52 protein-coding genes (2 of these 52 running past the window's edge) are annotated in these 57671 nt (G+C 59.0%); 22 read left to right on the forward strand and 30 right to left on the reverse strand.

All coding sequences use genetic code 11. The features are described 5' to 3' along the window. The 6 genes from gntR to BM035_RS05010 form a co-directional block, all read right to left on the reverse strand. A protein-coding gene (gene gntR, locus BM035_RS04985; protein ID WP_053113175.1) for a gluconate operon transcriptional repressor GntR crosses the window boundary here: on the reverse strand, nucleotides 1–331 show its beginning. 668 nt of this gene lie to the left of the window's left edge; only the first 331 of its 999 coding nucleotides appear in the window; the start codon lies at nucleotides 329–331; the stop codon falls past the left edge of the window. After that, nucleotides 332–850: a gluconokinase gene (locus BM035_RS04990; RefSeq protein ID WP_053113176.1), complete on the reverse strand. Its 519-nt coding sequence runs from the start codon at nucleotides 848–850 to the stop codon at nucleotides 332–334. Between the two features lies 1 nt (nucleotide 851). Beyond that, the gene (locus BM035_RS04995; protein ID WP_053113177.1) at nucleotides 852–2168 is read right to left on the reverse strand and encodes a TRAP transporter large permease; all 1317 of its coding nucleotides are present in this window, start codon (nucleotides 2166–2168) and stop codon (nucleotides 852–854) included. Continuing rightward, the gene (locus tag BM035_RS05000) at nucleotides 2161–2763 is read right to left on the reverse strand and encodes a TRAP transporter small permease subunit (RefSeq protein ID WP_217646314.1); all 603 of its coding nucleotides are present in this window, start codon (nucleotides 2761–2763) and stop codon (nucleotides 2161–2163) included. The genes BM035_RS04995 and BM035_RS05000 overlap by 8 nt, the downstream gene beginning before the upstream one ends. Nucleotides 2764–2824: 61 nt before the next feature. After that, a complete protein-coding gene (locus BM035_RS05005; RefSeq protein WP_053113178.1) occupies nucleotides 2825–3835 on the reverse strand; it encodes a TRAP transporter substrate-binding protein in 1011 nt (336 codons plus the stop codon). A 290-nt stretch (nucleotides 3836–4125) separates the two neighbouring features. Further along, nucleotides 4126–4806 carry a TetR/AcrR family transcriptional regulator gene (locus BM035_RS05010; RefSeq protein ID WP_053113179.1) on the reverse strand — a complete coding sequence of 227 codons (681 nt, stop codon included), beginning with the start codon at nucleotides 4804–4806 and terminating at the stop codon, nucleotides 4126–4128. A 192-nt stretch (nucleotides 4807–4998) separates the two neighbouring features. On the opposite strand from BM035_RS05010, the gene BM035_RS05015 reads away from it, so the two are divergent. The 4 genes from BM035_RS05015 to coaD all read left to right on the forward strand — a co-directional run bounded on the left by BM035_RS05015 (nucleotide 4999) and on the right by coaD (nucleotide 9508). Then, entirely contained in the window at nucleotides 4999–6444 is a 1446-nt protein-coding gene (locus BM035_RS05015; RefSeq protein WP_053113180.1) for a coniferyl aldehyde dehydrogenase, read from the forward strand. A gap of 84 nt (nucleotides 6445–6528) precedes the next feature. Next, nucleotides 6529–7167: a hypothetical protein gene (locus tag BM035_RS05020; protein WP_092030527.1), complete on the forward strand. Its 639-nt coding sequence runs from the start codon at nucleotides 6529–6531 to the stop codon at nucleotides 7165–7167. Nucleotides 7168–7195: 28 nt separating this feature from the next. After that, nucleotides 7196–8791, forward strand: a complete 1596-nt coding sequence (locus tag BM035_RS05025) for a GMC family oxidoreductase (RefSeq protein WP_092030528.1) — start codon at nucleotides 7196–7198, stop codon at nucleotides 8789–8791. 240 nt (nucleotides 8792–9031) lie between these two features. Continuing rightward, nucleotides 9032–9508 (forward strand): pantetheine-phosphate adenylyltransferase, encoded by a 477-nt coding sequence (gene coaD / locus BM035_RS05030; protein WP_062786015.1) that lies wholly within the window; start codon nucleotides 9032–9034, stop codon nucleotides 9506–9508. 62 nt (nucleotides 9509–9570) lie between these two features. On the opposite strand, the gene BM035_RS05035 is transcribed toward coaD, so the two are convergent. The 5 genes from BM035_RS05035 to BM035_RS05055 form a co-directional block, all read right to left on the reverse strand. Beyond that, nucleotides 9571–10860, reverse strand: a complete 1290-nt coding sequence (locus BM035_RS05035; protein ID WP_092030529.1) for a DUF945 family protein — start codon at nucleotides 10858–10860, stop codon at nucleotides 9571–9573. A gap of 22 nt (nucleotides 10861–10882) precedes the next feature. Continuing rightward, entirely contained in the window at nucleotides 10883–13024 is a 2142-nt protein-coding gene (gene ppk1, locus BM035_RS05040; RefSeq protein ID WP_053113181.1) for a polyphosphate kinase 1, read from the reverse strand. A 49-nt stretch (nucleotides 13025–13073) separates the two neighbouring features. Then, nucleotides 13074–14093: a porphobilinogen synthase gene (gene hemB / locus BM035_RS05045; protein ID WP_008173501.1), complete on the reverse strand. Its 1020-nt coding sequence runs from the start codon at nucleotides 14091–14093 to the stop codon at nucleotides 13074–13076. A gap of 141 nt (nucleotides 14094–14234) precedes the next feature. Beyond that, nucleotides 14235–15188, reverse strand: coding sequence for a lipase secretion chaperone (locus tag BM035_RS05050; protein WP_254775371.1), 954 nt, complete (start codon nucleotides 15186–15188; stop codon nucleotides 14235–14237). Nucleotides 15189–15414: 226 nt separating this feature from the next. Continuing rightward, nucleotides 15415–15636, reverse strand: a complete 222-nt coding sequence (locus BM035_RS05055; RefSeq protein ID WP_008173503.1) for a hypothetical protein — start codon at nucleotides 15634–15636, stop codon at nucleotides 15415–15417. Nucleotides 15637–15908: 272 nt separating this feature from the next. Between BM035_RS05055 and BM035_RS05060 the strand changes: the two genes are divergently transcribed. The 4 genes from BM035_RS05060 to panP all read left to right on the forward strand — a co-directional run bounded on the left by BM035_RS05060 (nucleotide 15909) and on the right by panP (nucleotide 20614). After that, on the forward strand, nucleotides 15909–16541 hold the full coding sequence (locus BM035_RS05060) for a TetR/AcrR family transcriptional regulator (protein WP_008173505.1): 633 nt from the start codon (nucleotides 15909–15911) through the stop codon (nucleotides 16539–16541). 2 nt (nucleotides 16542–16543) lie between these two features. After that, nucleotides 16544–18244, forward strand: a complete 1701-nt coding sequence (locus tag BM035_RS05065) for an isovaleryl-CoA dehydrogenase (RefSeq protein ID WP_008173507.1) — start codon at nucleotides 16544–16546, stop codon at nucleotides 18242–18244. A 161-nt stretch (nucleotides 18245–18405) separates the two neighbouring features. Continuing rightward, nucleotides 18406–18750 carry a DUF503 domain-containing protein gene (locus BM035_RS05070; protein ID WP_053113183.1) on the forward strand — a complete coding sequence of 115 codons (345 nt, stop codon included), beginning with the start codon at nucleotides 18406–18408 and terminating at the stop codon, nucleotides 18748–18750. A 187-nt stretch (nucleotides 18751–18937) separates the two neighbouring features. Beyond that, complete coding sequence (panP, locus tag BM035_RS05075; RefSeq protein ID WP_008173510.1) at nucleotides 18938–20614, forward strand: pyridoxal-dependent aspartate 1-decarboxylase PanP; 1677 nt, start codon at nucleotides 18938–18940, stop codon at nucleotides 20612–20614. Nucleotides 20615–20801: 187 nt separating this feature from the next. On the opposite strand, the gene BM035_RS05080 is transcribed toward panP, so the two are convergent. Then, nucleotides 20802–21068, reverse strand: a complete 267-nt coding sequence (locus BM035_RS05080) for a hypothetical protein (protein WP_008173512.1) — start codon at nucleotides 21066–21068, stop codon at nucleotides 20802–20804. Nucleotides 21069–21157: 89 nt separating this feature from the next. Continuing rightward, nucleotides 21158–22717 (reverse strand): inorganic phosphate transporter, encoded by a 1560-nt coding sequence (locus BM035_RS05085; RefSeq protein WP_053113184.1) that lies wholly within the window; start codon nucleotides 22715–22717, stop codon nucleotides 21158–21160. Nucleotides 22718–22926: 209 nt separating this feature from the next. Between BM035_RS05085 and BM035_RS05090 the strand changes: the two genes are divergently transcribed. The 3 genes from BM035_RS05090 to BM035_RS05100 all read left to right on the forward strand — a co-directional run bounded on the left by BM035_RS05090 (nucleotide 22927) and on the right by BM035_RS05100 (nucleotide 27217). Continuing rightward, nucleotides 22927–24030 (forward strand): GGDEF domain-containing protein, encoded by a 1104-nt coding sequence (locus BM035_RS05090; protein WP_092030532.1) that lies wholly within the window; start codon nucleotides 22927–22929, stop codon nucleotides 24028–24030. A 79-nt stretch (nucleotides 24031–24109) separates the two neighbouring features. Then, on the forward strand, nucleotides 24110–24556 hold the full coding sequence (locus tag BM035_RS05095; RefSeq protein ID WP_008173520.1) for a flavodoxin: 447 nt from the start codon (nucleotides 24110–24112) through the stop codon (nucleotides 24554–24556). A gap of 81 nt (nucleotides 24557–24637) precedes the next feature. Continuing rightward, complete coding sequence (locus BM035_RS05100) at nucleotides 24638–27217, forward strand: EAL domain-containing protein (RefSeq protein ID WP_092030534.1); 2580 nt, start codon at nucleotides 24638–24640, stop codon at nucleotides 27215–27217. 4 nt (nucleotides 27218–27221) lie between these two features. On the opposite strand, the gene BM035_RS05105 is transcribed toward BM035_RS05100, so the two are convergent. From BM035_RS05105 to BM035_RS05115, 3 genes are all read right to left on the reverse strand, one after another. Next, the gene (locus BM035_RS05105; protein ID WP_092030536.1) at nucleotides 27222–28079 is read right to left on the reverse strand and encodes an acyl-CoA thioesterase; all 858 of its coding nucleotides are present in this window, start codon (nucleotides 28077–28079) and stop codon (nucleotides 27222–27224) included. A 134-nt stretch (nucleotides 28080–28213) separates the two neighbouring features. Then, nucleotides 28214–29368 (reverse strand): FAD-dependent oxidoreductase, encoded by a 1155-nt coding sequence (locus BM035_RS05110; RefSeq protein ID WP_092030537.1) that lies wholly within the window; start codon nucleotides 29366–29368, stop codon nucleotides 28214–28216. 58 nt (nucleotides 29369–29426) lie between these two features. Beyond that, nucleotides 29427–29594 (reverse strand): rubredoxin, encoded by a 168-nt coding sequence (locus BM035_RS05115; protein WP_008173532.1) that lies wholly within the window; start codon nucleotides 29592–29594, stop codon nucleotides 29427–29429. A 266-nt stretch (nucleotides 29595–29860) separates the two neighbouring features. Here BM035_RS05115 and BM035_RS05120 point away from each other — a divergent pair, with 266 nt between their 5' ends. The 5 genes from BM035_RS05120 to phoR all read left to right on the forward strand — a co-directional run bounded on the left by BM035_RS05120 (nucleotide 29861) and on the right by phoR (nucleotide 34062). After that, nucleotides 29861–30418 (forward strand): hypoxanthine-guanine phosphoribosyltransferase, encoded by a 558-nt coding sequence (locus BM035_RS05120; RefSeq protein ID WP_092030539.1) that lies wholly within the window; start codon nucleotides 29861–29863, stop codon nucleotides 30416–30418. Further along, entirely contained in the window at nucleotides 30399–30962 is a 564-nt protein-coding gene (locus BM035_RS05125) for a chorismate--pyruvate lyase family protein (RefSeq protein WP_092030540.1), read from the forward strand. Before BM035_RS05120 ends, BM035_RS05125 begins: the two co-directional genes overlap by 20 nt. 69 nt (nucleotides 30963–31031) lie before the next feature. Then, nucleotides 31032–31919 (forward strand): 4-hydroxybenzoate octaprenyltransferase, encoded by an 888-nt coding sequence (ubiA, locus tag BM035_RS05130; protein WP_092030542.1) that lies wholly within the window; start codon nucleotides 31032–31034, stop codon nucleotides 31917–31919. A 77-nt stretch (nucleotides 31920–31996) separates the two neighbouring features. Then, nucleotides 31997–32689, forward strand: coding sequence for a phosphate regulon transcriptional regulator PhoB (gene phoB / locus BM035_RS05135; RefSeq protein WP_008173539.1), 693 nt, complete (start codon nucleotides 31997–31999; stop codon nucleotides 32687–32689). Nucleotides 32690–32742: 53 nt separating this feature from the next. Continuing rightward, the gene (phoR, locus tag BM035_RS05140; RefSeq protein ID WP_053113190.1) at nucleotides 32743–34062 is read left to right on the forward strand and encodes a phosphate regulon sensor histidine kinase PhoR; all 1320 of its coding nucleotides are present in this window, start codon (nucleotides 32743–32745) and stop codon (nucleotides 34060–34062) included. Here phoR and BM035_RS05145 read toward each other — a convergent pair. Then, the gene (locus BM035_RS05145) at nucleotides 34059–34934 is read right to left on the reverse strand and encodes a response regulator (RefSeq protein ID WP_053113191.1); all 876 of its coding nucleotides are present in this window, start codon (nucleotides 34932–34934) and stop codon (nucleotides 34059–34061) included. The two genes, phoR and BM035_RS05145, sit on opposite strands and share 4 nt — an antisense overlap. Nucleotides 34935–35162: 228 nt before the next feature. On the opposite strand from BM035_RS05145, the gene BM035_RS05150 reads away from it, so the two are divergent. The 3 genes from BM035_RS05150 to rsuA all read left to right on the forward strand — a co-directional run bounded on the left by BM035_RS05150 (nucleotide 35163) and on the right by rsuA (nucleotide 38202). Next, complete coding sequence (locus BM035_RS05150; RefSeq protein ID WP_092030543.1) at nucleotides 35163–36413, forward strand: lytic murein transglycosylase; 1251 nt, start codon at nucleotides 35163–35165, stop codon at nucleotides 36411–36413. A gap of 62 nt (nucleotides 36414–36475) precedes the next feature. Continuing rightward, nucleotides 36476–37504: a metal-dependent hydrolase gene (locus BM035_RS05155; protein WP_092030545.1), complete on the forward strand. Its 1029-nt coding sequence runs from the start codon at nucleotides 36476–36478 to the stop codon at nucleotides 37502–37504. A gap of 5 nt (nucleotides 37505–37509) precedes the next feature. Further along, on the forward strand, nucleotides 37510–38202 hold the full coding sequence (gene rsuA, locus BM035_RS05160) for a 16S rRNA pseudouridine(516) synthase RsuA (RefSeq protein WP_092030546.1): 693 nt from the start codon (nucleotides 37510–37512) through the stop codon (nucleotides 38200–38202). A 3-nt stretch (nucleotides 38203–38205) separates the two neighbouring features. On the opposite strand, the gene BM035_RS05165 is transcribed toward rsuA, so the two are convergent. The 3 genes from BM035_RS05165 to ilvD all read right to left on the reverse strand — a co-directional run bounded on the left by BM035_RS05165 (nucleotide 38206) and on the right by ilvD (nucleotide 41433). Continuing rightward, nucleotides 38206–38685: an asparaginase domain-containing protein gene (locus tag BM035_RS05165; protein ID WP_008173551.1), complete on the reverse strand. Its 480-nt coding sequence runs from the start codon at nucleotides 38683–38685 to the stop codon at nucleotides 38206–38208. Nucleotides 38686–38704: 19 nt separating this feature from the next. Then, nucleotides 38705–39655, reverse strand: a complete 951-nt coding sequence (pbpG, locus tag BM035_RS05170; RefSeq protein ID WP_254775373.1) for a D-alanyl-D-alanine endopeptidase — start codon at nucleotides 39653–39655, stop codon at nucleotides 38705–38707. An 89-nt stretch (nucleotides 39656–39744) separates the two neighbouring features. Beyond that, entirely contained in the window at nucleotides 39745–41433 is a 1689-nt protein-coding gene (ilvD, locus tag BM035_RS05175; protein ID WP_053113195.1) for a dihydroxy-acid dehydratase, read from the reverse strand. A gap of 212 nt (nucleotides 41434–41645) precedes the next feature. On the opposite strand from ilvD, the gene BM035_RS05180 reads away from it, so the two are divergent. Beyond that, nucleotides 41646–44063, forward strand: a complete 2418-nt coding sequence (locus tag BM035_RS05180; protein WP_092030548.1) for a xylulose 5-phosphate 3-epimerase — start codon at nucleotides 41646–41648, stop codon at nucleotides 44061–44063. On the opposite strand, the gene BM035_RS05185 is transcribed toward BM035_RS05180, so the two are convergent. The 4 genes from BM035_RS05185 to ald form a co-directional block, all read right to left on the reverse strand. Then, nucleotides 44044–45777, reverse strand: a complete 1734-nt coding sequence (locus tag BM035_RS05185; protein ID WP_092030549.1) for an alkaline phosphatase D family protein — start codon at nucleotides 45775–45777, stop codon at nucleotides 44044–44046. The two genes, BM035_RS05180 and BM035_RS05185, sit on opposite strands and share 20 nt — an antisense overlap. Nucleotides 45778–45993: 216 nt before the next feature. Beyond that, the gene (locus BM035_RS05190; RefSeq protein ID WP_008173563.1) at nucleotides 45994–46605 is read right to left on the reverse strand and encodes a Yip1 family protein; all 612 of its coding nucleotides are present in this window, start codon (nucleotides 46603–46605) and stop codon (nucleotides 45994–45996) included. A 194-nt stretch (nucleotides 46606–46799) separates the two neighbouring features. Then, nucleotides 46800–47372, reverse strand: a complete 573-nt coding sequence (locus BM035_RS05195; RefSeq protein WP_008173565.1) for a glutathione S-transferase family protein — start codon at nucleotides 47370–47372, stop codon at nucleotides 46800–46802. 22 nt (nucleotides 47373–47394) lie between these two features. Beyond that, nucleotides 47395–48513, reverse strand: coding sequence for an alanine dehydrogenase (gene ald / locus BM035_RS05200; RefSeq protein ID WP_053113198.1), 1119 nt, complete (start codon nucleotides 48511–48513; stop codon nucleotides 47395–47397). 157 nt (nucleotides 48514–48670) lie between these two features. Here ald and BM035_RS05205 point away from each other — a divergent pair, with 157 nt between their 5' ends. Continuing rightward, a complete protein-coding gene (locus tag BM035_RS05205) occupies nucleotides 48671–49474 on the forward strand; it encodes a dienelactone hydrolase family protein (protein WP_175497341.1) in 804 nt (267 codons plus the stop codon). Between the two features lie 50 nt (nucleotides 49475–49524). Here BM035_RS05205 and BM035_RS05210 read toward each other — a convergent pair whose 3' ends face one another. From BM035_RS05210 to cysZ, 6 genes are all read right to left on the reverse strand, one after another. Beyond that, complete coding sequence (locus BM035_RS05210) at nucleotides 49525–50220, reverse strand: lysophospholipid acyltransferase family protein (RefSeq protein WP_053113200.1); 696 nt, start codon at nucleotides 50218–50220, stop codon at nucleotides 49525–49527. Between the two features lie 170 nt (nucleotides 50221–50390). Beyond that, nucleotides 50391–50597, reverse strand: coding sequence for a cold-shock protein (locus BM035_RS05215; RefSeq protein ID WP_008172950.1), 207 nt, complete (start codon nucleotides 50595–50597; stop codon nucleotides 50391–50393). Nucleotides 50598–50836: 239 nt separating this feature from the next. After that, nucleotides 50837–51217 carry a fluoride efflux transporter CrcB gene (crcB, locus tag BM035_RS05220; protein WP_008172952.1) on the reverse strand — a complete coding sequence of 127 codons (381 nt, stop codon included), beginning with the start codon at nucleotides 51215–51217 and terminating at the stop codon, nucleotides 50837–50839. A gap of 17 nt (nucleotides 51218–51234) precedes the next feature. After that, nucleotides 51235–53685: an acyl-CoA dehydrogenase gene (locus BM035_RS05225; protein WP_092030551.1), complete on the reverse strand. Its 2451-nt coding sequence runs from the start codon at nucleotides 53683–53685 to the stop codon at nucleotides 51235–51237. Nucleotides 53686–53815: 130 nt separating this feature from the next. After that, on the reverse strand, nucleotides 53816–56677 hold the full coding sequence (gene rapA, locus BM035_RS05230; RefSeq protein ID WP_092030553.1) for an RNA polymerase-associated protein RapA: 2862 nt from the start codon (nucleotides 56675–56677) through the stop codon (nucleotides 53816–53818). Between the two features lie 16 nt (nucleotides 56678–56693). After that, nucleotides 56694–57443 (reverse strand): sulfate transporter CysZ, encoded by a 750-nt coding sequence (cysZ, locus tag BM035_RS05235; RefSeq protein WP_092030554.1) that lies wholly within the window; start codon nucleotides 57441–57443, stop codon nucleotides 56694–56696. Nucleotides 57444–57540: 97 nt separating this feature from the next. Here cysZ and BM035_RS05240 point away from each other — a divergent pair, with 97 nt between their 5' ends. Continuing rightward, nucleotides 57541–57671, forward strand: the 5' portion of a protein-coding gene (locus tag BM035_RS05240) for a VanZ family protein (protein ID WP_014578558.1). 274 nt of this gene lie beyond the right edge of the window; only the first 131 of its 405 coding nucleotides appear in the window; its start codon is at nucleotides 57541–57543; its stop codon lies off the right edge, out of view.

The raw sequence follows: 57671 nt of genomic DNA on the forward strand, positions 1-57671 counted from the left end.
GCTCTTCCACCTCGCGGCTGTAACCGTAGTGGGCCAGCATCAGATGATAGCCCGCAGGTTCGGTGACTGATTCGACCCCCTTGATGACATCGGCGAAGACCTGGTTGGTCAGCGATGGCAGTAGCACGCCGATTGCGTGGCTAGTGGATTTGGACAGGAGATCCGGCGCTCTGTTCGGAATGTAACCCAGCGCCTCGGCCTCGGCGAAAATCCGCTCACGCATGTGTTCAGACACATTATTGCCGCCCCGCAGGCAACGGCTCACGGTCATTTTCGTAGCACCGACCCTATCGGCAATATCCTGCAGTGTTGGGCGCTTCTTTTTAACCATTCAGTTTTTCCGCCTCCGGTCGGGTGTACTCAGCACTGCCAGGCAGCGCTCAACAATGCGGTCGGGCGGCTCGCAGACGTCGACGACAATGGCCCCTTCCCCTGGTTCCGGCTCCTCCAGCGTACGAAACTGACTTTCGAGCATGGAACGACCATTGAAGTAGTGATCTTCCCGACTGGAATGCCGGGACCAGATGGTTTCCATGTCGCCCTTGAGATAGACAAACTGCAGTGACGGATTACCCGCCCTCAGCCGGTCACGGTAAGCCCGCTTGAGGGCAGAACATGCCAGCACCAGACCGCCTTGCTCACCCTTGACCAGCCCTGCCAGATCATCCAGCCAACCGCTGCGATCGGCATCGGTCAGCGGCACACCGCTGGCCATTTTGGCCACGTTGGCCGGGCTGTGAAAGTCGTCGGCGTCGAAAAACGGCACCTGAAGACGTTCCGCCAGCCGGGTACCAATCAGGCTTTTGCCACACCCGGACACACCCATGACGATGATTTTCGAAACGCTCATATCACTGCCACCACAAAGCCAGTTGCGGGAATGCGATCAACAGGGCCAGCGCAACAATCTGCAAGGCAATAAACGGCAGTAGCGACCGGAAAATCTCGCCGAGGGTGATGTCCTTGGGGGTTACCGTTTTCAGATAGAACGCGGCCGGGCCAAAGGGCGGTGACAGGAAGGATACCTGCATATTCATGCAGAACACCACACCGAACCAGATCGGGCTGTAGCCCAGCTCCGTGACAATGGGCACGAAAATCGGCATGGTCAAAAGAGCCACCCCGACCCAGTCCAGGAACATGCCCAGAATCAGCAGAATAAACATCATGAACAGGATGGTGGTCAGCCCATCGCCGCCACTGACCGCAAACACCATCTCGCGGACAAACTCGATACCGCCCATCAGGTTATAGACGCCCACAAGAGCGGTGGCGCCGATGCCAATCCAGATGATCATGCCACACACCCGCAGGGTACTGATGGTGGCTTTGCGCACCATGGCCAGAGACAGTTCGCCCCGGATCCAGGTACTGATGGCAATGCCCAGCACACCCAGGGCCGATGCCTCGGTAACCGACGCCACGCCGCCATAGATGCTGCCCAACACGACCACCACCGACAGAATCGGGAACAGCAGGGCCTTGAAGAAGTTCGGCGCCGGGGTATCCGGCTGGTCCTGGTCGGAGGGGATGGGGGCCATCTCCGGCTTCAGCCAGACCCTGACCAGCACGTAGCCCATGTAGAGCAGCGCCAGGATCAGCGCGGGCAGGAACGCGCCCTTGAAAAGGTCACCAATGGAGACGTTTGCGGTCAGGCCATAAATGATCAGGACAATGCTCGGCGGCAACATGGTGCCCAGCGCACCACCGGCACAGGTGGTGCCAATCGCCAGCTTGCGATCGTAACCCAGACGCAACATCTGCGGCAGTGCCAGGATGCCGAGCAACACGGTTTCGCCACCGATCACCCCCGACATGGAAGCAAGGATCACCGCCACCACCAGGGTCTGGAGGGCGACACCACCGCGCAGCTTGCGGCCAAAACGGGCCATGGCATCGAACAGGTCCCGGGCAATGCCGGAATGATCCAGTAGCGACGCCATCAACACGAACATCGGCACCGCCAGGAAAACGTAGTTACCGATAAAGCTGTAAAGACGACTGCTGACAATCGGCAGCGCGTCAGGGCCAAACCAGCCCAGGGCAAAGACCAGGGCCACCAGGCCGGTGGCAAAGGCCAGCTGCATGCCGGTCAGCAACAGTACGATCAGCATCACCAGCATCAGCAGGCTGCCGTAGCCAATTCCGAGGGAAGCCAGCTCAAACATTGTCTTTCTCCCCGGTCGATGCCGGACCACGCAGATCACGAATCAGGTGCAGGACAAACTGGAGGGTCATAACAGCAATCGCCACCAGAATGATCACCTTCAGAAGGGCAGGAAACGGTGGATTCCAGGCCGACCCGGAGGTCTCCAGCCGCCAGCCGCCCCAGGGCGCCCAGACAGCCCCCTTGGCCATGAACCAGCTGGCATAGAGCAGCATCGAACAGAACGCCAGCCCGAACAGATGGTGAACCACCCGCAGCCAACGCTGGACGGCCGGGGACACTGCGTCGTAGATCAGCACAATACGCACGTGGCGATCGGTGGCCAGGGCATAGAGCCCACCCAGCACGAACAGGGTGGCACCGGCGAAGGTCACCGTTTCATGCACCCAGAGCGTCGGCGAACCGAACACATATCGGCGGACAATCTCGTAGAAAGACATCAGGACGATCAACGCGAATACCAGGCTCAGCTTTTTCCCCAGCCAGACAATGGCGCGGTCAAGGCGGGTAAAGCCGATATCCTCGTCGGATTCGGGCAGCAGATCACCCTGGCCCGGAGTGCGCTCCGGGCCGGAGGAAAGGTTTGCAGCAGACATAATGAACTCCGCGCACCGGGCAGGCCCTGCCTGCCCGGTTACTGGTTACGGGGCATTGCCTTTAGAGCAGGCCCTGGGATTCCAGATAGCCGGTTACCGACTGATAGACTTTCTCGGCATTGGGGGATTGCTCAGCGTATTTCTTCCACTGGTCCCGGGCAATGGTCCGAAACTTCCGGCGCTCTTCCGCCGACCAGTCATGAACGGTGATATCCGGATTGGCGCGTGCTTCCCTGACGGCCTTCTTGTCCGCCATGGCCAGCTGGGTGCTGATATCCTGGGCGAAGTCCCGGGCCGAGACGGTCATGATCGTCTGAATGTCCTTGGGAAGCTCTTCCCAATCTTCCAGGTTCATGGCAATTTCGATCAGCGGCAGGGAGTGGAAGCCAGGGTACACCGGATGCGGGGCAATCTCGTGCAGGCCGGCTTCGTGGTTGGTGGAAAACACCGTATAGTCGGCAGCATCGATAACACCCTTGCTCAGTGCGGTGTAGACCTCGGAACCCGGCAGGTTCACTGGCGCCGCCCCGGCGGCGGCAAATACCGACTGCACCAAACCTTCGGGTGCACGCATCTTGAGGCCTTTCAAGTCTTCAACACCATCCAGCGGTTTCTTCGAAACAAACGACTCCAGGCCAGTGCCACCACCGCCAACAAACTTCACGCCATAGGGCGCGTAGAGCTCGTTCATCAGCTCATAGCCCCCGCCATAATTGATGTAATCGATGAGCTGGTCCGGGCTGGACCAGGCGCCCACGGTATTGCCAATGAGCCCGAACGCGGGATCTTTGCCGGAAAAATAACCGGTCACCGATACATGGCCATCCAGGACGCCCATATTCATGGCACCGAGAGTTTCGGTATGGCTTACCACGCTGCCCACAGGCAGAAGATCAATGGCAACGCGGCCACCGGTCATTTCTTCGACACGGTCAGCCCATTGCTGCTGAATCTCGAAGTTCTTGACGCCAGCGGGGTCGGAGGACTGGAACTTGAAGGTATAGTCCGCCGCGAAGGCGTTAAAGGCAAGTGCAGCTGACAGTAGGCCAGTCGCGAGTCGGGTCGGGAACATAATAGCGTCTCCTGATTGTTTTTGTGCCGGCATATGTTACCGGTAACATCAGAAGCCTATCGAATTCGGAAACCACTTACAAGGGTGTTTTCGAGCAGGAAACAGCGAGGATTAAAAAACCGGTCTGCCAGAAAGCAGACCGGTGAAACGTCAGGGTTTGCGACGTGCTAAAACCTGAGATCGCACTCAGGAGACGCAAGGAATGTCCGAATTCCCAACGTCACTCCATATGACTGTAGTGTTCGACAAAAGTTCCGGAATAGATCGTTTTTTGACCACATTTTCGGGTTTCACTTATAAACCCCGGTGCCGGTGTCGCCCAGTTCATGAAGCGACGGCCGGTACTTTTCTCTCAGCGCCATAACACGCTCGCGATACGCCGGGGTGAGATAGGGAATTTCCAGAGTGAGCACCTGGTAAATGCCCTGCTTCAGCTCCGTTAGCGTCAGGCAGGCGGATGCCTCGGCCGCATGTGCTGTCTTCAGGAAAGCCATCCAGTTGGTTATAACCAGCCACACGTTCAGCGACATGGCCGATCGGAGATCCTCTTCCTGGGGTTCAATAATGCCTGCTTCCGCCAGCTTCTCGAAGATACGACTGATGGACGCCAGACAGCGGTTGGTGAAATCCCGATAGTCCTGACGCAGCCTCTGATCACTATCGAGAAGGTATTCCAGATCCCGGTGGAAGAACCGATAACTCCAGAGACCGTCGAAGACCGACTCCAGGTAGAAGGTCATGTCGTCCAGGGTCATCGCCCGGTCTTCCGGAATATCCAGGTAGAAATCCACCAGTTTTTCGTATTCCAGAAAGATCTCGTAAATGATGTCCGACTTGTTGCGGAAGTGGTAATACAGGTTGCCCGGCGAGATGGCCAGGTGCGCCGCAATATGGTTGGTCGTGACGTTGCGCTCGCCACGTTCGTTAAAAAGCTCCAGGCTGGAGAGCAGAATTTTGTCTCTTGTCTTCATAGACCCGTCGGCGTTTGTTGTTGTGTCGCTCACAGATGGCCCGATTCGCCATCCGCCTCCGCTTGACTCACTAGAGTATATACTCTAATAATACCCCCAGACGCAAATTGAGTATTTTTTCGCCAGCCTTTCAATATCTGGAATAACAGGTCGCCGACGGACTCTGATCGGCACCAATGAGGAGAAAGCATCATGGGAGCCACTGTCGTCCAGCTCACCGAGAGCAAGAAACAGATCCAGCACACCCACCGCGTGTTTGAGGATCAGAAAAAGGCGTTCCGCAACAATCCGATGCCCTCCCTTGCCGAGCGGCAGGAGAACCTGAAACGCCTCAAGCGGGTTCTGCTCAACAACCAGGACAGGCTTCTGGATGCCATCGACCGGGATTTCAGCTGCCGCTCGAAGGACGAATCCCTGATTGCCGAGGTCATGCCGTCGATCCAGGGCATCAACTACACCCTGAAGAGCCTCAGCGGCTGGATGAAGCCGTCCAGGCGCCACGTCTCCGTGCTATTCCAGCCCGCCAGCAACAAGGTCCACTACCAGCCCAAGGGTGTGGTTGGCGTGATCGTGCCCTGGAACTACCCTCTGTACCTGGCGGTGGGCCCACTGGTCGCATCTCTGGCAGCGGGCAACCGCACCATGATCAAGATGTCGGAGTACACGCCACACACCTCGGCCCTGTTCAAGGAGCTGATTGAAGCCAGCTTCCCGGAGGACCTGGTCTCGGTTATTAATGGCGAGGCCGACGTGGCTGCAGACTTCTCGTCACGTCCGTTTGATCATCTGCTGTTCACAGGTTCTACGTCGGTGGGCAAGCTGGTCATGAAGGCCGCAGCGGAAAATCTGACACCGGTCACCCTGGAGCTGGGAGGCAAATCCCCGGCCGTGGTCTCCCCGGATGTGCCCATGGAAGACGCGGCCCAGAGAATCGCCTTTGGCAAGGCTTTCAATGCCGGCCAGACCTGCGTGGCGCCCGATTACGTCCTTTGCCCCGCTGACCGGGTGCAGTCGTTTGTCGACGAGTTCCGTGCCCGTTTTTCCGAGATGTATCCCAGCCTGCGGGACAATGACGACTTCACTGCCATCATCAATGAGCGGCAGTACGATCGACTGCAAGGCTACCTTGAGGACGCCCGGGAGAAAGGCGCCGAATTGGTGGAGATCAACCCTGCCCGGGAGAATCTGAAGGACGGCACCCGAAAACTGCCCCTGACGCTGGTGCTGAACACCACTCCGGATATGAAGGTGATGCAGGATGAGATCTTCGGTCCGATTCTGCCGATCGTCAGTTACGGCAGCCTGGATGAAGCCATTCACTACATCAATGATCGTCCGCGGCCTCTGGCGCTGTATTTCTTCGGGTACGACAAGACCCAGCAGCAGCATGTGGTGGATAACACCCACTCTGGAGGCATGTGCATCAACGATTCCCTGATGCACGTAGCCCAGGATGATCTGCCTTTCGGTGGCATCGGTGATTCCGGCATGGGGCACTATCACGGCCGTGAGGGGTTCCTGACCTTCTCCCATCACCGGGCCATTTTCACCAAGCAGAAATTCAACAGCGGCAAGTTTGTCTATGCGCCCCATGGGACAACTGCGCACAAATTGGTTTACAAGTTCTTTATCCGCTGAGAACTCGGAGTCTGTCGCGGGCTGGAAGCCCGCGACGATTCAGCATTTTCCCCGCTATCCAAAAACAATAACGAGAACACACCCATGCAGAAACAGATCCCTGATCCGTCAGGACACCCTCAATTTGCCGATCTCAACCGCCGAAGCTTTCTAAAAACCGGACTTGGCGGTGCCGTGTTTCTGGGCACCGTCAGCGTCACCGCCGGGCTTAGCGGATGCGCCACGCAGCCGGCGGGCCGGCTGAGTGCAGTTGGCACCCGGATGGACGCCAGCTACCAGTTCCGGTTTTTAAACGAGGATGACATTGCGCTGTTCGAAGCCTTGTTGCCCGCCATGATTGGGCCGGGCTTGCCAGAGCAGCCACAGGCCAGAAACCTGGCAATTGCCGGAACGATCGAACGAATTGATGCCGGTATCCACAAGTTCGGTCCGGCCAACCAAAAGGAACTGCGGCAAATGTTTGATCTGCTGAACTTCGGGCTCACCCGGGTGACCGTTGCCCGGGTCTGGTCCAGCTGGCCGAATGTGACAACGGCGGAAGCCGACGCGTTTCTGGAGCGCTGGCGCACCAGCCGTATCGGGCTGTTCAACAATGGCTACATTGCGCTGACCAAGATCAGCAACGTGGCGTTTTATGGCTATCGGGATTTCTGGCACCTGTCCGGCTATCCCGGACCACCGCAATACGCGGTCGACGCATTGCCACAATTCCAAAACGCCTGATTGCCAGCTGATCTGACGGAGCACAAACATGTCATTGACCGATCGTATTGCCCAGGGCCTGGAATCAGGCTGGAACGTCACCGATAGCGCCCTCCTGACGCAAAACCTGACCGCAGAAGCGGACGTTGTTGTTGTCGGAACCGGCGCCGGTGGCGGCACCACCGCCGAGATTCTGGCCCGCAGCGGGTTGTCCGTGATACTCGTGGAGGAGGGCCGGCTTTACTATCAGAAAGACTTCAAGATGGACGAGCAGACCTCCTATGCCAACCTTTACCAGGAAGGCATGAGCCGGGTAACCCGGGACGGGGCAATCGCCATTTTGCAGGGCCGCTGCGTGGGCGGTTCCACCACGGTAAACTGGACTTCCAGTTTCCGGACACCGGCGCCCACGCTCAATTACTGGGCCGAGCAGTTTGGCCTGGACGAACTTCGGCCGGACGCCATGGCGCCCTGGTTCGATGGCCGGGAAGAACGCCACTCCATGGCCCCGTGGCAGGTCGACCCGAACGTCAACAACGACATCTTGCGCCAGGGCTGCGAAAAACTGGGCTACAGCTGGCAGATCATTCCCCGCAATGTGAAAGGATGCTGGAACCTGGGCTATTGCGGCGTCGGCTGCCCGACCAACGCCAAACAGGGCGCCCTGATGACCACCATTCCGGGGGCGCTCGATAACAACGCCCGGCTATTCCACAGCCTGCGCGCCGACCGCCTGGTAATGAACCAGGACCAGATCGACCATCTGGAAGCGTCTGCGTTTGCCGATGATGGCGTCACCCCGACCGGCATCAAGGTCAATCTCAAAGCCAGACACTTCGTGGTCGCCGCCAGCGCCATCGGCAGCCCCGGCCTGCTACTTCGCTCCAACATCCCGGACCCGCACCAGCGGATCGGCAAGCGTTCGTTCATCCATCCGGTCAACGCCACCGTCGCCCAGATGCCTCAGCGCGTTGATCCGTTCTATGGCGCGCCCCAGTCCATCTACTCGGACGAATTCAACTTCCGAAACGGCGTCGACGGCCCGGTTGGTTACAAACTCGAGGTACCACCGCTGCACCCGGGCATGTCCAGCGGCGTCATACCCGGCCACGGCGAAACCCAGATCAACAACATGGCCGGCCTGCCCCACATGCAGTCCGTCATCGCCCTGCTCCGGGACGGCTTCCACCCCGAAAGCCCCGGCGGCACGGTCTCCCTCCGCGACGACGGCAGCCCGGTACTGGACTACCCCGTCAGCGACTACCTCTGGAAGGGCATCCGCGAAGCCTTCCACACCATGGCCGAAATCCAGTTCGCCGCCGGTGCCGAAAAAGTCCGCCTGATGCACCTGGATTCCGACTGGTACACCAACTGGACCGACGCCAAAGCCGCCATCGACCAGCTCCCCATGGCACCCCACCGCGTCCGCCTGTTCACCGCCCACCAGATGGGCGGCTGCGCCATGGGAAGCAATCCGCAAAACTCGGTCGTCAACGGCTTTGGTGAACACCACCACGTTGGCAATCTGAGCATCCACGATGCCTCGATCTTCCCAACCAGCATTGGGGCAAACCCGCAACTATCGGTCTATGCGCTGGCGGCAAGAAACAGCACGAGGCTCGCACAAAGACTTACCGCGACCTAACAAGGATCGGGGCGGCAAGCTCCATTGCTAGCTCGCATGTGGGCCGCCCCTCCTCCCGGGAATGTCGAAGGCCATGGATGGCCTGAGCCAAGCGCACAGGGATGTGCTTGTAGCGTTTCCCGGGAGGAGGGGCGGCCCACATGCAGTAACCGAGGCCACGCAGGCCTGCATAAAAGTCCCGGACTACAGCACCAACGGTGATCCTGATATCCTGTTTGCCTTAAACAAAAGGAGCTGCGCATGTCCAAAGTCATCTACCCGGGCACCTTCGATCCCATCACCAACGGCCACACCGACCTGATCGAACGGGCCGGCCGAATGTTTGATGAAATCGTCGTCGCCATTGCCTACAACCCCAAGAAACAGCCACTTCTCGACCTCGAAGAACGCTGCGAACTGGTCCGCCAGGCAACCGCGCACCTCCCAAATGTCACCGTCACCGGCTTCAGCAACCTGCTCGCCGACTTTGTCCGTGAACAGGGCGCCACCGTGATTCTTCGCGGGCTCCGGGCAGTGTCTGATTTCGAGTACGAATTCCAGCTGGCCGACATGAACCGCCGGCTCGCGCCGGAAGTCGAAAGCGTTTTCCTGACGCCGGCCAACCACCTGTCCTACATCTCCTCCACGCTGATCCGGGAAATTGCATCCCTGGGTGGCGATGTCTCGGAGTTTGTTGATCCGGCGGTAGAGGCTGCCCTGAAAAAGAAGTTCAGCTGAAGCTGAAATTACAAAAAAAGCCCCGACCAGCGGGGCTTTTTTATGGCAATGAACCTGCGGCGTCAAAGCAACGGCGGCAAAGGAATTTCCACACCGTTCACGTCCAGCACAAGATCTTTCATACTGGCATCAAGCACCAGCCGGTCGCCTTGCTCTACCAGCAGCCCCTGCTTAATCAGCGGTGCCAGCTGTAACCGGAATTCCGGGTATTCCTCCGCGAGCGCGACGGGCAGACTGAGATCCATTTTGCCGGTCAACTGCTGCATCACCATCAGCATTTCGGCTTTCTGATCCGCCGTCAGCTCCGGATGGGCGATCCGGGCGCTGCCTTCAATCACACCCTCCGGGGTTGTCACGGTCAGCTCTGGAAAACCAACCGAGAACCCCGCTGCTGCCAAATCCCGAACGGCGGCATTCACCTGCTGCATGGCGGCCATCTGCTGCTCGAACTGCTGGGGACCGCCAGAGGCCTGAGTGATAGCCAGCGCCTGCATGGATGAAAGGCTTTCGGTCAGGTTACTCCAGGCCGCCACATCCAGCCCGGACAATGCGAACACCAGTCTCTGGGGACCATAACGCTCATCGGCCGTTGAAACGCCAGCGACCTCGAACGTCATTCGTGAATCCAGGCGTTCACCATCGTTGACCGGCTCGCTGCTGCTAAGAACCGAAATCCCCTGAAGCATGAACGGGGCTTCCGCTGCCGGGGTCACAGCAACCGATTCCACCGCAATCTCGCCGGAGCCGGTCCAGACCTCACCGGTCAGATGACTCATGGTTTGCTCGAGGCGGAAGTCGCTGACCTGGATATCCAGGTCCGGACCGGACAGTGTTACTCCCGGCCAGACCATCAAGGCATCGGCCTGAGAACCGGCGTCACTAACCTCAATTCTTGCCAAGCCGCCACTTGAGGCCAGGGTCTCCCCGGTATCCGGGTCCGTCAAGGTCATCTGGGGCGCTTCGAGTTCGAGAACAGCAGTACCCCAGAGACGGGTTTCCAGGGTCAGCCTCGGCTCCTCACCGGAGAACCAGTCGGTATCGCCGGCGGCCCAGCCATCCTCGGGCTGGAAATCCATCAGGCTGCCGGTCACGCCATGGGTCACATTGGCCCGATAGGCAAGCTTCTGGGATTCACCGGTTTCCGGATTGATCAGGTTCACCGAACCTCTGAAACGGGCTCCGAGAATACCTCTCTCATAGTTATCCGTTTCCATGCGAAGGAAGGGTTGTGCATCGTTCACCTCCGCTGTTGCCTGGTGCCACTGCTGCTCAGTTACGTATCCCACGACCCAGGGCAGGCCGCCCGCTACAGCCAGCACACCAGCGCCGGCAATCATCCATTTGGTGTTCAAACAACTTTCTCCAGTTCGGGAATCAGGTTTTTCCGGTCAGCCGTTCAAGCAACACCAATTGTGAGGCAAGGCGCTCTTCACCTTCTGCGGGCTGGTTCTGAATATAACTGCCGTCCGGTTGCAGTACCCAGGACTGGCAATTGTCGGCCAGGTAGGTATCCAGATCTTCTCTGACCCGGGCGGCAAGATCAGGATCGTCCAGGGGGAAAGCGGTTTCCACCCGGCTGAGCAGGTTCCGTTCCATACCATCGGCACTCGAACAGTACACATCCGGGCGGCCATTGTTGCCAAAGTAGTAGACACGGGTGTGCTCCAGGAAGCGGCCAATGATCGACCTCACCCGAATATTCTCCGAGAGGCCCGGCACTTCCGGACGCAGACAACAGATGCCGCGGATGATCAGATCGATTTTCACACCGGCCTGTGAAGCCCGGTAAAGCGCCTTGATCAGCTGGATTTCCGTCAATGCATTGAACTTGAAGATGATCCGGCCCTTGTCCCCAAAGCCCGCTTCCCGATCAATCAGGCTCAGTAGCCGGGGATGGAGGGTGAAGGGCGAATGAAACAGCTTCTTGATCTTCAGGGCCTTACCCATGCCGGTAAGCTGCTGGAACAGCTTGTTGACGTCGTCGCTGATGGACTCATCGCAGGTCATGAAGCTGTAGTCGGTATACAGACGGGCGTTACCGGCATGGTAGTTACCGGTGCCCAGGTGCACATAGCGGCGCAGCCGTCCCTCCTCACGCCTCACAATCAGAATCATCTTGGCGTGGGTCTTGTAACCAACCACGCCGTATACCACGATCACGCCCGCTTCCTGCAGCCGACTGGCCAGCTCGAGGTTCTCGGCCTCACTGAATCGCGCCCGTAACTCGATAACCGCGGTAACCTCCTTGCCGCGGCGGGCCGCATCCGCCAGCGCCTCGACAATCTCCGAGTCTGCCCCCGTCCGATATAGGGTCTGGCGAATCGCCAGAACCTGAGGATCCTTGGCGGCCTGGCGCAACAGATCAACGACCGGGCTGAAATTTTCGTAAGGGTGCAACAATAGAATCGGGCGCTTGCGAATGGCATCGAACATCGATTCCTTGCTGCGTATCAGCTTGGGAATCGACGGCGAAAAACCGGAATAGGTGAGGTCCGGACGGTCCACCAGCCCTCCGACCGCCATCAATCGGGTCAGGTTCACCGGGCCATGGACCTGGTAAAGATCGCGCTCGGTCAGACCGAATTCCTTCAGCAGGAACTGAACCAGCTCTTCCGGGCAGTTGTCGGCAACCTCAAGGCGCACGCCGTCGCCAAACCGGCGGCTGAGCAGCTCACCACGCAGGGCCGAGGCCAGGTCTTCCAGATCGTCTTCAAGCTCAAGGTCGGCGTTACGGGTCAGCCGGAACTGATAGCAGCCTTTCACCTCCATGCCGGGGAAGAGCTCGTCGGCGTGGGCGTGGATCATGGACGACAGGAACACCAGGTTTTCGCCACCATTGCAGACATCATCAGGCAGACGGACCAGGCGGGGCAGCGAACGCGGAGCCGGCACAATCGCCATGCCGGTTTCCCGCCCGAAGGCGTCCTTGCCGTCCAGCTCAACAATGAAGTTCAGGCTTTTGTTGACCAGACGCGGGAACGGGTGCGAAGGATCCAACCCGATGGGGCTGACCACCGGCAGGATCTCCTCCTCGAAATAAGTGCGCACCCACTCCGCCTGCTCCGGCGTCCACTCCCGGCGCCGGACAAAGTGAATGTTCTGCTCTTCCATCTCGGGAATCAGCACATTGTTCAGTATGTCGTACTGCTCGCGAATGTACTCGTGAGCAACACGGCTGATCTCCGCCAGGGCCTGGTCCGGCATCATGCCATCGGCACCAACGGTCTCACGGCCGTATTTCATCTGCTGCCTTAGACCGGCCACACGGATCTCGAAGAACTCGTCCATGTTGCTGCTGAAAATGCAGCAGAAAATCAGACGATTGATCAACGGGTGCGTCGTATCCAGGGCCTGCTTGAGCACGCGGTAATTAAACTGGAGCTGGCTCAGTTCCCGGTTGAAGTAATTTTCATTGGCATCCAGGTTGATCTCCTCACCAACCGGGGGCACATCCACCGGCGCAGGCACACTCCGGTCATCCCCTGCCGTCTGATTCTTCGCCGTTTCCGTTGTCATGATTCCTCGATTCCAGTGTGTTCGCCACTGCTGGCGAATGATTTTGGCCTTATCCGCGCTGACGATCCCGCATCAGTCGGGCCGCGCGCACGGCAAAGTAGGTCAGGATTCCGTCGGCCCCGGCTCTGCGCATGGCCATCAGGCTTTCCATCATCACCGCATCCCCGTCGAGCCAGCCGTTCTGGGCTGCGGCCATATGCATGGCGTATTCGCCACTGACCTGGTAAACAAATGTTGGTACCCGCAATTCCGTCTTCACCCGGTGCACGATATCGAGATACGGCATACCGGGCTTGATCATCACCATGTCTGCGCCTTCGGCCAGGTCCATCGAGACCTCATGCAATGCCTCGTCACCGTTGGCCGGATCCATCTGGTAGGTCGCCTTGTTACCCTTGCCGAGATTGGCGGCCGAGCCTACCGCATCACGGAAAGGCCCGTAATAGCTTGATGCGTACTTGGCAGAATAGGCCAGGATCCGTGTGTTCACATGGCCGCCGTTTTCCAGCGCTTCGCGAATGGCACCAATACGGCCATCCATCATGTCAGACGGTGCGACCACATCGGCGCCCGCATCGGCATGGGAGAGCGCCTGGTTGACCAGTGCCTCGACCGTCACGTCATTGAGGACATAACCGTCGTTATCGATGATGCCGTCCTGGCCATGGGTGGTGAACGGGTCCAGCGCCACGTCTGTAATCACTCCGAGTTCCGGGTGGGCCGACTTGAGGGCGCGAACCGCTCTCTGCGCCAGACCATCGGAATCCCAGGCTCCGGAGCCGGAGAGATTTTTCTTCTCGGCCGGAACTACCGGAAACAGGGCAATTGCCGGGATACCCAATTCGACCAGCTCCGCCGCCTGTTCAACCAGCAGATCAATGCTCAGGCGCTCCACTCCCGGCATTGAGGGCACCTGTTCCCGCTGGCCCTCACCCTCCAGCACGAATACCGGATAGATCAGGTTGTCCGGCGTGAGCTGGTTTTCCCGAACCAGGCGACGCGAGAAATCGCTGGCCCGGTTACGGCGTAAGCGGGTGGCAGGAAAAGTACGGGGAGTCGGAATCGGCACTGACAACCTCCTGAATGGCTGAACAAAAAGTCTGATGGACCGTCTCGGCATCCGCCGGGCGCCCTTTGCGCCATCATACACGGCCGGCGCCGCTGGTTGCAGACTCCCCTGGCAGGATAGGGCGATTAAATGACAGGTTAATTACCGTATCGAATCCAGCGCCTCGGCTCGAACCTGTTCGGTTTCATTGAAGTGGCTGGCCCTGAGACGCTCCAGCGCCTGTTGACGTTCCGGCTCGGCAAGCCCGGAGGACAATAGCCGGTCCCGCTCCTGTGAATAGACTTGCCAGCGGCGGTCCCAGTTCTTTTGTTCCTCCTCAAGGCGGGCCAGCCTGTCCGCCGCGGCTTCCCCAAAGGCCTCCTGACGCCAGGCCTCGAGCGCCCGGGGATCATCCGCCAGCTCCCGGCGCACCTGTTCATAGTCTGCAAACCGTCGGGTCTCCTCCCTGGCCTTGCGGAGCGGCTCCGGCAAGGCAGACTCGGCCTGGCGAAGAGCTTCTGCTTTCTGCTCATCGGTCAGGCTGTCATTGCTTGCGATCCTGAGTTTTTCGATCTGGAAGCGGTCGACTGCCTCATCGTCAGCAAAGAAAGCGGCGGCGGTATCGGCATCAAGCCAGGTCCGCCGCAGTGCCTGGATCTCTGCCATCCTTCGCTGCATCTCACCCGCGCCAAGCCCGGACACCTCACCATAGCTTTGTTCCAGCTCAGAAACCGCAAGTTTGTATTCCAGGTAGTTTCCAAGGGTTACCAGGGCCTGGGATCTCGCTGGCTCTTCCAGGCCCGACAGCGCCGCTTCAATGCGCGCCACCAACGCTTGCAGCGATTCCTCTCCCAGGGCTGACAGGAAATACTCGAACAGCTGTCGCAGATGCGGGGTCGGGACAAGATTGCCGAACCTGTCCGTTCGGGCCCAACCATCCGGGACCGAGGTGCCGGCCAGCGAGGCTGGCAACTGCTCGGGAACACGGACCGTGGAAGCGTTGTTTACCAGGTCGGAGGGCGCAGAAGAGGCCGCCCCCTTGTTCAGTGATTTCAGAGACTCATCAACAGGCGCCGATACGACCGGCTCACCCTCGGCAGCCGGATCTGTCGTCATCAGCCAGAAGCTGACAACAGCTGCTATGATCAGTAGCAAAACAAGGAAAAGATGGATTCGGCGCTTCATTACCACACAGGAGTCCAGATTACGGGTGACTGGCGATTTGCCCGGGCTAACGGCGCAAAATGATAATGAACGAGGATAAACGACGCTGACAGGTCATACCGAGACAGGGATCAAAAACGGAGCCGGGGCGAAGCGCCCCGGACTGCCGTCTGAACGTTCAGAGGGAGCGGTTGTTAAAACCCACTTCCACCTTGCGAGGTGTATCAGAACGGAAGGAGGTATCTACTTCCTGGATCCTTCCGCCCTGGCTCAGGAACGCTTCGATGTCTGCCTGCAACTGTGCGCGAACGCGGGCACGGCCGGCGATGGAATGGTTGTCGTCACTGTCGCTGGTCCAGCTTCCGGACTGCTCCAGGTTGCTTTCGTCGAATTCACTCATGATCTTTTCTCCATCAACGAAAACAGATGGTCGAGTGCTGCGACCCCGCAGGGAACCTCACTCCGTATCGACGAAAGACCGCCTGCGGCTTCGTCTTGGCGTCTTTATAATCTGCTTTTCGTGACCACGCTATTTATTGGCAACGACTTTTTTGTAAATTTTTGTAAATCACAACAAACAATTGAATTACATGCGAAAATTTTATATTCGTCTGTAGATCAAAAAATTGACAGAAAGAATGAATAGTGATTCACTGCTTATAGGGAGCCCGAATGGCCTATCGAGAAACGGAAAAAATGCGCCAGCGCAAGGCGGAGGCGCGCAAACGGATTGTGGACTGCACTTATCAGTGCGTGGCCGAAGGCGGTTTTCGAAGCGCGCGGGTTACCCGGATCGCCGGGCTGGCCGGCGTTGCCACAGGAACTATCTACCGGCACTTCGAGTCCAGAGAGGACCTGTTCGCCGAGATTTTCCGGCTGGCAACCCAGCGGGAGGTCGACAAGGTCGCCGAAGCTCTGGCCTCCGATGGCAACGCCGCCGAGCGGCTTGAGCGGGCACTCAGACAATTTGCCGAGCGGGCACTGAAAGGCCCGCAAATGGCCTGGTCACTGATCGCCGAGCCGGTGGACCCGAAAGTGGAAGAAGAACGACTGGCATACCGCAAGGCGTACGCCAACCTGTTCGAAAAAGCGATCCGCGAAGGCATTGAAGAAGGATGCATCCCGGATCAGGACGCTCGCCAAAGCAGCACCTGCCTGGTGGGCGCCATAGCGGAAAGCCTGGTTGGCCCCCTGTCACCGACACAGACCAGCCAGGCCACCAGCACAACAGAAGACAACAATGACCCGCTGGTCAATTCCATCATCTGCTTTTGTATGCAGGGGTTGACCGGCACCAGGAGGTAGCTATGAACGCGCGGCAGCCCGGGCCAGAGACGCCATCAAACGACCAGGAAGATCGCTACCTGGCCAGCACCCACGAGGTCTTCAACCAGCCACCGGCCCTGGAGAACTATAACCTGTTCGAACAGGACATTGCCCTGCAGGAAGCTGCCCTCCGGGAGGGCGCCGGTAAAGCTGCCGAGGACCTCAAGGCATTCGGAGCCCTGGCCGGGGCCGCGCAGACCATTGACCTGGGGTTTCGCGCCAACGCCAACAAACCGGTCTTCAACACCCATGACCGTTTCGGCCACCGCATCGACGAAGTGGACTTCCATCCGGCCTATCATGAGCTGATGCGGATTGCCTTCGACAATGGTCTCCACAGCAGCCCCTGGAGCCATCCAGGCCAGGGCGCGCATGTTGCCCGCGCAGCCAAGTACTACATGCACTCCCAGGTGGAGGCCGCCCACTGCTGCCCTGTAACCATGACCTTTGCCGCCATCCCGTCAATTCGCAAGCAGCCGGAACTGGCGGCCGACTGGGAAGCCAGGATCCTGGCCGACAGCTACGATCCCCGCAACCTGCCGGACAGCCAGAAAAGTTCCGTGACCATTGGCATGGCCATGACCGAGAAACAGGGTGGCAGCGACGTTCGCGCCAACAGCACCAGGGCCTACCCGATCGGCGCGGGAGGCCCGGGCCAGGCCTATGAGCTGGTGGGTCACAAATGGTTTGTCTCTGCTCCCATGTGCGACGCTTTCCTGGTACTGGCTCAGACACAGTCAGGACTGTCGTGCTTCCTGATGCCCCGCTGGCGCCCGGACGGCACCAAGAACCCCTGGCAGGTCCAGCGCCTCAAGAACAAAATGGGCAACGTTGCCAACGCCTCCAGCGAAGCCGAACTGCGCGGCGCCCTTGCATGGATGGTTGGCGAGGAAGGCCGCGGCGTGCCCACCATCATTGAAATGGTGGCCATGACCCGCTTCGACTGCATGATCGGCAGCTCCGCCGGCATGCGTCAGGCCATCGCCCAGGCCAGTCACCACTGCCGTCACCGCAGCGCCTTCGGTGCCCGCCTGATCGATCAGCCTCTGATGCAGAATGTTCTGGCCGACCTGGCCCTGGAAAGCGAAGCGGCACTGGCCTATACCATGCGCATCGCCCGCGCCCTGGACAACCAGGACAAAGAACACGAACGACTGCTGGCCCGCCTGGCCACACCGGTCGGCAAATACTGGATCTGCAAACGCACCCCGAACCATGCCTATGAGGCCATGGAATGCATCGGCGGCAGCGGCGTGATGGAAGACTGCATCATGCCCCGGCTGTTCCGGGAATCTCCCGTCAACGCCATCTGGGAAGGCAGTGGCAACGTTCAGTGCCTGGACACCCTGCGCGCCCTGCAAAAAGAGCCTGAAACCCTCGACGCCTTCTTCAAGGAAGCCGCTGAAGCCAAAGGCGCCGATCGCCGCTTCGACCAGTTCCTGGCGCAGCTGCAACACGACTTCGCCGACATCAGCGATTTCCAGTACCGCGCCCGAAACCTGGTCGATCGCATGGCCCTGGCCCTGCAGGGCTCCCTGCTGCTCCGCCACTCGGATGCCGCCGTCGCCGACGCCTTCTGCGCCTCGAGACTCGAGTCCAGTGGCGGCATGAACTACGGCAACCTGCCCTCGGGCACCGATCCGGCAGCCATTATCAAACGGGCAACGCCTGTAGTAGGCTAAGTTGCTATTGGAAGCCCACTGAGAACTCTGAGAGTCGATGGGGAATCCCCTCCCAAAAATGTGCGGAGCCATGGATGGCGGAGCCCAAGCGCCACAGGGATGTGCCGCAAGGAGCGTTTTTTGGGAGGGGATTTCTCATCGACTCCAGCACGGAATCAAAGATGTCAGAAGCCCTGAGAAAACTCCTGCGGGAAGGCCAAAAGCCCCAACAGCCGGTTATAACGCCCCACGTGGGCGTACTGACCCTGCACTTCCAGCTCTACGGCTGCGACGACCTCAAAGCCAAACGCAAAGTCTTCACCGCCCTGAAGGCCGTCTGGGGCAAAGAACCCGACCTCGCCGTCGCCGAAACCGCCGACCAGGAGGCTCTCGACTGCGCCACCTGGACCATCGCGGCCCTGGGCACCTCCTCACAGCAGATTACCCAGCGTCTGGACCAGATCGAAAAAGCCATCGAAGAACGCGTGGATGCTGCCATACTGGATATACACCGGGAAATACTCTGACCGTATAACCCCGAGGGCCGCGTGTGGCGTAACCTGTCGCCAGGCCGTATACTACGCCCCCTCAGGGATGCCAGTGCGCCTGCCAGCGGCAGGCGACCAGACATTAATGCCGGACAGCAATGCCGGCCGTATCCGCAGGGCATCCGGAACCGGCCCTTCGGATGACCACTGATTGTGAGTGGCGCCTATGACCGGAAAGAAAAAATCCGCCCAGGCCTCGGTAGAGGCCATGTATCGCGTATTCACGGTGCCCGAGGCGCCGGAATCGACGCTGAGCCGGATTGACCAGAACATCTCCCGCAATCTTGCAGGCTTTCTGCAGGAGCACATCGTTGCGGTAGAACGGGACCTCTCGGATGTGGAGAAAGACTTCTCCGACTACAGCATTCCCGAGAAGCCGGTCTTTGTGTCTGAACAGGCCCAGTTCCTGCTCGACAAACTGGTGGCCAACTCCGTTCACACCGCCTCACCAGCCTTTATCGGGCACATGACCTCAGCGCTGCCGTATTTCATGCTGCCGCTGTCGAAAATCATGATTGCCCTGAACCAGAACCTGGTCAAAACCGAAACCTCCAAGGCGTTTACACCCATGGAGCGCCAGGTGCTGGGCATGATTCACCGGCTGGTATACCAGGAAGACGGCGCCTTCTACCGCAAGTGGATGCACGACCCCCGTTACGCCCTGGGTGCCATGTGCTCTGGTGGCACAGTCGCCAACCTCACCGCCCTGTGGGTCGCCCGCAACCGGGCCTTCCCGGCCGAGGGTAGCTTCCGCGGACTGCACCAGGAAGGCCTGTTCCGGGCTCTGAAATACTACGGCTACGAAGGCGCCGCCATCGTCGTCTCGCGCCGCGGCCATTATTCCCTGCGCAAAGCCGCCGACGTACTCGGCCTGGGCCGGGAATCCCTGATTCCCGTGGATACCGACGACGAAAACCGCATCAACACCGATGCCCTGCGGGACAAGTGCCTGGAACTGCAGCGCCAGAAAATCAAAGTCATGGCCATCTGCGGCGTGGCCGGCACCACCGAAACCGGCAACGTCGACCCTCTGGACGCCATGGCCGACATCGCCCGCGAATTCGGCGCCCACTTCCACGTGGACGCCGCCTGGGGCGGGCCCACGCTGTTCTCCCGCACCTACAAACACCTGCTGCGCGGTATCGAGAAGGCAGATTCCGTCACTTTCGACGCCCACAAACAGCTCTACGTCCCCATGGGCGTGGGCCTGGTAGTCTTCCGCGACCCGAGCCTCGCCAGCGCCGTGGAACACCACGCCCAGTACATCATCCGTAAAGGCTCCCGGGACCTGGGCAGCACCACCCTCGAGGGCTCACGGCCCGGCATGTCCATGCTGATCCACTCCGGCCTGAAAATCCTGGCCCGGGAAGGCTACGAGATCCTGATCGACCAGGGTATCGACAAGGCCAAGACCTTCGCGGAAATGATCGAAGCAGAACCGGATTTCGAACTGGTCACGAGACCGGAACTGAACATCCTGACCTACCGCTACTGCCCGGAAAACGTCCAGGAAGCCCTCGCCTGCGCCGACCCGCTGCAGGCGGAAAAGCTCAACACCTGTCTGAACCGGATTACCAAGTTCATCCAGAAAACCCAGCGGGAACGGGGCAAGGCGTTCGTGTCACGTACCCGACTGGAGCCGGCCCGTTACTACAACTTCCCGTGCATCGTGTTCCGGGTGGTACTGGCCAACCCTCTGACGACCAAAGAAATCCTGGCCGACATCCTTTCGGAACAGAGAGAGTTATCACGGGATGAGGGCATAGAGGATGAGATCAGCATCCTGCACCAGATGGCGGATGCGGTATTGAAGCAGGCGACGCCGAACGCGAGACAGGCCTGAAGAGTCCAGAAGACTTAGCCATGGCGATTTTAGGCAACAACCATGGCTCAGTTGAGCCGGGCGGGGGATGGTTCAAAAACTGTGCGGAGCCAGGGATGGCGGAGCCAAGCGTACAGGGACGTATTCACAGCGTGTTTTTGAACCATCCCCCGCCCGGCTCGCTTCTCCCAAGCCTGCAGACAAGGCCTTAGTACAGGGCCTCTTCATCATCCAGAACATCATGGATGATATCCAGGAACATCTTATCCGCCTCACTCCAGTTCTCGGGAATCCGGATATTGGTGCTGGCACTGATTTCCTGCGCAATCAGCTCCTCGGCATTCGGCTGACCCCGGTGCTTGCGAGCAATCTCCATGGACTTGACGGCAATGGTCGGGTCGCTCAAAACCTTCTTGATGAAGGTCCTCAGCTCATTAATCATCTTCGCCTGACGGCCTTCAACGGATGAACTCATACTTCACTCCACGGACAAATAGGCTTGAGGGGTGAAACACCCCTTTTTACAGATAGTATGACCAAACTCGGTTTATACAACCAGCCCGGTCAGATCAACAAGCCTCGCAGGGTGAAGAACAGAATCGCTGCCATAATGGCCGATGCCGGTACGGTGATGATCCAGGCTGCGGCAATGCGCACCAGATGCGAACGCTTCACCAGCTCTTCCCGGTAGATCTTCTTCAGGCGTTTACGCTCGGACTTGGACAGAGGGACCTGCTTTTTCTTCTTGGCCCGCTTGAGCAGGTTCTCCATCTCCTCAACCGACGCATTGCGGAAATCATCCAGGAACGGCTTCAGACGCTCCTGCTCGGCAGGATCATGGTGCTCCATGATCTTGTGCAGCTGGGTTGCGTAGTTGGACTTCAGGTACTCCCGAAGGAAGCCAACGCCGAACACGCCACCAATCGCGATATGGGTGGAGCTAACAGGCAGGCCAAGCTGAGACGCAAGGATCACCGTGAGCGCTGCCGAAAGCGCGATGCAGAACGCCCTGGTCTTATCCAGTTCGGTGATTTCGCTGCCGACGGTCTTAATCAGGCGTGGGCCGAACAGCATCAGGCCAACGGCCAGACCCAGGGCACCCACCATCATGACCCACAGGGGAATATTCGCTGACATAACCACCGAATCAGCCGAGAGGGCATCGTTAATGGCAGCGAGCGGACCAATGGCGTTCGCCACGTCGTTGGCGCCGTGGGCGAAACTCAGCAGTGCCGCGGCAAAGATCAACGGCCAGGTAAACAGGGTATTCACGCCTGCCGAGCTGTTCTCCATGGTCGATGCCATGCGGCCCACCAGGGTGCGCATAACGAAGAACACCACGGCGGCCGCGGCAAGCCCGATCAGCGTCGCCTCGAGAAAATCGACTTTGACGATCTTCTTGACGCCCTTGATCATCAGGTAGGTGCCAAAGGCCCAGGCCATGATCGCCACCAGCCAGGGAACAAAGGTCCTCGCGGCCGGAATGACCTCTCTTCGATAGAGCACAGTCTTCTTGATCGCAAACAGGAACAGGGCTGCCAGAGCACCGCCCAGCACCGGCGAAATCACCCAGCTGGCGGCAATCTTGCCCATCACCGCCCAATCAGCAATACCCCAGCCACCGGCGGCGATACCGGCACCCAGAACGCCGCCAACAATGGAATGGGTTGTAGACACAGGCGCGCCCATCCAGGTGGCCAGATTCAGCCAGAGGGCGCCAGCCAGGAGGGCGGCGGTCATCAGCCACACGAACGCCCTGCTCTCTTCCAGATTGGAGGGATCAATGATGCCACCCTTGATGGTGGAGACCACATCTCCGCCGGCGATGATCGCGCCACCGGCCTCGAAAACGGCTGCGATGAGCACAGCGGCACCCAGGGACAGGGCACCAGAACCCACCGCTGGCCCCACGTTGTTGGCAACGTCATTGGCGCCAATGTTGATCGCCATGTACCCGCCAATCACCGCGGCGGCCATCAGCAACATACTGTTGGGCATTCCCTGGCTGAATGATCCGACAGTCAGCCACACGCCAAGTAAGAAAAGCAGGCTGATGCCGACCCTGTATCGTTCCGTGGTAGGGCTGGTGAGAAGGGTATCCAGGAATCCGCTCGAACGGGCCATAACAGATCAGGTCTCGTTTAGTCTGTGAGGATTGGGGGCGAACACTTTCGCGCGGCAACTATAATTTTTTTGACATGAAAATGAAATAAAACGGTCACAATTCACACAGACTAAACACATCACAGACTCGAGTGCAAAAACGCACTAAATTGACTCATAATCCCGGACATAAGCGCCAAAATCACAAAAACAGCAAAAAAAAGGTTCCCATGCCTCATTCAACTTCCTCCGGACAGCTCGCTGCCGGCGAACGGGAAGACGGCCAGGTCTCGCGTCTGCTCACCTGGCTCTCGGCAACCGCTATCGCTTTTCTGGTTGGCATCGGTACCAAGGCCTGGTTCGCCGGACACGAGACCCATGCCTGGGTGCTCTGGTCCTTCATCGGTCTGATTGCCGTGAACATGCTGCACTTTGCCAGCACCGGCAACCGGGCACGCCAGAAAGCCGGGATGATCGTTATTGTCGGCCTGCTTTTCACCTACCTGATTGCGTCCGGCGGCGAGAGCAACACCGGGCCACTCTGGTTTTATGTCTTCCCCCCTCTCCTGTTTTATCTGACCGATCTCAAAACCGGCACGGCGGTTCTGCTTTTCTGCTACCTCGTTGCCGTCGTGGTGTTCCAGTTTCCCGGGCTTCCTCTGGTCTCCGCGGAATACAGCATGGATTTCAAGATCCGGTTTTTCGCAGCCCTGACCTTCGAATCCATTTTCTGTTTCGTGCTTGAAGCCAGCCGCCTGAAGGCACGCAATGAACTTCTCACCCTCGCCGAAACCCATGAGCATGCAGCACGAACCGACGAACTCACCGGGCTGGCCAACCGGCGCGACATGCAGAATCGCCTGGGGATGGAGTTTTCCCGTTACCAGCGTTCCGGCCACCATTTCTCCATTGCCCTGATCGATCTGGACCTGTTTAAACAGATCAACGACCAGTTCGGCCACGATGCCGGTGATGACGTCCTGCGCGAGTTCGCCGGACTGATAAGAACGGTGATCCGGCAGGCGGATGTCGCGGCCCGATGGGGCGGTGAAGAATTTCTGGTGTTATTGCCTGACACTTCACTGCTCCAGGCCCTGAGCCTGGCTGAAAGACTGCGGTCGCAAGTTGCCAGGCACCCGTTCCGGTTCAGAGATCAGGCATTACCGGTAACCATCAGCGCCGGTGTCTGCTCCATCGCCAAGGCCCGGTCACTTGACGATCTTCTCAAACAGGCCGACCTGAACCTCTACAATGCCAAGGAATCCGGGCGCAACCGGATAGCACCGCGGGTTCGAAGCCAGGAAAGCGAACCTTCCCCCACCCACTCGCCTTGAGGCGAGAAAGCACTCCCGCTATGATCGTGCGCCACCGAACGACCGTATGAACAGTGCCAAGGCAGCGAGCAGATAACCTATGACATCAATCAGAATCCTGGTGGGCAGCGTCTATGGCGGCGCGCTCCTGACGGCCAGAACGCTCAAGAAAGAGCTTGAGGGGGAAGGTCACCACGTGACCGTGTTGGAAAATCCGGCACTGGATGACATCACGTCGAACAACGATGCGCTACTGGTATGCACATCGACAACCGGACAGGGCGAGCTTCCGGCCAATCTGCTGCCCTTCTACCTGGACCTGAGGGACCAGTTGCCACAACAACCCGGCCGGCCGTTTGGCATCATCGTCCTGGGTGACAGCTCCTACGGAGATACTTTCTGTGGCGCTGGCGACCTCATGGAGGAAGCGCTTTACGAAACCGCTGCCCGTAAGGTTGGTGACACGCTTCGGATTGATGCCCTGGAAACCATGGAACCGGAGGCCGAAGCGCTGCCCTGGGTCCGGGGGTGGCTGGAGCAGATCTGAGACACGGCTACAAAAATTTGCCAATCAGGCTCTGCCAGCGACTTGAGCCGCCAAAGACGACACGCCATACTCCCAGAGACAATGACAATTAAGCGGTACGACGTGGCATCCACCCTCTGGCTTCGTTTACTGATAACACTTTTGCTGTTATCCGGCCTGTCCGCCCCATCCTTCGGGGCCGAGGATTCCTATGTTCCGCAAATCGAGTACCTGCGCGTTGCCCCCGACAACAAGCTGACGGTCAGTGAAGCCCTGGCCTCCGACAGCTGGCAAACTCTCGAGGAAAAAAGTCCGAATTTTGGCTATATCCGCGATACCGTCTGGCTTCGGTTTCCGGTATCGCAGCCGGCGACCATCAACCTTCTTGAAGTTCGCTACTCGCAATTGGATAAAGTGACCTTCCACCTGATTGAGAACGGCCGAATCGCACGGCGGGTGGAGACCGGAGACCACGTTCCGTTTGAACAGCGCCCGATACTGCACCGCCATTTCCTGTTCCCCTTCGAGCAAAGCATAGCCAGCGAGTACCAGATTCTGCTGGAGGTGCGCACCGAGGGGGCCATGCAGATTCCGGTTCGTCTCTGGAACGCCCAGGCGTTCTTCGAGCATTCTTCCACCGAAGACCAGATGCACGCGCTTTACTACGGCATCCTGATCACGGTGATTTTCTTCAACCTGTTTATTTTTGCCGCGCTACGAGAGCCGGTATACCTGCTCTACGTGCTCTCGACACTCGGCTATCTATTACTTATCGGAAGCCTGAATGGCTCAACTTATCAGTTTCTCTGGCCTGACAGCCCTGCCCTACAGAATCAGATCATGTTGCTGGCTGTGCCTTTCTCTCTTTTCTTCACCCTGGTGTTCTCCCGCTCATTCCTGAAACTTGAACACACCGGGCCTGTTCTGAACCGGCTCGTACTGTTCATGATCTCACTGAATGCAGTGGTTGGTCTGATGACATTCTTTCTGGACTACAGCACGGGCAGCCGACTGACCGTGGCCCTGGCAATACCCAGCTGCCTTTTGCTCACTGTTCTGGGGCCCGTGCAATGGTGGAAGGGGAACCCGCAAGCCGGTTATTACACGGTGGCCTGGGCGGCACTGACACTGGGCAGCGCAATAACCGCGGCCAACAAGTACGGCCTGCTGCCAAACAATTTTGTGACCACCTACGGTATGCAGATTGGGTCGGCACTGGAGGCCATTCTGCTCACGCTGGCCCTCGCGGCGCGAATTTATCAGGAACGCCAGGACAAGGTTGACGCCCGGGAAGCCGAACTGAATGCTCTGGCAGCACGACGGTCAGCAGAGCTGAAACTGATGGATCATGCGCTGCATAATCCCCTTACCGGCCTCCCCAATCGGAGCAGCCTGGAAATGATGCTGAACGACCTGATGCTGCGCAGCCCCGAGCGACGCTATGGCGTCGCCGTCATCCACCTGAATAACCTGCAGTCGGTCACGAAGACGCTGGGGCATCGCAACAGCGACCGCATTCTGGCGCTGGCATCCAAGCACTACAATGCCGTGGCGAGGGAGCTCCCGGGCGCCTTGCCGATTGAGCAGAGTGATCAGCGCAATTTCTACCTGGCGTCACTGGACCCACAGACATTCGCCTTTGTTGTCGACGCCGATGCAACCGGCCACGTTCCCAGAGCCATTCTGAAGGCGCTGGAGGGCATACGCTACCCGATCGACTATCTGGGCATGCAGATACCTCTGGACCCCGCCCTGGGAGTGGCAATTTTTCCCGAGCACGGCACCGATGCCAATACCCTGATACGTCGGGCAGTGATCGCTGAAGGATCCGACTCTGCGCGGGAACGTGGCATAGCCTATTACAAATCCAAAAAGGACTCCTACAGCGCCGACCGATTGACCCTGGTGTCGGAGCTACGGCATGCGCTCAATACCAACGAGCTCGCTCTGTTCATGCAACCCAAGCAGAGCCTGAAAACGGGTCGAATCGTCGGAATTGAGGTTCTGATCCGGTGGCCCGGCCGGGCAACCCCCATCCGCGCCGATGAGATTGTCAGTCTGGCGGAACAGACCGGTCTAATTAAACCTCTGACCCGGTGGGTCATTGAGCAATCACTGGAATTGCGCTCACACTTACTGGAGCGCGGCTGGCCCCTGAACATATCCATCAATATTTCGCCCAACAACCTGCGGGAACCGGACTTTCCCATCTTTGTTCAGCGTCTGATGAACAGCTATCACAGCCATCAGGGCTCGATTATTTTCGAGGTAACGGAAACGTCCATGATGCAGGACCCGGGCAACTCCCTGCGAGCGCTGAACTCACTCAGCGCCACCGGCATTCCGGTTTCGATCGATGACTTTGGGTCCGGCTACTCTTCACTGTCCTACATCAAGCAGCTACCTGCAAGCGAGGTCAAAATCGATCGGTCACTGGTCACCGAGCTGACCACCGAGGCGGAAGACCGGGTGATTGTGCAGACCACCATTGATATGTGCCACAGCCTGGGCTATCAGGTGGTGGCCGAGGGTGTGGAGGATGAGGTAACCGCCAATCTGCTCAGGGACATGGGCTGCGACATGATCCAGGGTTACCTGCTGACACCGCCACTGCCCTTCGACGAAATGATGGATTGGCTTGATAAGAATCACCAGCAGCCGGACCATCGCAAACTGGGCTAGCCGGCTAGGACCTCTGACGAATCAGTGCTTCCTGGGTAGTGGATGCCACCAGCACACCGTCCTGGTTGAAGAAATTACCCCGATTGAATCCCCGGCCGGCCGACGCACTGGGGCTGTCCTTGTCGTACAGCAGCCATTCGTCCATGCGGAAATCCCGGTGAAACCAGATGGCGTGATCCAGGCTGGCCACCTGCAGCCCCTTGCTCATGAATGTCAGGCCGTGGGGGTTCAGGGAAGTCCCGAGGAACTGGAAATCCGATGCGTAAGTCAGCAGGCAGCGGTGAAGCACGGGATCGTCCGGCAGGTGCCCCTGGGCACGAAACCAGCTCTGCTTATGGGGCGGGCGCTTCTCCGGCTTCAGGGGATTGACCGGGTTTACCGGACGGATCTCGATCGGGCGGTCCCGGGTCAGAATCGGCCGCATTTTTTCCGGCACCTGGGGCGCGAGCAGTTGGCCCCATTCCTGCTCCGAGCGAAGCGTTTCCGGGTCTGGCGCATCCGGCATGGTCAACTGATGCTCGAAACCTTCCTCGGCCACCTGGAACGACATGGAGCCGGTCAGGATTTCCTTGCCGTCCTGGCGGGCAATCACCCGACGTACCGAGAAACTGCCACCATCACGGACCCGCTGGACTTCGTAGTCGATAGGCATGTCCTGATTGCCCGGGCGCAGAAAGTAGGCATGGAGAGAGTGACAGAGGCGCCCTTCAACGGTTCGACTGGCGGCCATCAACGCCTGGCCAAGAACCTGCCCGCCAAACACGTTGGGAAAGCCCAGATCCTCGCTGTCACCCTGGAAGTGGTCGTCACCAATGGGCGAGAGATCCAGCAACTCCACCAGTTTCTTGGTTACCTCAAGCATGCCTGCTCCTGTGATTTCGTTAGCACACGAAGGAGTTTTCTACCGCAAGCGGCGAAATTTCGCAATGAAAAGCCGTCGCCGGCCAAGAGAAAGCAGCCCCGTGGTATCGGGGCTGCGGATTGGAGTCCGGCTAATCAGCCGTGTATCGGAGGCACTTCCTTGGACAGGGCCTGTTTCTCCATGGCATAGCTGCCGGTCACCGCAAACCCCAGTACATCGCCCCCGGCGCTCTTGAACAGCGCCTTGACGCTGGTGCCATCCTGCTCAATTTCCCAGTTGCCCTCGGCTTCCGACGGTGGTGGACAGACGGCGGTCGGGCAGCAGGGGGTCTTGATCATCACCGGCATGGTGCCATAGCTCACTTCGGTGAGCTCACCGAGCAAGGTTTTTGCAAGCGCCCGGGAACAGGCCATCAGCGGCAGGACATAAAGCAGCACGTGGCCGTCGACTTCGGCGCAATCACCGAGTGCGTAGACATCCGGCGCGGAAGTCTCGAGCGCGCGATTCACTACGATGCCCCTGGCCGTCTCCAGCCCGGCAGCCCGGGCCAGATCGGTCCTCGGGCGCAGGCCCACAGCGGACAGTACCAGATCAGCGTCCAGAGTCTCGCCATTGGCCAGGGTCAGACTGACTCCGTCACCCCTGCGGTCGATCCGATCAACCACGGTTCCGAGATGAAACCCGACCCCCAGATTCTCGAGCTCCTGCTGGACAGCATAGGCGGCCGCCTCCGGCAGCAGCCCCGGCATCACCTCCTCGGAAGGAGCAATCACGTCAATCTCGTAACCGCCATTGCGCAGGTCGTTGGCAAACTCACAACCAATCAGACCGGCTCCCATGATCGCCACCCGCTTGCCGTCGCCCAGGGCGTCCCGGAAGGCACGGTAATCCATCAGGTCATTGATCGAAAACACATGCTCCTGGCCATCACCGTCCAGGCCAAGCCGGATCACATCGGCGCCCCAGGCCAGAACCAGCTTGCTGTAAGCAAGGCGCTCGTCACCAAGAATCAGTTCGTGAGCCTCGGCATCAATGCCGGTGACCGTGGCAAAGGTCCGGATCCGGACATTCAGCTGCTCCGCCATGGCGTCGGTCCCGCCCTGGGCCAACCCGTCGGCATCTTTTCCTTTGGTAAAGCCGGTGGACAACATGGGCTTGGAGTAGCTCACGCCGTCGTCGGCTGTCACCATCAGAACCGGGGTCTCTTTGTCCTGCTTCCGGATTTCCCGTGCCAGCGAATAGCCGGATAAACCGGTGCCAACGATAACGATGGGGGCCTGTTCAGTCATAACCGCGTTCCTGTATTTTACGAACCTTGGCGGGTTTCACCTGCCGTGCCGGGTAATATCAGCCGATCTCGATCATTTCGAAGTCTTCCTTGCCGACACCGCAATCCGGGCAGACCCAGTCTTCCGGAACATCTTCCCACTTGGTGCCGGGCTCAATGCCGTCCTCGGGCCAGCCTTCGGCTTCATCGTAAATCAGACCGCAAACCACGCATTGCCACTTCTTCATAGGTTTTCTCCCAATTTTATCCGGGCGCAATAGTAATTGTCAGACAATCATGCACGCAAGTGTTTTTGTGCAGTAAACAGATACGAACAACTGTCGAATCAGGCCATCATACCCATCGCCCCTTAATTGACCAATGCCAATGCCGACGGTCCAGTTCGGGGTTTTCTGCCAATAGCCACAAATACAGATCTGACAACCGGGGCGGCCCCTCCCTTCTGTCGGCCCTCTCCGGTATAATCGCCCGTTTTACGACAGGACCGACCGATATGACCGATACCGTCGCCGAAATGAACCAGGTAATGGCCGAAGCCGACTGCCTGGTCGATGAACAGCAGGTGCAGACTGCAATCGGCAATCTGGCCGACGATATTACCGCCCGCCTGAAAGACAGTAACCCTCTGCTGTTCTGCGTGATGAACGGCGGGCTGATCCTGACCGGACAACTGTTACCCCGGCTCCGGTTTCCGGTCCAGGCCGAATACCTGCACGCCACCCGATACCGTCAGGAAACCACCGGCGGCATCCTTGAGTGGAAGCTCCAGCCCGAGGTCGATATGAACGGCCGCACCATCCTGATTGTCGATGACATTCTCGATGAGGGCACTACCCTGTGCGCCATCGCCGACTACTGCCGTGCCCACGGTGCCAGTGAGGTACTGACGGCGGTTCTGGTCGACAAGCAACACGACCGCAAAGCCCGCCGGGATCTGAAGGCCGACTTCACTGGCCTGGAAGTGGAGGACCGCTTCCTGTTCGGCTACGGCATGGACTACAAGGGCTACTGGCGCAATGCGCCCGGCATCTATGCGGTCAAGGGTCTCTGACATCGACAGTCGCCTGACCATACCTCCGACGGACTGGTATCAATCGCTGACCTCTGCCGGCCTCCGAAACCCGAAGGTTCACGGGCCGGCCCGGTACTGGCTGCAGGTGGAGGGCTCTTTTACCCGCGCACTGCAGAAACAGTGCAGCCGCTCCTTCCACGTTGAGGTCCGCCGCGAGGGTTTTGCAACGCCGACACTGGAAGAGGCCCGGCGTCTGTGCATCCCTCACCGCCAGTACGCCTGGATACGGGAGGTCAGTCTCTGTGGCGATAACCAGCCCTGGGTGCTGGCCAGGACAGTCATTCCCCTGAGATGCCTGGAAGGCGAGGGACGCCGGCTGTTGCACCTGGGCAACCGGCCTTTGGGCGCCTACCTGTTTACCAGCCCCCACTGGCAACGGGGCCCGTTGGAAACCGGCCTCTGCAAACCGGTCATACCCGGCCAGCCGGAACTGGCGCGGCGCTCCCTGTTCAGTGGCCACAACAGCTCCCTGCTGGTTGGCGAATACCTGCTGCCAGCCCTGTTTCAGCGAAACACGCTTTAACCGGCCTCCTGCGACTGGCTATAATCCCTGCACTTATTCAATTCGAAGAACACCAGACGGACGCACGCCATGCTGCCTGACGCTGTGCCAGAGCCTATCCAGCGCCGACTGGCCGATTATGCCAGTCTACTCAGAATCGATCGCCCGATCGGAACCCTGCTCCTGCTGTGGCCGACCTACTGGGCCCTATGGCTGGCCGGAGACGGCAGCCCCGCATTGGCTAATGTCATCATTTTCACCCTGGGCGTCTTCTTCATGCGGGCGGCTGGCTGTGCCATTAACGACTTTGCCGACCGCGACTGGGACAAGCACGTCAAACGCACCAAGGACCGCCCGCTCACCGCCGGCCGGGTCAAACCCTGGGAAGCGGTAGCGCTGTTCGCCGGCCTGTGCCTGGTTTCCTTCCTGATGGTGGTTCTATTCACCAACCCGCTGACCCTGTACCTGTCCTTCGGCGGTGCGCTGCTGGCGTTTATCTACCCCTTCATGAAGCGTTACACCCATCTGCCGCAGCTGTTCCTGGGAGCGGCCTTTTCTTGGGCCATCCCCATGGCCTGGGCGGCGGAAGCGGGCGAACTGAGCCAGCTCACCTGGCTCCTGTTCACGGCCAACGTACTCTGGACCGTTGCCTATGACACCCTGTACGCCATGGTGGACCGGGACGACGACCTGAAAGTGGGCATCAAGTCCACGGCCATCCTGTTCGGCGATGCCGATAAAGCGATCATTGGCATGCTGCAGGGCATGGTGGTTCTGATCCTGATCATGGTGGGCCATCGCGCCGAACTGGGCACGTTCTATTACCTGGGCGTCGTGGCCATGGCCTGCCTGTTCGTCTACCACCAGTATCTGGCACGGGAACGGGAACGTGAGGGCTGCTTCAAGGCGTTTCTCAATAACAACTGGGCCGGTTTCGCGGTTTTCGCAGGTCTGGTGATTGATCTCATCATTGGTTGAACCTGTCATATACTTGTAACACTTGGGCGTTGTAATGAGGCAGCAACAAACCAAGGTCTGACACAGGTTAAAAGCTCATGACTGGAAAAACTGTCCTGATCGTCGATGACGAGGCCCCTATCCGCGAGATGATCGCCGTGGCTCTTGAAATGGCGGATTATGACTATCTGGAGGCAGCGGACGCCCGGGAAGCCCATGCCCTGATTGTCGACAAACACCCGGATCTGGTACTCCTCGACTGGATGCTGCCCGGCACCAGTGGCGTGGAGCTGGCGCGTCGTCTGAAAAAAGAGGAAGCGACCGCCGATATTCCCATCATCATGCTTACCGCCAAGGTCGAGGAAGACAACAAGATCCAGGGCCTGGAAGTTGGTGCCGATGATTACATCACCAAACCGTTCAGCCCCCGGGAACTGGTCGCCCGCCTGAAAGCCGTGCTTCGGCGTGCGACGCCGCCGGGCGTAGACAGCCCGATTGAAGTGGAAGGCCTGACGCTGGATCCGGTCGGGCATCGGGTCACCACCCAGGATGGCGCCCTTACCATGGGCCCGACAGAATACCGACTGCTTCAGTTCTTCATGACGCACCAGGAACGGGTATATACTCGCTCCCAGCTCCTGGACCAGGTCTGGGGTGGCAATGTCTATGTTGAGGAACGGACCGTGGATGTGCATATCCGCAGGCTCCGCAAGGCACTTGGCGACCAGTACGACCATCTGATCCAGACCGTGCGGGGAACCGGTTACCGCTTCTCGACCAGAGCCGCGTAAGTAACTCCGGCCAGCTGAGCATCAGCCCCGGAACGGACACAAGGCAGTTTTTGATGCAACACAACTGGTCACGATACCTGCGCTACATTATCGGTGGCCTGATTGGCTCCACCCTGGTTGGCCTCTATTTCGGAGAGCCCGTCTACGGGCTGACCTTCGGGCTGGTTGTCTATCTGTGGTGGACGCTGGTTCAGGCCAGGCGCCTCTACCAGTGGCTGTCCAACCCCAGCGCCACCGACGAAGCCCCCCAGAGCATCGGCCTGTGGGGCGATATTTTCGACAACCTTCACAAACTGCACCAGACCCACCTGAGAACCCAGGACCGGTTGAGGGCCCAGATCAATCGGGTGCAGGAATCCACCAACGCCATGCGCGATGGCGTGATCATGACCGATTCCCGCGGCGCCATGGAATGGTGGAACGGCTCCGCCGAGTATCTGCTGGGTTTCCGGCGCAACACCGATCAGGGCCAGTACATCCATAACCTGATCCGCACGCCGGCCTTCAAGACCTATTTCGATTCACGGGATTACCGCGAGCCCCTGGAGATACATTCGCCGGCCAGACCTCACATTCACCTTCAGATCCAGATCAGCCTGTTTGGTGACGACGACCGCCTGATTGTCGCCAAGGACGTAACACGGCTGTACCAGCTCGAACAGATGCGCCGGGACTTTGTCGGCAATGTGTCCCACGAGATGCGCACGCCCCTCACGGTCATCAGCGGCTACCTCGAAACCCTGGTGGACAATGCTGCCGACCTGCCGCCTAAGTGGCGCCGGGCCATTAACACCATGGCTGCCCAGTCATCCCGGATGGAAGCCCTGATCACCGATCTGATCCTGCTCTCACGTATTGAAACCGGGGAGCAAACGGTCAACGACACCCTCACGGACGTCGACCAGTTGCTGACCCAGATCTGTCATGACGCCCGGGCGCTCAGTGGCGAAAAACAGCACGAGATTACCGTGCATATCGGCGACCACCGCCTGCTGAAAGGCGATGAAAGCCAGCTGCGCAGCGCTTTCTCGAACCTGATATTCAATGCGGTGAAGTACACCCCTGCAAATGGCCAGATTATCGTGTCCTGGTCCACCAACCGGGAAGGCGCACACCTGTCAGTCAGGGATACCGGCATCGGTATCGACCCGGTCCATATCCCCCGTCTGACAGAACGCTTCTATCGGGCCGATCCCAGTCGTCACAAAGACACCGGCGGCACCGGCCTTGGCCTGGCAATCGTCAAACACGTGCTGCTCAACCACGATGGCAATCTGGAGATTCGCAGCCGGATTGGCGAGGGCAGTGAATTTATCTGTCATTTCCCGCGGGAGCGACTCGTCGAGCGGATCCCCGAGAAGGCAGAGAGCTAGCGCATACCCGCGCGGAAGCGGGCGACAAACCTCGACAGGTCCTCCAGCTTTTTCGGGTCTTCATCAACAAAACGAATGGTAACGCTGACAAAGTCCGTGTCCTGGCGTTTGTCCACCGCCTGCAACTGGTGCACATAGCCGTTCAGCCTCGCCATCTGGCCCTCGGCGATCTCGATGTCCACCACCGCCTGGTCGAGAATCCCCGGGAATACCTGGTCCCGCTTCGCGATCACCCGCACCTCCGTCAGATTGATATCCTTGACCACCGATTTCAGGGTGCTCTCGGCAAAGCGTACCGAGGCCAGGCTCATGGGCGCCCGGGCCGAGGTCGGCCTTGTCGGTGCCGAAGGCTCGGGCCGGGGGGAGGAGGGTGGTGACTCGGCGGAAACCTCCGCCGCGGCTTCGGGCTTGCGGGTCAGCAGGTTGGCCGACTCTTTGAAGGCATCGGCAGGGCTGGCCATGGATTTGCCGCTCCGGTCCATGGCATCTTTCAGTTTGCGGCCCATCACCTTGATGATTTTCTTGCTCAACCCCTCGGGGCTGAACGGTTTGCCAAGGTATTCGGAAACGCCGCCTTTGACCGCTTCGATCACGTGATCCTTGTCGCCCCGGCTGGTGATCATGATAAAAGGCACGTTTTCGTACTGGGGCTGCTGGCGCATCCATTGCAACAATTCCAGCCCGGACATTTCTGGCATCTCCCAGTCGCACAGAATCAGGTCAAACGCGGTCCTCGACATCAATGACTGCGCTCGCCGGCCGTTCTGGGCGTCGGTAGTCTCGATGACCGGAAAACGCTGGCGCACGGTTCGCTTGACCAGATCACGTACAAAGCTGGCGTCATCCACCACCAGCGCTTTCAGCATTGCCATAGTTCAGACCTTCCCCTATCCACAACCCGGTTCTATGTTGCAACTATAGAACAAACACCCACGCCAGAAACCTGTCGGCAACAAAAAGACCACAATCGCCGTTTTTCGGGAACCGTCAGGTTAAAGAATTGTCACTCCACGGGAGCCAGGACAGTGTTTCTCCGGCTGGAAAACGCGCTAACATGGGCTCAGGATACTCCACGATCATCAGCCTGATAGAGGTTTTGTGTGCTGACCAAACCTGCAAGGATTCTTCGCCAGGGCGGCGTTACTCGCGGCTTATTGTTTTCCGGTTTTCTGTCATGTCTGTCACTGCCCGCCATTGCCCAGGACAGCGCTGAAGTTGAGCCGGCGGGATTTGCCGAATGCAAGGCCCGGCTTCAGGAGCAGGCCATTGCCGCCGGGGTCAGCAGCAAGACCGCCAGCGAGGTGATGTCCGGGGTCCAGCATCTGGCACGGGTGATCGAACTGGACCGGCGGCAACCGGAGTTCACCACTACCTTTGCCGACTACCTGAACCGGCGGGTTAACGATGCCCGGGTCAACACCGGCCGCGAACTGTTGCAGGAACATCAGGAGCTGCTGGCCAGAGTCACCCGGGAAACCGGCGTGCCCGCGCCTTATTTGGTGGCCTTCTGGGGCCTGGAAACCAATTTTGGCAGCTATTTCGGCAAGATGCCGGTACCCAGCTCCCTGACAACACTGGCCTGCGATCCCCGCCGCAGCACTTTCTTTACCGAGCAGTTGATCGCGGCCCTGCGCATTATTGACGAGGGCGCCATACCGGCAGACCAGATGGAAGGTTCCTGGGCCGGCGCCATGGGCCACGTTCAGTTCATGCCGACGGTTTTCCTGAAACACGCGGTGGATGCCGATGGTGATGGCCGCAGGGATCTGTGGAACAGCCTTCCGGATGCCATGATGTCTGCGGGCCGGTTTCTCGAATCCATGAACTGGGACGGCGACTACCGTTGGGGCCGCGAGGTACTGTTACCCGAGAATTTCGACTATTCCCTTGCGGACGGGCGCCGTCTGCCACTCGAGCAGTGGCGCGAAATGGGCATTACGGATGCCTTCGGCAAGCCACTGGCCCGCGAACCGATTAATGCCGCCCTCGTGGTGCCGGCAGGACACCGCGGGCCGGCGTTTCTTGCCTATCACAACTTCCGCGTGATCATGGGCTGGAACCGCTCCGAGTTCTACGCCATTGCGGTTGGTCATCTGGCTGACCGGATTGCCGGCGCGGGTAAACTGCAAAATCCGCCGCCCGAAAACGCCCCCGCGCTGTCCCGCGCCAACATCATCAACCTCCAGAAAGCCCTGCAGCAACGGGGGTATGAGCCAGGCAACCCAGATGGCATCATGGGCCCGGCAACGCGGTCTGCCATCCGTCAGTTCCAGGCTGCCAACAACCTGGTGGCTGATGGCTACCCCGGTGAATCGGTGCTGGCGGCGCTGGAAATACCTGCAGGACAGTGATCCACCGGAGAGTCGGTGGCCTACTACTGCAGGACACCGTTTTGATGCGAGACTGATCTGACATGGATTCACTCACCCAGGCCGCCCTGGGCGCCTCCCTGGCCGGCGCCGTAGCCGGCAAGACTCTTGGCCGCTCGGTTTTGCTGACAGGCGCAGTTCTGGGCACCCTCCCGGACCTGGATGTCGTCATCGATTACGGCACCGCAGTGGCCAATTTCACCCAACACCGTGGATTCAGCCATTCGTTGTTCGTTCTGGCCCCTCTGGCAGTGGCCCTTGCCTGGCTGCTCTGGCGCTGGAAACCACAACTGAGTTTTCAGCGGTGGCTCGCCCTGACGGGGCTGATCCTGATTACCCATCCTTTGCTGGATGCCTTCACAACCTATGGCACCCAGCTGTTCTGGCCCATCGGGCCACCCATAGCCGTCAGCAGCATTTTTATCATCGACCCGCTATACACCCTGCCCCTGCTGGCAGGCTGCCTGTTTTTTCTCGCCCGGCCGCCCGCCAAAACAGCGATAGTTGCGGGCCTGGCAGTGTCCACCCTGTACCTGGGCTGGAGTGTTCTGGCCCAGCAAGTGATGACACAGCGAGTACAACCCGCGCTTGCGGCCGCCGGCCTGGAAAACCCGGACCTGCTGGTTCAGCCCATGCCATTCAGCACACTGTTGTGGCGGGCGACGGCTCTGCAGGGTGATCAGCGGGTGGAAATTGTCACCGGCTTTCTGGATGGCGACACGCCGCTGAATCTTGAATACTTTCCACGCCGCCCGGAGCTGGCGAGCGAAGTCTCGGACCTGCCCGAGGCCCGGCGACTTGAATGGTTCACCCGGGGCTTCCTGGATTACGACCAGGCCGGCGACCGCATCACGGCCACCGACATCCGGCTGGGCATTCCAGGCGCGCACCCTTTTACCTTTGTTCTGGCGACCCGCAATGGCAGCGGCATCGACCCCACGGCGAGCTTTCGGACTCCACGCCCACCAGTAAGCTCCGAAGCCCTCGGGCTGCTCTGGTCCCGGATGATTGCCGAAACGCCGGTGCTCTGTCTGGCCAGTCTGAGCTCCCCGGCACCCGGACAAAGCTGCTGAATACCATGCGACTGGACCAGTTTATTGCCAACAGCACCGAGCTCTCCCGAAAAGAGGCCAAGCGGGCCATCGGCCGCGGAGAAGTAACGATCAATGAGCAAGTCTGCAAGGGCGCCAACACCCGGTTGGCCGGGGATGAACGGGTGGCCTTGTCAGGCACCCCTCTGAGCCTCCCGGGCGAGCGCTATCTGATGATGAACAAACCAGCAGGCGTGGTGAGCGCGACGACCGACAGCGACCATCCAACAGCGCTGGACCTGTTGCCAGCAGACATCACCCGACATCTCCATATTGCCGGGCGCCTCGATGCAGATACAACCGGCCTCCTGTTACTGACCACCGATGGACAGTGGTCTCACCGGGTCACCTCACCGCGAACCGACTGCCCCAAGACTTACCGGGTAACCCTGAACGAACCTCTGAGCGACGCTGCGGCACAGCAACTGGAACGTGGTGTGGACCTGCATAATGATCCCCGGCCGACGCGACCGGCCCGGGTGCATTTTCTGGAAGACAGGATCATTGAGCTGACGATTTCGGAGGGGCGCTATCATCAGGTCAAGCGCATGATGGCAGCGGTTGGCAACCACGTGGAAGCCCTTCATCGTGTCCGCATTGGACAGGTCGAACTGGACGATGCGCTGATGCCCGGCGAATACCGGGAACTGACCGCCGAGGAAAGAGACAGCCTGGCGTGATACTCAGGTGCGCTCGAAACGTTGCGCCTTGAGATTCTTGCGCACTGCACCGGCCTCGAACACTTCACCATTCATCGCGATATACACACCCGGCGGCAGCAGCTGCACCGCAGCCCAGGCAAACCCGACATTGAATACCGCATCGGTTCGGCGCATACGGGCCGGCTGCATCGCGCCGGTCAATACGATGGTCTTGTCCTTCAGGCCGGACAGCACCGCCGCAGTATCGGCCATGGTGTCCGTGCCGTGGGTGATAATGATTCGGCCACAATCGCATTCACTGGCCGCCGCCAGTACCTGCTGGCGATCATCATCGGTCATCTCCAGGCTGTCCTTGCGCAGCAGTTCCCGCAGGCGATAGCCCTCGTGGATGTTGGATTCAGACAGCAGCTCCGGCAGTAGGCTGTGCCCTACCTCGAACTCGCTGTTGGCATCGAAGTAGACCTTGTCGATGGTGCCACCGGTCGTGAATATCTGGATCATAACGGGATTCCTTTCAGTGTCAGTTCACACTGACCGTACTGTTACCAGCGGTCGCGTATGACGCGTTCTTTTCCTGTTCGTAACGCCGGGCGGCAGCGGCCACCGAGCCCCTGGCTCCGGTATCAAGCCAGCGCTTTATCCGTCCGGCATCGCCCATCGGCGAGCGGGTACCGAGGGAATCAAGCAGCACGGTCACCACCTCTTTGCCGTTCATCTTCGAAATCATCACCAGGCAGCGCCCGGCCTCGGAGAGATAGCCGGTCTTGCTGAGGGCCACCCCCCAGCTATCCCGATGCACCAGGGCATTGGTATTCCCGAACGACAGGCTGTAACGGGGCTGCCGGAATTGCCCACGGAAATAACCGGTGGTGGAGTACTCCCGGATTTCCGGGTAATCAGCCGCAGCGTTTACCAGCTTTACAAGATCCGCGGCGGTTGAAAGGTTCTCCGACGACAGCCCGGTCGGATCAACAAACCGGGTACCGGTCATTCCCAGGGCCGCGGCCTTGGCGTTCATCGCCTCGATAAAGGCATCGAACCCGCCCGGGTGGCTACGGGCAAGGGTGTAGGCGGCAAAATTTTCGGAGGACATCAGTGCAATGCGCAGGACATCTTTACGCCGCATCTCCGAGTCGATGCGAATCCGACTGTAGGCGTTGGCGGCGGCGGGCGTATGCCGCTCATGAAAAATCAGCCACTCATCCAGCGGCTCGCCGGATTCCAGCACGACCAGCGCGGTCATGACCTTGGTGACAGAGGCAATGGGTACGGACCGGTCGGCATTCTTGCCGAAAATCAGCTCGTTATCACCAGCCACGGCAACCGCGGCATTCACCGATGCCAGGTTTGGACCATCCTGTTTCGACGATGCTGACGAACTGGCCGATGCCTCCTGTTGGTGAGCCTGGGACATCCCGGGCTGCAGCGCCAGCAAAAACACCCACCAGATGGCCATACTGCGGATACCCATGCTTCAAAGCCCCTTCACTTGTTAACTGTACGGGCAATCACTGCCCCGCCAGCGGCGGATTATAGCAGTGATTGCCCGGAGTCATCGGATCATGGCAGATCGGTAATGGCCCCGTTGGATGCAGAACCCACGGTGCGAGCGTATTTTGCCAGAACGCCGCGAGTGAACCGTGGCTTGGGCGCCTGCCAGGCCTGCCGACGACGTTCCAGTTCCTGATCCGAGACATCCAGCTCAATCCGATTACTGACGGCATCAATGGTAATGGTGTCGCCATCCTCGACCAGCGCAATCGGGCCGCCCTCGGCCGCTTCCGGTGTGATATGACCAACCACGAAACCGTGGCTGCCCCCTGAGAACCGGCCATCGGTAATCAACGCGACATCGCTGCCCAGGCCCTTGCCCATGATCGCGGAGGTGGGGCTCAGCATCTCCCGCATGCCCGGTCCGCCTTTGGGGCCTTCGTAGCGGATGACCAGCACATCGCCGGCCACCACCGTGCCGTCGAGAATCCGCTCCTGGGCTTCTTCTTCCGAATGGAATACCCGGGCACGGCCGGTAAAATGCGTGCCTTCCTTGCCGGTGATCTTCGCCACCGCTCCCGTTGGTGCGAGATTGCCAAACAGGATCCGCAGATGGCTGTCAGCCTTGATCGGGTTGTCGAAGGCGTGAATGATGTCCTGCCCTTCCGGATAGGGGGCAACATCAGCCAGGTTCTCGGCCAGCGTCTGCCCGGTTACGGTCAGACAGTCGCCATGCAGCAGACCGCGATCCAGCAGCATTTTCATCAGCGGCTGGATACCGCCGATGGCCACCAGCTCCGACATCATGTAGTGGCCGCTCGGGCGCAGATCCGCCAGCACCGGCACCCGCTTGCCAATCTCGACAAAGTCTTCCAGCTCCAGATCGACACCGACGGTGCTGGCCATGGCCAGCAGGTGCAGTACCGCATTGGTGGAACCGCCCAGGGCGATGACGACCGTAATGGCGTTTTCGAAGGCTTTCCGGGTCATGATGTCGCTGGGCTTGATGTCTTTCTCCAGCAGGTTCAGCACTGCAGCCCCGGCACCTCGACAATCCTCCGCCTTGGTCTCCGACACAGCGTTCTGGGCGGAGCTGCCCGGCAGGCTCATGCCCATGGCCTCGATAGCCGACGCCATCGTATTGGCGGTATACATGCCACCACAGGACCCTGGCCCCGGAATCGCGGTTTCCTCTATCTGCTTCACCTCAATCAGATCCAGATCACCACGGGCGTGGGCACCCACGGCTTCAAACACGGAAATAATATCGGTGTGGTTCTCGCCAGGCATGATGGTGCCGCCATACACGAACACAGATGGCCGGTTCAGACGCGCCAGGCCCATCATGCAACCGGGCATGTTCTTGTCGCAGCCACCGATCGCCACCAGGCCATCGAACCCTTCACAACCGGCCACGGTCTCAATGGAATCGGCGATCACCTCCCGGGACACCAGGGAATACTTCATGCCCTCGGTACCGTTGGCAATGCCGTCCGATATGGTAATGGTATTGAAAATAAGCGACTTGCCGCCGGCCTCATCGGCTCCGGCAGCCGACTCCTCAGCCAGTTGGTTGATGTGCATGTTGCACGGCGTGAGGTTACTCCATGTGGACGCAATGCCGATCTGGGGCTTTTTGAAATCCTCATCGGTAAACCCGACGGCCCGAAGCATGGCACGGCTGGCGGATTTGCCAATGCCATCAACAACGGGGGCCGAATATTTCCGGCGCTTGTCCTGATTCTTGTCTTGCGTCATGGGAGTCTCCTTATCAGGTGGCTTATTCGAACAGACTCTCAGAAACCATGGCTTTCGGCAACGGGCAGGCGAGCAAGCCTGTACGCGGGCGGGTGGAGCGCTTGGCTTGGAGCAGTCTGCAGAAAGATGCAGTTTCGACTGACCTGCATCAATGGCAGTTCACAGCGGTGGTTTTAAAATTCGCGGACACACTGACGCCATGGAGGCATCTCATGCCATTTCCCATTCAAACAGCAGCGGTGAATCATGTCGCTTCAGACTGCCCGGATTTCCGGCGCTGGTGCGATGGTTATGGCGTCATCCAGCACAGTGAAGCCACGCAACATCAGGTCAGCCTACTGGCAGAACACCTGGTTGCTGCCGGCCACCAGCCCGATGCTGCCACGGTCTATCGTAAACTCGCCGACCTGGACAGACTGACCAGTGCCGGTCTCTGGCTGGTAGTTCACATGACCTACGCCCGCCGGGTTGATGTCTCCGGCCAGCCGCTGGCGCCTCAGGACCTCAAGACCAATCCGGAAGGCCACACCGGCGGGGCACTGAACATGGTGCCGGCCTATGCCGGCTATCTGGCTCTGAACAATCTGACCGGACGCACACGGAGCTGGCTGATGGGCCAGGGGCACTGCGTTGCAGCCGTGGACGCCCTGAATGTCCTCACCGGAAACCTTCATCCGGAACAGGCGGAACGTTATCGAGGGCCGGACGGGCTCTCAACTCTGGTTTCCGATTTCTACAGCTACCGCCAGAAGCCGGACGGTACCATGGCCGCGCCCCTTGGCAGCCACGTCAATCCGCACACCGCCGGTGGTATTCTCGAAGGGGGCTACCTCGGGTTTGCCGAGCTGCAATACGCCCATATGCCCCTGCCGGGTGAGTCTCTGGTGGCCTTTCTGTCTGATGGGGCCGCCGAGGAGCAGCGCGGCAGCGACTGGATCCCCCGCTGGTGGCGCGCCGAGGACTGCGGCGCAGTGATGCCGGTTATGATTGCCAATGGACGGCGCATTGAACAGCGAACCGAGCTGGGCACCCGCGAGGGTCTCGAACGTTTTGAAGCGCATCTCGAACACAGGGGCTTTGTGCCCTTCCGTTTTGATGGCCGCGATCCTGCCGCCTTTGTCTGTGCTCTCTATGAAATGGAGCAGGCACTCGCCACCAATGGCGAGGCGGCGCTGCGGGGAGAGAGCGGCTATCCCGTTCGGGTACCCTATGGCATTGCGGAGACCACCAAGGGGTATGGTTTTTATGGCGCCAGCAGCAATGCAGCCCACAACCTGCCACTGCCCGGAAACCCGCGAATGGATGCCCGGGCCAGGGAGCTGTTTAACGAGCATGCCGCCAGATTGTGGGTGGCTCCGGATCAGCTTCAAAACGCCATCACTCATCTTAACCAGCACGCCGGGCAATCTCGCCCACTTGAGCGTGATCATGCTCTCGCGACCCGCAATCCACCGGACCCGATAATCCCCCGGCTTCCGGCCTGTCGGGAATGCACCTCGCCGATGAAGGCTGTGGATGATTTTTTCCGGGCGCTGGTAGCCCAGAACCCGGACCTCAGGGCCAGAGTGGGCAATCCGGACGAGCTGGCAAGCAATCGTCTTGGCGGAGTGCTGGATGATCTGAAGCACCGGGTGAACGATCCCGAGAACGATCAGGAGTCGGTGCACGGCAAGATCATCACGGCACTGAACGAAGAATCTGTGGTATCGGCCTGCCTGGCCAACAAGGCCGGGCTGAATCTGGTCGCCAGCTATGAGGCCTTCTGCGTGAAAATGCTTGGCGCCATCCGCCAGGAGCTGATTTTTGCCCGGCACCAGAAAGAAATCGGGCGGCCTGCCCGCTGGCTCGGCTTGCCGGTTATTGCCACCTCACACACCTGGGAAAATGGCAAGAACGAGCAGTCCCATCAGGACACCACCTTCTGCGAAAGTATGCTCGCGGAGATGAACGACGTCTCCCGGGTGCTGTTTCCGGCAGACTACAACAGCACCCTGGCAACATTGCCATCGGTATTCCGTGAAAGGGGCACGATCAGTTGCATGGTGATCCCGAAACGGGAACGCCCCTGTGTCTTCGACACCCGGGAAGCGGAACTGCTGGCGAGGCACGGGGCCCTGGTGGTGGATGAAGATACCTCGTCCGGTGAACCATTGCTGCTCATCGCCAATGGCGCCTACCAGTTATCCGAGTCAATCAGAGCCTGTGAACGCCTGAGGGAGACCGGCACCCCCTTTCGCCTGGTCTATATCCAGGAACCCGGCAGATTCCGCCAACCGAGGGACACCATGGAAGCCCAGGTATGCCTGTCCGAATTCGAGCGGGAGCGCCTGTTCCCCCACCGCATTCGCCGACGGGTTGCTCTCACGCACATGCGCCCGGAGGTCTTCCGGGGCCATCTCCATCCGCTGTTCCCGGAACCGTCGCAGGCCCGGGTTCTTGGCTACATCAACCGCGGCGGGACATTGAATGAGGCCGGCATGCTGTTTGCCAACGGCTGTTCCTGGGGCCATGCACTGGCTGCCTGTGCCAGCGTGATGGACAAGCCCCCGGGCGAATGGCTGTCCAGTGCGGAGCTGGCAGCGGTAGAAGGCCGGGGGGACCCGGCGGTGATTACCCGGGGCCTTCCATGAGGGTGCGTTGACCGACCAGTACCCGCCGGGAAGCGGTGCGGCTCGCGTCGATCTGATATTCCTTTGACTTGATGGTGTCCACGAAATACCAGTCAGCCCGGGCTTCTTCCGGCGTAAAGGTCACCAGCATGTAGCCACGCTGATTCACGTTCAGGTAATCCAGGTCATCCACCAGCAGACCAATGGCCTGTTCCGCGCCCTGAATCATGTCATCCGGAATGCCCAGATACTCCTCCAGGCCGGGTGATGTAACCGACGCTGTAGCGAACTCCACGCCAATCTGGTCGCCCTGGATGTCTTTCAGGTTGTTGGCCCAGGCGTTATGGGTATCCCCCGCCAGTACAACCAGGTTCTTGTTCAGCGCCTTGGCCGTTCCCAGAACCACTTCCCGTTCATATTGGTAGCCATCCCAGGCGTCCAGATTGTAGGGGGCAACTGTATTGATGCGAGCCAATTCCTCTGGAGTCAGGGACGGATCCCCTTGGAGCTCCCGGCCTTTGAGCTGGGCCAGTTCCGCCAGTTTTTCCGGCAGACCGTCAAACTGCTCAGTAGCAATGGCCACCAGCAGCTCCGCAGGCAGATTCATTCGGCCCATGAGGACCTGTTGCCCCAACACCTGCCATGTGGCGGTGGAGTAGTTCAGGGAAGACTGCAGCCAGAGCAATTGCTCGGCGCCCAGCAGGGTACGGTTCTGACTGCCAACATCCGCTGTAAAGCGGACGGCATCGAGGCCTTCTCCCGTGAAATAGTCCATGTAGTCCAGTTGCTGATCACGCCCGATAATGCGGGTATCCAGCATGTGCAGGTCCACCAGATTGCCGAACCGGAAGGTCCGGAAGATGGCCTCGTCGCTGCCCTCGATCACAGGGCGGATTGGCATCCATTCAAAATAGGCCTTCAGGGCATTGAGCTTACGCTGGGTGAAATCGCCCTCGCCATCATTGTGGTTTTCAGCTCCCTCTTCCCAGGCGTCGTTCGCCACCTCGTGGTCGTCCCACACCACAATGAACGGCACTCTCGCATGCAGGGACTGAAGATCCGGGTCTGCCCGATACGCAGCGTAACGTCTGCGATAGTCCACCAGTTCAATCAGCTCAAGATTGTTGTCCTCAGAAAAGGTCCTCCCCAGAGCCTGGGCATCCTCTGCCGCATAACTGCTGCTGTCGGAGCTGTATTCGTAGATGTAGTCGCCCAGATGGACCACGGCATCCAGGTCATTCTGTTTACTGATTTCCCCGTAGACGTTGAAATAACCGGCCGGATAATTCGCGCAGGAGACCACGGCCAGGCGCACAGAGTCGATACTGCCTTCCGGTAAGGTCCGGGTTACGCCCACCGGTGACTGCCGATCGGTCGTCTGAAAGCGGTAATAGTAGCTCTGCCCCGGTGCCAGGCCGCGGACGTCCACCTTGACGGTGAAGTCATGGGCCTCAGTGGCCTCTGCCGTGCCGGAGTGCACAAGGTTCTCGAAACCCTCATCCGTCGATACCTCCCAGGCGACACCGACAGGTGCCGAACCGGTCGCCGGTGCAGCCCTGGTCCAGAGCATGACACCATCGGCAAGCGGGTCGCCGCTGGCCACGCCATGGGTAAAGCTGATTGTTCGTTTGTCGGAGCTGTCCAATACACAGCCTGCGAGGCCGGTCGAAATCACCACGGCGCCCATACCCATGGCTGATGCCTTCAGAAAATCCCGTCGTGTCAGTCGTTTCATTGTTATATCTTCCCCTGCGTTCGTCCCTTGTAGTCTCGACGTTCTGCACCTTTCGCCGTTTCTACTCCAAATGAAGAAGCTAATCGGGCTTGGTTAAGAACGCATTGCCAATTTGCGACAGGGGGATGGCAAATCACGACAAGTCTTTTGCAAGAACCAGAAACCATAAAAAAGGGGAGCCAGTGGCTCCCCTTTTACGGTCCGTTTAAACCCGGTCTATCCGCTGATAAATACCGGACCGACTCCGAAGTTCCAGAGAATGACGGAACCCACTCGAGTGGATACCAGGATCACCAGGGCGACGGTCAGCAACGCTCCGGCGTACATGACCGCCCGCTCCTTTTCGATGCCCATGACAATCGGCAGTCCGTCATACATTAGATAGGCGCCATAGCAGGCGGCGGCCAGGAAGACGATGGCGTTGAACCAGGGCACTGGATACAACAGGGCAAATCCTGCCAGGAACAGAGGAGTGCAGGAGTAGGCTGCCAGGGCAATACCGTTCGAGGGTACGTGTTCTTCCTTGGCGCCGTAGGTTCTTGCCATCCAGTTGATGGCATAACCCAGCGCAAAAACGCCGACCAGCATTGCCAGATAGGTCAACACGCTGAGCTGCATTGCACTGATCTCGGTTAACTTGATCAGCCGCTCATTGCCAACCGTCCAGCCGAAATAGGCAGTCGATATATAGGCACAAATGGGAGCTATCGCCGCCAGAATCAGAACATAGGCAACATAGACCCGGCGCGGAGTTTCATGTTCTTTTCGTATGGAAGCCCACTCTTCATCAGGATGGGTAAAGAGACCGAACGCATGTGACAGGAGCATGGATGACCCCCTCTCTCTTCTATTGTTGGTATTTATACGTACGGAACGCGGTAACCGGCAGATCAGACGCTGTTCCTTAATCTTAACTATAGTCAAGAACAGCGATTGCGAAAGCAAAATGACGCAGGATGATCGGGCAAGTTTTTTTCAGCCTTGGCTGGAGGCGGCGGCCGGCGATTGCCGGCCGCGCGGAGTCAGGAATTGCGCGGATCGGTCTCGGCAACCCAGGGGTAATCCCGGTGGCTGTCGCGGAAGGATAACAGGCTCTCCACACCGGAAAAGTCCACCAGGTCCCTGAAATCCAGCCAGTCTACCAGGCAATAAAGACAGATGGCCGGGTAATTCCATTCCTCGAACTGGCCCTCTTCCGCCATTGCCGACAGCGTGCGCAAGGTTGTCATGATGCGTTCACGTTGAAGGTTGTAGAACATCAGGTCGGCGCCGGTATCGATTCCGGACTTCTCCGAGAGCAGCAAGGTGACCGCGGAGTCATTGGCGCCATCAATCATGGTCAGCTGGTTTTCCTGATCCCAGGTCAGCGGATCGCGGCCCTGTTTGGCACTGATGTAACGGGCGATAATCCGGGAATCATAGATTTCCTTGCCACCGTCTTCGAGTACCGGAATTTTCAGGGTCGGATTGTTTCGCCGCAGCTCGTCCCGGCCTTCACCATAGATATTGAGATTGAGGAATTCATAGGGCTCTTCGTCCAGCAGGATACGAATGCGCCGAACGTAAGGTGAAGTAGTGGATCCGATCAGTTTCATGGTTTCTCCGGGGATTTCACACTCAGGATCCCAACAGGGATTCAGGGTTGGTGTATGGGTGCCCGGTCGCTTCTGCCACTTCCCTGTAGGTCACCTTGCCCGCGGCCACGTTCAGCCCGGCCCTGAGGTGTTGATCTTCCTTCATCGCCCGATCCGGACCCTTGTTGGCCAGGGCCGCCACAAAAGGCAAAGTGACGTTATTCAACGCCAGAGTCGACGTGCGCGCAACGGCACCCGGCATATTCGCCACGCAGTAATGTACCACACCATCAACAATATACGTGGGATCGTCGTGCGTCGTGGCCCGGGAGGTTTCGGCACAGCCACCCTGATCAATGGCAACGTCCACGATAACGCTTCCCTCCGGCATCCGGCGGATCATGTCGCGGGTGATCAGCTTTGGCGCAGAGGCCCCTGGAATGAGCACACTGCCGATGACAAGATCGGATTCCGTCACCGCCTGATCCAGAGTCTGGGCCGTTGAAAACAGGGTTGTGATGCGGTTGCCGTAGAGATGGTCCAGGTTTCTGAGTACGTCCATGTTGCGGTCCAGAACCGTGACCTGGGCACCCAACCCGACCGCCATGGCAATCGCATTCTGGCCGACAACTCCGCCACCAACGACCGCTACCCGCGCCGGACTGACACCGGGTACGCCGCCCAATAGCACGCCGCGACCGCCCATGGCTTTCTCCAGGCAATGGGCACCGGCCTGGATCGACATGCGCCCGGCGACTTCCGACATCGGCGCCAGCAGGGGCAAGTGCCCTCCATGGTCGGTCACTGTCTCATAGGCAATGCAGGTAGCGCCGGACTTCACCAGGTCGTCCGTCTGCGCTTTGTCCGGGGCCAGATGCAGATAGGTGAAAAGCGTGTGCTCCGGCTTCAGCATGGCCCGCTCTTCGGCCTGGGGCTCCTTGACCTTGACGATCAACTCTGCGGTATCGAAAACCTCCCCGGCCGTCTCAAGAATTCGCGCTCCGGCCTGCCGATAATCCTCGTCGGAAAAGCCAATGGCGAGGCCAGCTCCGGTTTCCACAAACACCTCATGATTGTGGCCGCACAGCTCATGAACGGCAGCGGGTGTCATGCCTACACGGTATTCGCGGTTCTTGATTTCCCTGGGTACACCGATCCTCATACACAACCTCCAGATCATTCGGGATTTGCGTGTGTCTGACTGTAGTGTAGTCAAAAGGTCCTATACTGGATTGGCAACTGATTGCATCGGTTTACCGGTTCCGGGCGTAGATTTCCGGACAAAAAGACAATCCGACCCAAAAGGAGTAGGACAGATCATGACACCCCTAAAAGCAACAGCGGCAGCCGCAACCTTCTCAATAGCGCTGGCAAGCACGCAGGTACTGGCAGAAATGCAAACCAAGACCGTTGAATACAAGGTCGGTGAAACCACCTTCACCGGTTACATGGCCTGGGATAATGAGTTCGAAGAGAAGCGCCCGGGTGTTCTGGTGGTGCATGAGTGGTGGGGCCACAATGACTTCGCCCGGGATCAGGCAGAGCGGCTCGCCGCCGCCGGCTATACCGCCTTTGCCCTGGATATGTATGGCTCTGGCAAGCAGGCGGACCACCCTGATACTGCCCAGAAGTTCATGCAGGAAGCGACCAAGGACATGGATCAGGTGAAGGCGCGCTTCATGAAGGCGATGGAGATCCTGCAAAACCATGAAAGCGTTGATGCGTCCCGCATCGCTGCACAAGGCTACTGTTTCGGCGGCGCGGTGGTCCTGAATATGGCACGTATGGGCGTGGATCTCGACGGCGTCGTCAGCTACCACGGTGCGCTTGGCAGCCCCATAACCGCCGAAGCCGGAACAGTGAAGGCCAGGGTTCAGGTTTACACCGGCGGTGCCGACAAGATGGTTCCCTCGGACCAGGTCGCCGGCCTGGTGAAGGAGATGCAGGACGCAGAAGTCGATCTCACCCTGGTGAGCTTTCCCGGCGTGCTGCACTCATTCACCAATCCTGGCGCTGACAAGGTCGCCGAGGAGTTCGGCATGCCGATAGGTTATGACGAAGAGGCCGCCACCCGTTCCTGGGAGGGAACCATGCGTTTCTACGAGGCTATTTTCGCCCGGTAACACCGTGCGCTGAACACCGGAACCCGGCCGGACGGCCGGGTTCTTCTGCTTCAGAGGGACGACGCAATACTGTTGCGAACGTCTGTCATCAGATCATCCAGCGGCAAAGCCCCGGACGCCATCGGGGGATGAATGACGATTTCAATGTCACCGCTGCTGAAGGCAGCACTTCCCTTGGGCAATCGCTGGTGGGACCCACAGATGGTGACAGGAAGAATCGGAAGCTCGCCATCCTGTGCAATGACGAAACCACCCTTCTTGAAGGGTAGTAATTTGCCATCCCACGAACGGGTTCCTTCCGGGAAAATCAGAATGCCGGTGCCGTCCGGGAGCTGGCCGACACCCCGCTTGATGCTCTCCAGTGCATCACTGCCTTTCGAGCGATCGATAAACAAATTCCGCGAGGCTTCCAGTGCCAACCCGAACAGGGGCACCTTGCGCAACTCTTTCTTGATCACCCATCGATATTGCAGACCAAGGGCGAGCACCAGCGCTGGGGGATCAAGATAGGAGGCATGGTTGCTCAGAATGACATATCGCTGACCGGGCTCGATGTTTTCCCTGCCACGAACCTTGAGGCGGATACCGCAGACTTTCAGGATAATCCATGCATAGATCTGGGTGCCGTGGAACGCTGCATCCCCTCGCTTCCCCAAAAGGGCTGCAATAACAATCGGGAAGAACAGAATCAGGGTGAGCAGTATGGCCCAGAACAGGATCCAGGCGGCCTTGAGCGGTCGGAGCATGTAATGATTCCTGGAGATCTCGACTTCCGGTTAAACGAGCAGCAGGTCGGTAAAGATTACACAATGATGGGAAAATAACAAAAGCGTGCCACCTTGCCAGGCGTTTTTCAGCCATTAAAAAAGGCAGCCGAAGCTGCCTTTTTGGCGGTTATTGCCGAATCCATCAGGGATTACAGGGCAACAACGTTCTCCGCCTGAGGACCTTTCTGGCCCTGGGTAACGGTGAACTCAACCTGCTGGCCTTCTGCCAGAGTTTTGAAACCGCTGCCCTGAATAGCGCTGTAGTGAACAAAAACGTCCGGGCCGCCTTCACGAGTGATAAAGCCAAAGCCTTTTGCTTCGTTGAAGAACTTAACAGTACCGGTAGTAGTAGACATACTTAAACTTCCTGAAATCAATCATATTATCTGCCGCCTCGCACCTTCATGGTGTCAGGTCAGCGTTTTGCGGAAATACAGAACTCGCGGAATCAAAAACAGGACGGTCACTACTAACTGCGGAGGTACGTCTTATTCATGAAATGCTTTACTGAATCTTTCCTACGCCTTTCACTTTACTCCTGAATCCGAAGCTTGCCAAGGGTATTTTCGAGAATTTGTGTAGGTAGTGGTACCCATCATCCCTTCACCAGGCCAAAGGTGTAAATTCCCAGTGCAGTCATGAGGATGGAGCCGACAACGTGGGCCAGAATACCGGTGATGGCCATGGCCCATTTGCCGTCCTGGATTGCAGCAAACATCTCGAGTGAAAACGTCGAAAAGGTGGTCAGCGCACCGCACAATCCGGTTATGGCAAATAGCCGCCACTCTGGTGCCAGCGTTGTGCCATGGCTGAAGTAACCGATCAGCAGCCCGATCAGCCAACCACCACTGAGATTGGCAACCAGCGTTCCGTAAGGAACGGCATGGTATGTCGTGTTCAACCACAATCCCAGAGCCCAACGAAGGTTGGCGCCGATGACGGCGCCAACACTCACAGCAACGAACGACAACCACATGTCAGGGCTGTCTCCTGTCAGGCAGGGTTGTGATCAATCACTGTCTCCTTATTGCGCGCAAACTCATCAAACGGGAAGTCATCGACCGTCAGCATCTCGAGTACCACCGTCTCATACTGGCGCATGAAATCGGCCTCTTCCTTGGTATAGATACCAGCCTTCAGGGCCGCCTCAAACCGCTCTTCCGGATGCAAGGCGGTCATCGGCAATTCACCTTTGGCGTAGGCCTTGGTCGCTTTCCGGTATAGCTGTTCTGCCTTGTCATAGTCCTTGAGCAGACCGTTGTAGCGAGCCACCGGATTCTCCACGGTGCCCTCGCCATTGGTATGCCAGATGCTGGCAATCAGCTTATTGCGGATAGGCGTGTCTGTGGATATTGCACGAGCCAGTTTGCGCGCAAGGTCGTCCTGCGGACTGCCCCAGCGACGGCCAAGCGGCATCGTGACGCCCCGCAGAACCAGCGCCACGGCGCGATTCGGCAGGTTCTGGAGGAACTCATCCAGGGCGTTTTCAGTGCGATGCAGCAGCATGCCCAGGCTGTACTCCATTACTTCCTTCTCACCCTCTACCGGCTGGGTCTCGTGCCAGTTCTTGAGGACCATGGAAGCCAGGTACAGGTTGGACAGCATATCCCCCAGCCGTGCAGAGATAAGCTCCCGCATTTTCAGTTCGCTGCCAAGCGTGGTCATCGCGGCATCCGAGCACAGACCAAAGGCTGCGCTGAAGCGGGCCACGGCCTGCGCGTACTTGCGACTGGCACTGTCAAACGGCACATCTGCCCGTCCAAGACCAAGAGCCTGGGTGAAGGCGCGGGCGGCATTGCCGAAAATCAGCCCGGCGTGGCCGAAGAACGCATCGTCAAACGCGTTGATATCATCGTTGTCCTTGGCCGCCAGCTCCTTGAGCACATACGGATGGCAGCGAATGGCGCCCTGGCCGAAGATCATCAGGCTGCGGGTCATGATGTTGGCACCCTCAACAGTGATCGAGACAGCGGCACCGCTGTAGCCTATGCCCAGGTAGTTACGCGGGCCAAGCGTGACGGTCTTGCCACCGTGAACGTCCATGGCATCGGTCAATACACCGCGCTGGAACTCGGTAAGGTGGTATTTAAGGATGGCAGACGGCACTGCCGGCTTCTCACCTTTATCAATCATATTGGCAGTGTGGTTTACAGCTGCCTGAGAGATATAGGTCTTGGCGGCGATTCGGGCCAGAGGCTCCTGCACACCCTCCATATCAGCAACCGGCGTATTGAACTGACGGCGGATACGGGTAAAACCACCAGCGGTGCCAACGGCCGACGCAGCCGCACCGGCCGCACCGGACGGCAGGGTGATGCAGCGACCCACCGACAGGCACTCAACCAGCATACGCCAGCCCTGACCGGCCATATCCACGCCACCGATGATGTAGTCCAGCGGAATGAAGACGTCTTTACCCTTGATCGGGCCATTCAGGAACGGGCTGCCAATCGGGCAATGACGACGGCCGATCTCCATGCCTTTGGTGTCCCTGGGGATCAGTGCGCAGGTAATACCATAGTCTTCGGTTTCGCCCAGAAGCCCGTCCGGGTCGAACATGCGAAAGGCAAGGCCAACAACCGTGGCGATGGGCGCCAGGGTGATCCAGCGCTTCTCGAAATTCAGCCGGATACCGACAACTTCCTTGCCATCGACTTTCTGTTTGCAAACGATACCGGTGTCCGGAAGCGACGTCGCATCTGAACCAGCCCTTGGGCCCGTCAGACCAAAGCACGGAATTTCACGACCGTCTGCAAGCCTTGGCAGGTAATGGTTTTTCTGCTCCTCGGTGCCGTACTTGACGAGCAGCTCGCCAGGACCAAGGGAATTGGGTACGCCCACAGACACCATGAGCGTCTCGTTGGATGCCAGTTTTTGCAGAACTGCAGACTGCGCCTTGGCAGAGAATTCGAGGCCACCGTATTCCTTGGGAATGATCATCCCGAAGAAACCTTCCTTCTTGAGGAAGTCCCACAGCTCTTTGGGCAGATCAGCCCGCTCGACCGCCACGTCCCAGGTGTTACACATGGAAATTGCCTGGACACACTGGTTGTCGACGAAGGCCTGTTCTTCCTCGCTCAGGCCGGTATTGCGGTTGATCAGCAGGTTGTGCCAGTCAGGCCGACCAGTGAACAGTTCACCGTCCCAGCCGACCGTACCGGCTTCGAGAGCCACTTTCTCAGTCTCCGAAACCTTCGGTGCGACCTTCTTGAACATCGCGAAAATGCGGGGTGTCAGCCAGCTTTGGCGAAACCCGGGGAGGCCGGCAGCAGCTGTTACGGCGGCACCAATAAACAAAACCAGGGCCAGCAAACCAGAGGCAAAAATCAGCGACAGCAGGCCGGTAACGGCCATTACGCCAATCGCGGACGTTGCACCAGACTCGCGCCGCATCACAATCAGCAGGCCAGCCAGTGCCACTACAAACAGTATGAAAGTCATCATAGGTTCTCTCTGTCATCCATGGTTCGGGAATGTCGAAGACTATAAACCGTTACGTTTACGGTACCGCATCAGATGAGGGCTGACCAGCAAATGCCGCACAGTCAGCCAGTTACGGAGATCACACCTGGCATTATGCGGTCACGATCACACGAATGCCTTCCAATGCCAGGCTGGCGTGCCCTATCGCCTCTTTTGCCGCCTCGAACTGATCGCGGAAAAAGTCGATTTCCTCCTCACGAATCGCCGGATTCACCTTTTGCAATGCTTCCAGCCGACGGATTTCCGGTCCGAAACTGGCCTCCAGCTGCTCAAGCGCCTGTGACTTCAGGGGCTCCAGATGAGGCTCCGACAACCGCTCCACGTGATCCACCATGGTTTCCACCTGGGGCCGGATCTGCGGAACGATGGCCTGGGCCGTGCGCCGCCGGATATTCGAGCACATCTCGTTAAGACGGTCGTGGGGCAACGCGCCCGAGAGTTCCTTGCCATTTACATCCACCAGCAGCCGAAGTGGCGAGACCGGCAGGTAGCGGGTCAGTTGGAGCGCTTCCGGTGCCGGGCAGTGCACAGTAAACAGGGCCTCCATCAACAGCGTTCCGGGCGGCAGCGCCTTTACGGAAAGACTGGCGAGCGCGGCCTTGCCAAGGCCGGAGCTGGTCACCGAGTCCATTACCCCCGTGACCATCGGGTGCTCCCAGCTCATGAAAGCCAGGTCTTCCCGCTCCAAGGCATTCTGTCGGTCCCAGGTCACGGTAATCCCGTCTTCCGGTAATTCGGCGACATGGCCGGCCTGATATTGCTCGCCGGGTCGCAGAATGTCGGAGTGATCGGCATGGTCTTCGACATCCACGCCGAGGATGTCAAAAGCCTCCACCATGTAATCCCGAACCCGGGCCTCGGATTCTTCGTCTTCGATGGCGGCGATCAGATCCTCTGCCACCTCAGGGCGACAGGAATTCAGCTCGATCAAGGCATCACGGCCAGCCTGCAAGAGCGTTTTCAGGCGCGTTGCTTCGTCCGCGGAGGCCTCGACGAGTCCATCAGCCACATCAAGGTCGCCATCAATAGCCTGCTGCCACTGGGCCTGCACCGCTTCCTGAACGGCAACGCCCACCGCGCAGCTTTCGGCAAAGGCGTTCAGGCCCTCGTGGAACCAGCGGAACTGCACCTCCTGACTGGTCCCACTGAGGTAGGGCACGTGAATATCAATCGCTTCTGTCTGACCGATCCGGTCCAGCCGCCCGATGCGCTGCTCGAGCAAGTCCGGGTTTGCAGGCAGATCGAAGAGCACGAGATGATGGGCAAACTGGAAATTGCGGCCTTCGCTGCCGATTTCAGAGCAGATCAGCGCCTGGGCACCCTGCTCCGTGTCGGCGAAATAGGCGGCGGCGCGATCACGCTCGATCAGGCTCAGGTGTTCATGGAAGGCAGCACTGCGGATACCCGCCCGCAGCTGGAGATAATGCTCCAGGGCCATGGCAGTCTGGGCACTGGCACAGATCACCACCACTTTGGCAGGGCGCAGGCCGATCAGCTTTTTCTCAAGCCATTCAACCCGGGGATCGTCCGCCAGCCACTGCTCCTCGGGCACCAGTTGCTCCGGGGTCAATCCCTGAGTACCTGAGGCCTGCCCTTCGTACATGGCCGGGCAAGGCAACGGTTCAGGTTCGGGTCGACGCTCGGGAAATCCCTGGATGGCCGCCCGGGTGTTCCGGAAAAGCACGCGACCGGTACCATGCCGGTCCAGCAGGGCATCGATCACCGATTGCCTCGGATTGTCACCGGCAAACAGCTGGTCCAGCTCTTCACCCAACCATTCCCGCAGCAGCTTCTGATCGCCCTCGCTGATATCGGAGCTTTCGTCCTGAAGCCGTCGGACAACACTGTTGATGGCTTCATACTGCTGCTCTTCTCTGCGGAAGGTTTCCAGATCATGGAAACGGGCCGGGTCGAGAAGCCGCAGGCGGGCAAAGTGACTGGCGATACCCACCTGCTCGGGCGTTGCTGTCAGCAAGAGCAGGCCGCGGCTGACCGCCGACAGTTCCTCAACAATCCGGTATTCCGGGCTAACCTCTTCAGGGCTCCACGCAAGATGATGGGCCTCATCAACAATCATCAGGTCCCAGTGAGCCTTGAGGGCATCGTCCTGCGCCTTCTGGCTTTTCTTCAGGAAGTCGAGACTGCAGAGCACCAGCTGTTCGCTCTCGAACGGATTCACCGCATCTTCATCGCCAAAAATATGGTTAACCAGCGCATCCACGTCGCTTTCCTGCTCTTTCAGAGCGTCGTAGCGACCCTGATCCACTATGGAAAATCGCAGATTAAAGCGGCGGAGCATTTCCACCAGCCATTGATGGGTGAGGGAATCCGGTACCACGATCAAGGCACGCTTTGCCCGGCCAGTGTGCAGCTGATAGTGGAGGATCAGACCCGCCTCGATGGTTTTGCCAAGACCGACCTCATCTGCCAGAAGAACCCGTGGCGCATGGCGCCGGGCAACTTCATGGGCAATGTATATCTGGTGTGGCAGATGCTGCGTGCGGGCGCCGATCAACCCCTGGGCTGACGATGCCCGCAGGCGGTTCATGTGCTGAAGCGTGGCAAACCTCAGGCGAAAGGCGCCGTTGCGATCGAACTGGCCCGCAAACAGCCGCTGGTGCGGCGCAGAAAAATTCACGGATCCGGCGAGTTTCACCTCGGAAATTTCGTGCAGATCGGTGCCGTCGTCCCCGTGATACAGGAGCACCCCGCCCCGGTCCTCAACTGCACGGACGGTGTACCGTTCGCCATCGAAGGTCTCAATCTCTTCCCCCAACTGATAGATGATGCGGGACAGCGGGGCGTTATCAATCGCGTAGGTGCGCTCCTCATCGGCGGCGGGAAACCCGAGGGTCACCCGGCGCCCGGAGATATCCGTGACGATCCCGAGCCCCAGGCCGGTATCACTGTGGCTGACCCAACGCTGACCAATAACAAATTCCGATGTATCCAAGAAACCTCCAGACCAATTAAGTTCTTGTGGCGCCGTTCTCACGCACCCAGTAAGCCGTCGCCCCACATACGGCCGCCGGCACGACAAACAGATTCAGCACCGGCACCATGGCGGCCAGCGCCACCGGCAGGCCAAAGCCGAAGGCAGACAGGCGGGTGTCGCCGAGCAACCGTCGCAGTGCGGGGAAACTGACCTTGTGGTTGTCTGCCGGGTAGTCCACGTATTGCAGCGCCATCATCCAGCTGTTGAACAGGAACCAGAGAACAGCAGCCACCAGATTAACAACCGGTATAAGACCGATGATCAGTAAACCGATAGCCCGCGGCAGGTAATACAGGATCTTCTGAACCTCGCGCCAGAGTGCGCGGGGAATATCCTTGATGATCGATGCCCAGCTGTCATCGGTATTCACCTCCTGGCCGGTCAGGTGCTTTTCTGTCAGCTCGGCAAGATAGCCATAGAAAGGGGAACCAATCAGATTGGCAACGATCACAAAGCCGTAGGCGAGCATCAGTACGATGACCGCCCCATACAGAATCCAGAACAACCAATCCAGTGCCTGCAGCCACGCCCAGTCAGGCAACCACGACATCGCGGCGGCAATCAGGCCTGCAAACAGCTCTCCCATGAAGAAGAACAGCAATCCGAAGAGCAGAATATTGATAACCAGTGGAATGATGACGAACAGCCGAAGACCGGGCTGACGAATCAGGCGGAAACCCTCACCCAGGTAGCCCAGTCCACGAAAAAAATTACCCTTGAGCATAGCTGGCAGGACCTCCGCTTCAATGACAATGACGGGGCGCAAAGCATATCATGTTGGCAACATTCCCACAGCCCGAGAACGCTCAGTGACTTCCCCGATGGATACATTGAAACAACAACTGACCAGCCTGCTGCAATTCCGCCCCCTCTGGCAGGCAGCCTTTGTGGTTTCCGTTCTGGCCATCGGGTTTCTGGCGACAACCGACAGCCCTCATGCCATACCTTCATC

The organism is Marinobacter sp. DSM 26671 (genome assembly GCF_900112835.1).
GTDB classification, from domain to species: Bacteria; Pseudomonadota; Gammaproteobacteria; order Pseudomonadales; family Oleiphilaceae; genus Marinobacter; species Marinobacter flavimaris.

What these genes read in the sequence shown, in the direction of transcription:
- BM035_RS05000 (WP_217646314.1), bottom strand. Translation starts at nt 2,763, where the DNA reads ATGTCTGCTGCAAACCTTTCCTCCGGCCCGGAGCGCACTCCGGGCCAG.
- BM035_RS05105 (WP_092030536.1), bottom strand. Translation starts at nt 28,079, where the DNA reads ATGCTTGAGGTAACCAAGAAACTGGTGGAGTTGCTGGATCTCTCGCCC.
- phoR (WP_053113190.1), top strand. Translation starts at nt 32,743, where the DNA reads ATGCAACACAACTGGTCACGATACCTGCGCTACATTATCGGTGGCCTG.
- ilvD (WP_053113195.1), bottom strand. Translation starts at nt 41,433, where the DNA reads ATGACGCAAGACAAGAATCAGGACAAGCGCCGGAAATATTCGGCCCCC.
- BM035_RS05050 (WP_254775371.1), bottom strand. Translation starts at nt 15,188, where the DNA reads ATGACGACAGATCCGGCTGCCGAGGGTGAGCCGGTCGTATCGGCGCCT.
- BM035_RS05115 (WP_008173532.1), bottom strand. Translation starts at nt 29,594, where the DNA reads ATGAAGAAGTGGCAATGCGTGGTTTGCGGTCTGATTTACGATGAAGCC.
- BM035_RS05080 (WP_008173512.1), bottom strand. Translation starts at nt 21,068, where the DNA reads ATGAGTTCATCCGTTGAAGGCCGTCAGGCGAAGATGATTAATGAGCTG.
- phoB (WP_008173539.1), top strand. Translation starts at nt 31,997, where the DNA reads ATGACTGGAAAAACTGTCCTGATCGTCGATGACGAGGCCCCTATCCGC.
- BM035_RS05090 (WP_092030532.1), top strand. Translation starts at nt 22,927, where the DNA reads ATGCCTCATTCAACTTCCTCCGGACAGCTCGCTGCCGGCGAACGGGAA.
- crcB (WP_008172952.1), bottom strand. Translation starts at nt 51,217, where the DNA reads ATGTGGTTGTCGTTCGTTGCTGTGAGTGTTGGCGCCGTCATCGGCGCC.
- BM035_RS05025 (WP_092030528.1), top strand. Translation starts at nt 7,196, where the DNA reads ATGTCATTGACCGATCGTATTGCCCAGGGCCTGGAATCAGGCTGGAAC.
- BM035_RS05060 (WP_008173505.1), top strand. Translation starts at nt 15,909, where the DNA reads ATGGCCTATCGAGAAACGGAAAAAATGCGCCAGCGCAAGGCGGAGGCG.
- BM035_RS05190 (WP_008173563.1), bottom strand. Translation starts at nt 46,605, where the DNA reads ATGCTCCTGTCACATGCGTTCGGTCTCTTTACCCATCCTGATGAAGAG.
- BM035_RS05125 (WP_092030540.1), top strand. Translation starts at nt 30,399, where the DNA reads ATGCGGTCAAGGGTCTCTGACATCGACAGTCGCCTGACCATACCTCCG.
- BM035_RS04995 (WP_053113177.1), bottom strand. Translation starts at nt 2,168, where the DNA reads ATGTTTGAGCTGGCTTCCCTCGGAATTGGCTACGGCAGCCTGCTGATG.
- panP (WP_008173510.1), top strand. Translation starts at nt 18,938, where the DNA reads ATGACCGGAAAGAAAAAATCCGCCCAGGCCTCGGTAGAGGCCATGTAT.
- BM035_RS05145 (WP_053113191.1), bottom strand. Translation starts at nt 34,934, where the DNA reads ATGGCAATGCTGAAAGCGCTGGTGGTGGATGACGCCAGCTTTGTACGT.
- BM035_RS05225 (WP_092030551.1), bottom strand. Translation starts at nt 53,685, where the DNA reads ATGATGACTTTCATACTGTTTGTAGTGGCACTGGCTGGCCTGCTGATT.
- ald (WP_053113198.1), bottom strand. Translation starts at nt 48,513, where the DNA reads ATGAGGATCGGTGTACCCAGGGAAATCAAGAACCGCGAATACCGTGTA.
- BM035_RS05165 (WP_008173551.1), bottom strand. Translation starts at nt 38,685, where the DNA reads ATGATCCAGATATTCACGACCGGTGGCACCATCGACAAGGTCTACTTC.
- BM035_RS05010 (WP_053113179.1), bottom strand. Translation starts at nt 4,806, where the DNA reads ATGAAGACAAGAGACAAAATTCTGCTCTCCAGCCTGGAGCTTTTTAAC.
- BM035_RS05070 (WP_053113183.1), top strand. Translation starts at nt 18,406, where the DNA reads ATGTCAGAAGCCCTGAGAAAACTCCTGCGGGAAGGCCAAAAGCCCCAA.
- BM035_RS05015 (WP_053113180.1), top strand. Translation starts at nt 4,999, where the DNA reads ATGGGAGCCACTGTCGTCCAGCTCACCGAGAGCAAGAAACAGATCCAG.
- BM035_RS05215 (WP_008172950.1), bottom strand. Translation starts at nt 50,597, where the DNA reads ATGTCTACTACTACCGGTACTGTTAAGTTCTTCAACGAAGCAAAAGGC.
- BM035_RS05180 (WP_092030548.1), top strand. Translation starts at nt 41,646, where the DNA reads ATGCCATTTCCCATTCAAACAGCAGCGGTGAATCATGTCGCTTCAGAC.
- BM035_RS05195 (WP_008173565.1), bottom strand. Translation starts at nt 47,372, where the DNA reads ATGAAACTGATCGGATCCACTACTTCACCTTACGTTCGGCGCATTCGT.
- ppk1 (WP_053113181.1), bottom strand. Translation starts at nt 13,024, where the DNA reads ATGACAACGGAAACGGCGAAGAATCAGACGGCAGGGGATGACCGGAGT.
- ubiA (WP_092030542.1), top strand. Translation starts at nt 31,032, where the DNA reads ATGCTGCCTGACGCTGTGCCAGAGCCTATCCAGCGCCGACTGGCCGAT.
- BM035_RS05095 (WP_008173520.1), top strand. Translation starts at nt 24,110, where the DNA reads ATGACATCAATCAGAATCCTGGTGGGCAGCGTCTATGGCGGCGCGCTC.
- BM035_RS05155 (WP_092030545.1), top strand. Translation starts at nt 36,476, where the DNA reads ATGGATTCACTCACCCAGGCCGCCCTGGGCGCCTCCCTGGCCGGCGCC.
- BM035_RS05005 (WP_053113178.1), bottom strand. Translation starts at nt 3,835, where the DNA reads ATGTTCCCGACCCGACTCGCGACTGGCCTACTGTCAGCTGCACTTGCC.
- BM035_RS05205 (WP_175497341.1), top strand. Translation starts at nt 48,671, where the DNA reads ATGACACCCCTAAAAGCAACAGCGGCAGCCGCAACCTTCTCAATAGCG.
- BM035_RS05085 (WP_053113184.1), bottom strand. Translation starts at nt 22,717, where the DNA reads ATGGCCCGTTCGAGCGGATTCCTGGATACCCTTCTCACCAGCCCTACC.
- BM035_RS05120 (WP_092030539.1), top strand. Translation starts at nt 29,861, where the DNA reads ATGACCGATACCGTCGCCGAAATGAACCAGGTAATGGCCGAAGCCGAC.
- rsuA (WP_092030546.1), top strand. Translation starts at nt 37,510, where the DNA reads ATGCGACTGGACCAGTTTATTGCCAACAGCACCGAGCTCTCCCGAAAA.
- BM035_RS05065 (WP_008173507.1), top strand. Translation starts at nt 16,544, where the DNA reads ATGAACGCGCGGCAGCCCGGGCCAGAGACGCCATCAAACGACCAGGAA.
- cysZ (WP_092030554.1), bottom strand. Translation starts at nt 57,443, where the DNA reads ATGCTCAAGGGTAATTTTTTTCGTGGACTGGGCTACCTGGGTGAGGGT.
- pbpG (WP_254775373.1), bottom strand. Translation starts at nt 39,655, where the DNA reads ATGGGTATCCGCAGTATGGCCATCTGGTGGGTGTTTTTGCTGGCGCTG.
- BM035_RS05055 (WP_008173503.1), bottom strand. Translation starts at nt 15,636, where the DNA reads ATGAGTGAATTCGACGAAAGCAACCTGGAGCAGTCCGGAAGCTGGACC.
- BM035_RS05185 (WP_092030549.1), bottom strand. Translation starts at nt 45,777, where the DNA reads ATGAAACGACTGACACGACGGGATTTTCTGAAGGCATCAGCCATGGGT.
- BM035_RS05100 (WP_092030534.1), top strand. Translation starts at nt 24,638, where the DNA reads ATGACAATTAAGCGGTACGACGTGGCATCCACCCTCTGGCTTCGTTTA.
- BM035_RS05210 (WP_053113200.1), bottom strand. Translation starts at nt 50,220, where the DNA reads ATGCTCCGACCGCTCAAGGCCGCCTGGATCCTGTTCTGGGCCATACTG.
- BM035_RS05110 (WP_092030537.1), bottom strand. Translation starts at nt 29,368, where the DNA reads ATGACTGAACAGGCCCCCATCGTTATCGTTGGCACCGGTTTATCCGGC.
- coaD (WP_062786015.1), top strand. Translation starts at nt 9,032, where the DNA reads ATGTCCAAAGTCATCTACCCGGGCACCTTCGATCCCATCACCAACGGC.
- BM035_RS04990 (WP_053113176.1), bottom strand. Translation starts at nt 850, where the DNA reads ATGAGCGTTTCGAAAATCATCGTCATGGGTGTGTCCGGGTGTGGCAAA.
- BM035_RS05020 (WP_092030527.1), top strand. Translation starts at nt 6,529, where the DNA reads ATGCAGAAACAGATCCCTGATCCGTCAGGACACCCTCAATTTGCCGAT.